Origin of the sequence: Nocardia ninae NBRC 108245 (assembly GCF_007990755.1) — a bacterium.
In the GTDB taxonomy this organism is placed as follows: domain Bacteria; phylum Actinomycetota; class Actinomycetes; order Mycobacteriales; family Mycobacteriaceae; genus Nocardia; species Nocardia ninae.
On the sequence record NZ_BJXA01000061.1, the window covers coordinates 1 to 54,979 of the forward strand.

A 54,979-nucleotide genomic window follows, 5' to 3' on the forward strand; every position below is an offset into this window, starting at 1 on the left:
GGTCGTGGTCGGCGCCGGCATCGCGGGCCTGGCGGCCGCGACCGGCCTGGTCGAGCGCGGCTGCCGGGTAGCGGTGGTCGAGCGTGAGCGCTACCTCGGTGGACGCGTCGGCGGCTGGACCGAACAGCTCCCCGACGGCACGCCGGTGGGGATGAACCGCGGCTTCCACGCCTTCTTCGCGCAGTACTACAACCTGCGAAAGTTGCTGGCGCGCAGCGATCCCCAGCTGCGACAGCTGCGCGGGCTGGAAGACTATCCACTGGTCGACGCCCACGGTCGCCGCGACACCTTCCGTGGCCTGCCCCGCACGCCACCCTGGAACGCGCTGGCGTTCGCGCTGCGCAGCCCCACCTTCCGGCTGCGCGACCTCGTCCGGATGGACCCGCGTGCCGCCGCGCCGTTGGCCGCGGTATCGGTGCCCGACATCTATCATCGGCTCGATCACCTGGACGCGGAAACGTTCTTGCGCCGCATCAACTTTCCGGAAGCGGCCCGGCATTTGGCGTTCGAGGTGTTCTCGCGCAGCTTCTTCATCGAACCGCGGCGCATGTCCGCAGCCGAGCTGGCCGCCATGTTCCACATCTACTTCCTCGGCTCCAGCGAAGGGCTGGTCTTCGATGTGGCACAGGACAATTTCGATGTCAGCCTGTGGACGCCGCTCGCGGAATATCTAACCGCGCCGGAGCGGCCCGGCACCGTCCGATTCCACACAGGCGTGTCCGTCGAGCGGATCGACAGCGACGGCGACGGATTCCGGGTGGTCGACGACACCGGTGCGGTCTTGACCGCCGATGCTGTCGTGCTGGCCACCGACGCAGGCGGCCTGCAACGTGTCGTCGCCGCGTCCCCAGAGCTCGGTGACGACGAATGGCGTTCGCAGATAGCCGGATTGGCACTGGCCCCGGCCTTCGCAGTACTGCGGCTCTGGCTGGATCAGCCGGTGCGCGCCGATCGGACCTGCTTCCTCGGCACCGGCGACATGGACCCGCTCGACAACATCAGCGTGCTGGATCGCTACGAACGACAAGCGGCGGACTGGGCCGGGAAAACCGGCGGCAGCGTCGTCGAACTACACGCATACGCGGTGCCCGAGACGACACCCGCGGCGCAGGCCAAGGTGCGCAAAGAGCTGCTGGCGCGACTGCATGCCATGTACCCGGAGACCGCCGCCGCGAACATCGTGGGGGAGACGATGCTGTGGCGGCAGGATTGCCCGCGCTTCTCGCCCGGCGACTTCGCTACCCGCCCAGGCGTTGTCACGCCGCATCCGCGGTTGGTGCTGGCGGGCGACGGAATACGCGTCGATCTACCGGTCGCCCTGATGGAACGCGCCGCGACCACCGGCTGGCTGGCCGCCAATTCCCTCCTGCGCCAATGGAATGCGGCGGGGCACCGGCTGGAATCGGTGCCCGCTCAGGGTCGTTCGGCGCTGTTGCGCGCCCTGGCTACTCGCGAAAGGCAGACTCGGTGAAAATCTCACCCTTGCAGCGATTCGCGCCGGAGAAGTGGTCGCGGCAGCGGCCGACCTACCAGGACGCGGACCCCGGCCTGATCTCGGCGGCGCTGCGTTGGTCGCAACAGCGTCCCTCCGGCAACTGGTATGTCATCGCCGCGAGCCGGGCGATCCGTCGTGATCGCCCCTTCGCCACCACGGTGGGCGGCCGCGAGATCGTCGCCTGGCGTGCTGATTCCGGCGCGCTGCACATCGGTCCTGGTGCGTGCCCGCATCTGGGTGCGCCCCTGGCTTCCGCCGAGGTCGAGAACGACGCGCTGATCTGCCGCTGGCATGGTCTGCGGGTCGGTGCCGGCGACAGCGCCTCGCGCTGGTGCCCGTACCCCGGCTACGACGACGGGGTGCTGGCCTGGGTGCGTCTGGATGCGGTCGGCGGTGAGGAGCCGACCGACGCGCCGGTGCTCGGTGCGCGCCCCGCCGACACCACCGTGCACGCGGTGACCCGGCTGGTCGGGGTGTGCGAGCCGCGCGACATCATCGCCAATCGGCTCGACCCCTGGCACGGCGCATGGTTCCACCCGTATTCGTTCGCGCGCCTCGACGTGACGCGGACACCGCCACGCGACGGCATCACCGAGGAGAACCACGCATTCCTGCTGACGGTGACCTTCCGCGTGACCCGCAGTCTCGGCGTGCCGGTGGCGGCCGAGTTCCGCTGTCCCGACCCGCGCACCATCACGATGCGGATCCTCGACGGAGAAGGCGCCGGTAGCGTGGTCGAAACGCACGCCACCCCGATGGGTTCTGGCCCCGACGGCCGGGCACGCACGGCAGTGATCGAGACGGTGATCGCGAACTCCGACCGTCCCGGCTTTCGGCACGCCCATCGAGCGCTGCCGGTGTTACGCCCGTTGATGAACCGCGCCGCGACGCGGCTGTGGCGCGACGACATGGACTACGCGGAACGTCGCTACCAGCTGCGCACTCGTCAGAACTGAGTCGGTCGGCGGCAACGGGGCATGCCGTCGATGTGTAGGTCGTCGCGGTCCGGGTACTGCCCGAAGGTAAGTGCGATGCACGAATGATGCATTACACCTGTGCTCGTGCAGTCTGTGAGCCGGAAAACCAGGAGGTAGCGATGAGCACCATCACCGAGTCGGTCGACGTCCATGTCCCCATCACTCGTGCGTACAACCAATGGACGCAGTTCGAGTCGTTCCCCGCTTTCATGCAGGGCGTGGAGGAGATTCGGCAGATCGACGACACCCACACCCACTGGGTGACCGAGATCGCCGGTGTGACACGGGAATTCGACGCCACCATCACCGAGCAGCATCCGGATGAGCGGGTGGCCTGGAAGTCCGACAGTGGCCCCGAGCATTCCGGGGTGATCACCTTCCACCGGCTCGACGACAACACCACGCGGGTCACCGCGCAGATGGACATCGACCCCGACGGCTTCGTCGAGCATGCCGCCGACAAACTCGGCCTGCTGAATCACCGGATCAAGGGCGACATGCAGCGGTTCAAGAGGTTCATCGAACAGCGCGGCCAGGAAACCGGTGCTTGGCGTGGGGATGTTGCCCGGCCGGACGCCTGAGCGGTAGTCCGGTAGCCGCATGCGGCGCAGTGGTGGCGATTACGAAACCACCACTGCGCCTGCGGCATTGGTATCAGCTGAGGGACAGGCAGCCCTGGAAGGTCTGGAAGTCTCCGGCGAATCCGACACCACCGCTGCACGTCGGCCCGGTAACGCCGGTGACCGTCACGGTCGCGCCCGGACCGGCGATACCGATCGAAAGGCCCGGGCGCACACCGGAGGTATCGACGGTTGCGCCGGGGCCGATGGCGATGGCCGCGGGACCGGACAGTGCCATGGACGACGAGGTCGCGCGCCCGCCGTTCTGGGCGATGGCGAGCGACAAACTCGTGGCATCCGCGTCGGCGGCGGCGGTGCCGTCGAAGCCGTACGCGGCCGCCGCGCCGCCCGCCTCGCTGGTTGCCGAGCAGCGCGCGTTCGACTGTGCTGCGGAGGTAGCGCTGGCACCCGGTGCGGGGCAGGCTGTTTCGGCCGCCGCGGCAGTGGGAGCGGTGAGCGCTAACGCGGCAACGACAGGGCCCGCGCCGAGGAGCGCGAGGCCGGTCCGGCGGATCGAGGACGAGATATTCATGGTGCTCTCCTGTGCTGACCGCCGGGCCGGGGAGATTCGTCCGGGGCGCGGCGATCCGAGGTTCGATGAGGCGGTTTTCGATTGCTGCCGCCGGGCATTACCGGAACGGCGCACCGCCACTCTACCCAAAATGATGCACAAGCGATGCGCTATGTCGTTAGTTCCAGGCGTAGAAGTACATCCGCCGGGTGATGGTCTCGACCAGGGTGCCGCTCGGGTCGCGGAGTTCGGCCACGCCCACGTTGCGCTCGTCCCGGCCGGCGAAGAACGGGGCGCTGTCGGGCCGGACGGTGATCGGGTGCTGGCGCCACCGGGTTTCACCGTCGCAGATCACCGCCGAGGTGGTCAGCGAGCCGGTAGCCGTCGGTCGGCCCGGCTCGACCGCAGTGAGGCGCACAGTCAATGTCCACCGCTGTTGTCCTTTGGGACACCGCACGTCGATATAGGCATTGGCCTTACCCGCGGACACGTAGATGTCGTCGTGCAGCCAGACCGCCTCGGCTTGCGCCGCAGGCAGCGGCACCGCCCCGAGGAACGCGGCCACCAGGAGCGCAGTCACCGAAGTCATCGCATCAACCCTTCAGAAAAGCTTGCAGCGGAACGTCTTTCAACGGAAAGTGGGGGCGGGCAGCTGCCCACCCCCACTCGGGACGTAGTCATCGATCGATGTCAGCGCTCTGCTGCGGGACGCGGCGTCGCGGCGGTGCCGGGCGGGTTGTCGGCGTTGGCGTAGGTCTGCATCGAATCAGCGATCGCACCGGTGTTCACGGTCAGCGCCGTGTTGTTGATGTTGGCGGTGGTGTCACAAGACCGGTGGTAGCAGGGGTCGTACGGACGGCCCGCGGTGCCGCCGAACATCTGCTGCTCCTGACGTGTCTTGATGCCCTCCGCGCCGGTGAACAGGCCACCGACCGCGATCCCGGCCCGCAGGAACGGCCCGTAATCCGAGCGCCCGTCGAGGGGCGTGCGGACGTGGGACAGACCACGGGAATCGAAGTAGCGGTTGAAGTTCTGCTCGATCTGCGCGGATCCGGCCGGCCCGCCGCTGCCGTTGTAGATCTTGTAGGCGAAGTTCGTCGAGCCGATCATGTCGAAGTTCAGGTAGAGCCGGAGCTTGCTGCGCTCGGCTGCGGGCAGGTTCGACACGTAGTACTTCGAGCCGATCAGGCCGAGTTCCTCAGCGCCCCACCAGGCGAAGCGGACCTTGTTCTTCGGCTGGAGTGTGGCCATTTGCAGCGCCACCTCGAGCAGTCCCGCGCTGCCGGAACCGTTGTCGTTGATGCCGGCACCCGCACGCACGGAATCGAGATGCGCACCCGCCATCACGACCTTGTTCGCGTCGCCGCCCTTGCTCTCCGCCAGCACATTGTGCGTGGTGGCGGGCAGGCTCTCGGTGTCGGTCTTCAAGCGCACGACCGGCTTCGCCGCGGTGGCGAGGTCTTTGCCGACGGTGTAGCTCGCGCCGACCACCGGCACTTTGATGCCTTTCTCGTCGAGGGGCTCGGTGAAGGTGTCGGTCCGGCCCGCCTGACCCTCATTGAAGATGATCACGCCGGAAGCGCCTGCGGCCTGGGCATTTCGGGCCTTGTCGGCGAAGGTGCAGGTACCGCGTTGCAGCAGGGCGATATTGCCGCGGGTGAATTTGGCGAAGTCCGCGGCCTCGCAACCGGAGGTCGAGGTGTCCGGCTGCGGACCGGGCGTCAGCACCAGATCGACACCCTGGACCGGCGCCTTCGTATCACCCGAACCCGAATAGGTCGCCGTGGCGAAGTCGCCGATCTCGCTGCGGTTCGGCGGGGTCGCCTTGTACGTCGTCGGGGCGGCCGGTGCTTCCTTCGCCAGCACCGCCGTCGTCCGTTCCTGGAAGGCTTGGAAGGTGAACGGCTGCAAGGTCACCGTGTAGCCCGCGCGGCGGAGTTCGCCGGCCACGTAGTCGCGGGAGGCGTCGTAACCCGCGGTGCCCGCGGCGCGCGTGCGGCCGTTGGCGTTGGCGATGCTCTGGAACTTCTCCAGGTGCTGGTTGACGGCGGCCGCTTTGATCTCATCGGCTATTTGCCGTTCGGGCGGCGCGCCCGGCTCGGCATACACCGACCCGGCCATCGCGAGCGATAGCGCGAGCGGCACCGCGGCGGCTACTGCGATAACTTGACCGGCTCTGACTCTGCGAAAGGTGTGGGACATTTCGAATTCCTCCAAACGGACGGATAAATCCCGATGGCCGGAGATTAAGCCTGTCTGTCGGTTCGGTAAAACCCCAGTTGAGAGTGGGGAAGGGGGGTGGCTCGGCTGTCGTGCGGCGCGGGCTTTCAGCGCTGAATCAGCTACCGGATAATTTCGGAGCCGGCATTGCGTTCCGCATGGGGAGAGCAGTTCCCTTTTGCGGTCGGCTTACGATGGGCGGCATGGTTCCAGGTGATCTCGCCTCCGGTGGCAGAGTGCTGGACCTGCATCGGTTGCAGCAGTTCCTGGCCGTGGCGGAGCTGTCGAGTTTCACGTCCGCGGCGGCGGCGCTGCACATCACCCAGCAGGCGTTGAGCAGTTCGGTTCGTCAGCTGGAGAAGCAGTTGCGGGTGGAGCTGTTCGATCGCAGCGGTCGTCAACTGGTTCTCACCGACGCGGGCGAAGTGTTGCGCGACGGCGCGCGGGCGCTGTTGGCGGCGTCGGATGCGCTGTATCGCCGGACATATGAGGCGGGTATCGCGGCACCGCCCGCCTTCGTTGTCGGTCATACGCCCGCGATCACCGCGGACGAGGTGTACGACCTGATCGAGCCGGTGCGGGCGGCGCGGCCCGATGTGTCGGTCACGGTGCGGCAGCTGTTTCCGGATGCCATCGCGGCCGCCCTGCACCAGGGCTCGGTCGACGTGGCATTGCGGCGCGGTGTCGCGAGTCCGGCCGACCTGGCGTCGGCGGTCATCGCCTACCACCCGGTTCGCGTCGCGGTCGCGCGGACGCACCGGCTGGCCGATCGCACGGCCGTCACGGTGCGCGACCTCCAGGACGAGCAGATCGTCATCTGGGCGCCGCCGGGGGCGTCGTATTACACCGACTTCATCCTGAGTACCTGTCGGCGTGCGGGTTTCGAACCACGGTTCGTCGTCAACCACATCCAGGGCACGCCGCCGGTGACCGCGGTGGTCGGCACGGATCACGTCGCCATCGTCACGGCGCCCGCGGGGCAGGCGCTGGGTGGTCGCGTGCAGGTCGTCGATCTGAAGGAGGGGCCGGTGGCCGCGACACAGGCGCTGTGGTTGCCGCACACCACCTCCGACCTGCGTGACCTGCTGTTCAGTACGCGCGCCGACGGCTGACCGCCCGGTTGTCGGACAGTCAGCCGTCACTTGGCCAGGTGTTGCCTCAGCGGGTGGTGTACCCGCCGTTGGCGAGGATGGTCTGGCCGGTGATCCACCAGCCGTCGCCGACCAGGAACTCCACCAGCGGGGCGATGTCCTCGATCTTGGTCAGGCTGTTGCCGAGCGCCTGCGACTTGTGGAACTCGACCCGCTCCGGCGTTTCCTGGCCGTAGAAGAAGGGGGTATCCATCGGGCCGGGGGCGACGGTGTTGACCGAGATCAGCCGCGGCGCGAATTCCTTGGCCGCCGCGCGGGTGAAGTGCTCCACCGGCGCCTTGCCGCCCGCGTAGGTGGAGTAGCCGTCGGTGAACGCGGCGAGCAACGAGGTGACCACGGTGACGATGCGGCCGTTGTCGTTGAGCCGCTTGCCCGCTTCCTTCAAGAAGAAATAGGCGGACTTGGCGTTGATCGCGAACATCGAGTCGTATTCTTCCTCGGTCGTCTCGATGATCGGCTTGCGCAACACCTTTCCGACGGTGTTCACCGCGATATCCACGCCGCCGAACGCGTCCACCGCCACCGCGAACAGCTGCTCGACATTCCCCGGAATCGTCAGATCCGCCTGGAATTTCACCGCTTTGGCACCGGCCGCCTCGATCGCGGCGACAGTCTTGTCGGCCTCGGGTTCGGTACTGTCGCTGTTGAAGTGCACGGCGACATTGGCGCCGCGTTCGCCCAGCGTACGGCTGATCAGCCCGCCCAGATTCTTGGCACCTGCCGCCACCACAGCCGACTTACCCTGCAAACTCTGTACCACGATCATGCTCCGATCTGTTCAAACTTTCAGCGGACACCGGCCACGCTATGGCGAATATCGGCGCATCGGAAACAGTGATTATTGGTGAGTCCACAAATCCTGCTTGTATGGTGCTCCGAGCAGGTCATCGCGAATTACCGTACGTAATTCACACCACGACTCGAACATCAGAGATGGAGTAAAAGTGAGCCGTACATCGGTCATCATCATCGTTGGTTTCGTCCTGCTCGCAGTATTCCTGCTGATCGGATCCTGCTTCGGCAGAAAAGGACTGCACCGTGCGGCCGAAGATTTCCTCCTGGTCTGGTTCGCCCTGACCGTCGGCAACATGGCAGTGGGCGTCATCGACGCGGGCTACGGTGTCCTGGAGGAGATTCCGTTCCTCCTCGTCAATTTCACCCCGCCTGCGGTCGTCGCCGCTGTCGCGTGGTACCGGACGAGGCCGGCTAAGGCTCTCGAATCATCGCCCACATAGGAGGTTCGGCTCCTACGGGCAGCACAAAGGTGGCACGCACCACGAACCCGAACTTCTCGTAGAACCGGATGTTCGCTTCACGCGTGCACACAAGATAAGCGGCCGTGTCCGGCGCGCCCGCGAGACGATCAGCGATGAGCCGAGCCGCGTAACCCTGCCCGCGGCGGTCGACCGGCGTCGCGATGTTGGCCAGATACCAGTGCAGTGGCGTGCGCGGATGATGCTCGTCCAGCGCACGCCGTACAGCCAGCGCAGCCGTTGTTCTGGTACGCAGCGCAGGCAGCAACTCGGGCAGCGCGCGCAGCGTGCGCGAGAAGGGTTGATCCCACCGCCCAGGCGGATCCCACACCGCGACACCGCCGACCTCACCGTGCTGGTCGGTAGCGATCTGTACACCGCCGCCGCGCAGATGGAAGTGCCGCAAGGACGTTGTGAAGTAGCGCGGTACCGCGCGATGCCGTCTGCCCTGGTCGGGCCAGATGGCCGCCATGACCGGATCGTCGGCGAAGCCTTCGGCAAGCACGCGTGTGCACGCATCGATATCGGCAGTCGTGGCGGTGCGGATTGTGATCGGCACAGCGAGACCTCCTGAGCGGCTTGACTACTGGCGTCAACGGACTCATACGATAATCGCTTCCACCCGCCCTGACGCGAAGCAGTCCGGTGCACCCTCGGCTGGCGAGGTTCGAAGCCGGGCGATATGATCAGCGTGATGATGATTCACTCTGTTCAAAGATCGGGGGTTCCATTCGTCTCAGGTGAGTGCTGATGCTCACTCACAGTACGAATGAGAACTTTTCCCGCTTGTCCTTCTGGCCGCGCGTGCGTGAATTTGCCGTGCCGCCCTCCATGATCGAGACTGCTACCGCCCGGCGACTGGTTCGGGACTGGGCGGGGGCTTGTGCCGCAGCGGGTTTCGATGTCGATATCGATATGCGGTCGGTGGCGCGGCGTCATGGGTCCGAACTCGCGAGTCGGATTCGAGCCGATCTGCGGTCGCTGGCTCCTGATCTGTTGCGCTGGCATATGCCGAGGATCGCTCCGGACGGGCTGTTGCGGCCGGGGCTGACCATTGCGCTCGCCCGGTATGACACCGAGATATGCTGCGGCAGTGCAGGTTTCCTGTATCTCGTGGTTCGTACCGCGCCGGCCTGGGCGGACGCGGGTCAACGGATCAGCCTGGCGTTGTGGGACGGGTCCACCGCAGGACAGCATCCGCATCCACGTCCCAACCGGCGGTTCCGCTTGGATCTGCACCGCCACCTGTGGGATGCGCGCAGGGTGGGTGAGCTGCGCATGCGGTCCGGAGTCGAGAGATGCAGCCCGCCGCTGGCACCCGAGTTACGCACTGCGGTAACGGAACTCGACCACTGTGCGGTCGACCGATGGGCCCCCGAGGGAGAGATCCTGTGCCAGGCGGAAAGTCGGCCGACCACTACGTTCATTGTCCGGTTCGGAGCCAAACAGCGGTTGGTGGTGGATCTAGCCGCCGCCGACGGAACGCGCACGCTGCGGATCGCGTCGGAGTACCCGGTCGGCGGCATCTCCGTGCTGCCGGTGCTACCCGACGCGGCGACCTGGGTGCTGCCCGACCTGGCACTGCTCCGTGCCGGTGCGATAACGGCCGATCGATTGCATCCGTTGGTGGCTTCGGCGCTCGTGCCCGGCTATTCGTCGGCCGATGCGCCGCGGGCTCCCGAACACACGGGTCAACGGATCGTGGAGTGCCGGGGAGAGCAGCACCGAATAGGGCTGGTCGACGGGGTTTTGGCGGCACTGGATCACGACCCGGCCGAGATTCGGCGGGAGGAACTGCTGGCCGCGCTGTCCGGCACGCCGCTGCCTTGCCTCCAGGCCATCGACACCGCGCATCGACAACCGGACTGGCTTGTCGGCGTCCGTGAACGCCTGGACCATGGCGATATCGCGGGCGCGCTGGCCATCGTCGAGGGACTGCTCGGTCCCGAGGCATTGCTGCGCGACGGCGCTTTGCGCGACGAACTCGAGGCGGCCGCGCGTCGACGGATTACTCACGGGCTGTTCAGAGCTGGTCTCTCCGAACCAGGGATGAACCGAGTTCCGGCGCAGAGCCGCCGTTCCCGCGACCGTCGCGCGCATCCGCGCAACGCGGCTTCCCACTGACCGGGCCACTTTCGTCCCGCCTCTATCGGAGTCGTGCAGGTCTGCGCGACGCAGTGTCTTACTGAGAGAACGACTTTCGCTCGTATCCAGAAACTCGCACCAGCTCGGCTTCCGGCCCAGAGAACAAACTTTCGTCCCCATCCAGCACCGTCGTACGCATCTGCACAACCCGGCATCTCACTGACCGTCGCCCCACACCCAACTCTGCCAACCACAAGGTGATTCACATGCTTACTGCCACCCGCGCATCCGCCCAACTCGACGTTGCCGATCAGTTGCTGGCTCTGCTCCATGACGTAACCACCGAACCACGTCCCGACAACCAGCTGGAGGCCCTGGCGCTCGCCGTGGCCGCCGACCTGCCGGTGCTCCTGTGGGGCGAACCAGGGATCGGCAAGACCGCTGCCATCACCCAGCTGGCCGACGATCTCGACCTACCACTGACCACGGTGATCGCGAGCGTGCATGAGCCATCGGACTTTTCGGGCCTGCCCATCATCGGCGACGACCCCGCGGCCCAGGGCGTCCCGATGGCCCCGCCGGACTGGGCGGTGCGCCTCGTCCGGGCCGGTCGCGGGCTGCTGTTCTTGGACGAGTTGTCCACCGCACCGCCCGCGGTGCAAGCGGCCTTGCTGCGGCTGGTGCTGGAGCGGCGGATCGGCAATCTCCAGCTGCCGCCGAATGTCCGGATCGTGGCGGCGGCCAACCCGCGATCGTCGGCGGCCGATGGCTGGGAGCTGAGCCCGCCGTTGGCCAACCGGTTCGTGCACCTGCGCTGGACCCACGATCACGACGTGGTGGTCCGCGGTCTAGGCGGAGTCTGGCCGCACGCGACACTGCCCCGCTTGGCCACGGAAAAACTCACTGACGCAGTGGCTTTCGCGCGACGTGCGGTATGTGTGCTGCTCGCGGCCCGGCCCGCGCTGGTCCATCAGATACCCACCAGCGACACGCGCCGGGGCGGCGCTTGGCCGTCGCCGCGCAGCTGGCAGATGGCAGTGTCGCTGATCGCCTTCGCCACCGCGGCAGGCTCGTCCCGCGACGTGCTCTCCCTGCTGGTCCGTGGCACGGTGGGCGACGGGCCGGGCTTCGAATTGCTGGCCAGCCTGGACCGGATGGACCTCCCGGACCCGGAGATGCTGCTGGCCGACCCGGCGGCCGCCGTCCTGCCCGAGCGCGGCGACCTGCGTCAGGCCGTGCTCGACGGCGTGGTGGCGGCGGTTCGTAAGCGCCCGGAGAAGGCTCGCTGGGACGCGGCCTGGGCGCTACTGGTCCATGCCTTGGAGACCGGAGCGCCGGACCTGATCGTGGTTCCCGCAACAACTCTCGCCACGCTGCGCCAGGGCGACTGGGATGTGCCGGTGGCCATCGAGCAGCTCGCCGGGGTGGTCTCGGTGTCCCGTGGCGCGGATCAGGTCGTTGCCCGCCTCGTCACGAAAGCGAACTGATGACCGCAGGAGCGCCGCGAATGTTGGACCGTGACAAGCTCTTTGCCGCCCGGCTGCACGCCGCCCGCGTCCGGCCCTATCTGGCGACCGCGCTGTTCGCCCTGTCCGTCGTCGAGTCGCGCGGCGTATTGACGATGTCCGTCGACCGGCACTGGCGGTGTTACGTGTCACCGGGGTTCGTGGACCGGACGCCGGTCGAGGAGCTCGCCGGAGTGTGGGTGCACGAGGTGTCGCACCTGCTGCGCGACCATCACGGCCGCAGTGACCGATTCGCGCGGCGCCACGAATTGTCCGGCCCGGCAGAACGATTGCGCATGAACATCGCCGCGGACTGTGAGATCAACGACGACGTGTTCGGCGACGGGCTCGTCCAGCCGGAGGGGGCTGTCACGCCCGCGTCGCTGGAGTTGCCCGCGGGAAAGCTCATGGAGGATTATCTGCTCGAGTTCCGGCTCGGGCCGCTCACGCAGGGCATGGCCTGGCTCGACTGTGGCAGTGGCGCAGACGGATTGGATCGGGAGTGGGAGTTGGGGCCGGACGGCGCCGACGGACTGAGCGAGCAGGAACGCGACGCGGTCCGATTCCGGGTCGCGCAGGGCATCATCGGCCGTCCGGGGGACGCGTCCAAAGGGTGGCAGCGCTGGGCCGAGGAGGCGTTCCATCCGCCACAGCCGTGGCGTGATCTGCTGGGGGCCGCGCTCCGCTCGGCGGTCGGCGGTTCCGGTGCGGGCGAGGACTACACCTATGGTCGGCCCGCTCGGCGCTCGGCCGGGGTGCCGGGCGTGGTGCTGCCGAGCCTGCGGCGCACGCCGCCACGGGTTTCGGTGCTCATCGACACCTCGGGGTCGGTCAGTGACGTCGAACTGGGCAGCGCACTGCTCGAAGTGGCGGCCATCGCGCGTGCCGTGGGCGGGCGGCGCGACCTGATCACCGTGCTGCCATGCGACGCGGCGGCCAGAATCGTGCATCCCCTGTGCCGTGCCGAGCGGATACCTCTGGTGGGCGGCGGGGGAACAGATCTGCGCACTGGTATCGCCAAAGCGGTTCGTGCCCAACCAGGTCCGGATGTACTCGTGGTGTTGACCGACGGTCAGACACCCTGGCCGACCAGGCGGCCACCGTGCCGGACGGTGGTCGGTCTGTTTCGCCGCTCGAGTGCCGACACGTGGAGCGAAAGCGATCCCGACTACGTTCCGGACGCACCGCCCGCATGGGCCCGAGTCGTCGATATCGGGTAGGAACACGGCGCTCGATGGGGCGTTGTGCGCCACGCCCATCGGTAGCTGGATGCTTGCCAAAGAGTGGGAAGGTCGTAATATCCTCATCGGGCACGCTCCTGGGGCTTGTCAGCGCTGTGATCTCGGTGGGTCATCCATTCTTCTCGACGATGATGGAGAGGTGGCTGCACGATGCGGCTGTTCAGGAGTGCGGCATTGCTCGCTGTCGTGGCACTGGCAGTGGTCGGCCCGGCCGGCGCCGCACAGGCAGACCAGGAGGATTCGGGTCGCCCGGGATTCGTCGAATACCAGGGCTTCCCGGTGTCGTACTTCGAATACGGACCCGACGGCGACGCCCCGACGGTCATGATGACCGGGGACTGGCCGGGCGACTCCAGCCTCATGGTGCCGATAGCAGAACAGTTGGCCGCGAACGGTTTTCACGTCGTCCGCTGGGATATGCACGGGGCGGGTCGCACGAGTCACGACCGCAGGCCGGGCGCCTACTCGATGGAGAATCTGGCGGGGGAGCTCGGCGCGGTGATGGATCAGACCGCTCCCGGGCGTCGCGTGCACATCTTCGGTGACGGGTGGGGGCCGTTCATCGGAAGTCAGTACAACACCATGTATCCCGGCCGGATCGCGTCGATGTCGGTGATCGGATTCCCCTCGGCGGATCTGGCGGGAAACGCGTTGCGACGGGTGCCGCGGGAGAAGCCGGAGCTGACCGGTCAGTGGGCCGCGCAGGTTGCGGTGTTGAGTTATCTGGCGGGCATCGAGATACCGGTGCTGCCGGACGCCGCGGTACGTACCGGTATTCCGGTTCAAATGCTGAGTGTGGTGGCTTCGCTGATGGCTCCTGAGATGCCGGGCGGGGGTCTGCACACTAACGTCGACGACGACGCCGACGGGCTCGAGCGATACCGGCAGGCGATGTGGCCGCATCTGACCGAACCGCAGTACGACTACATCGACATTCCGGTCCTACAGGTCTTCTATCCGACCGACGACTTCCTGGAGACACCGGTATTGATCGACGGCCTGGAAAGCCGTACGCCGCACCTCGATCTGCGGTACGTGCCCGGTAACCACTTCAGTGTGCTCAGCGGCGACAACACGCGGCAGATCCTGGACGCCGCCATGGAATCCATGCGCGCCGCGGACTGACTTCGTAAGTCCCTGGGCGCGTTCGCCGAACCGGCCGAAACCTGATTCGGTAAGCCGCTGTCGTGCAGTCCATCCCACTATCCCCGATCTCGGGCGTTGACGGGACCGGCCGGGAGTGGTTGTATCTGGCTGTGCCTGAAGGGCTTTCGGCACGGTGCGTGGGTGGGGCGGTGACCGGGCGATGCCCTTCGGGTGGTAGCCGTCACCAGGGAACGAGGGTCTCGTGAGCACCACTTCCATCGCACGCATCCGCCGCCGCTGGGCGACCACCGTCGCGGTGCTCGTCGCCGCGGCCTCCTGCCTCGCCGGGCAGCAGGCCGGTACCGCCGGCGCCGCGCCGGTGATCACCCTGCCGCCGGTCAACGCGGGGTTCGATTACCAGATCACCAGCCCGTACGCGCCGCCGCCCGGGGTGACCGTGGTCAGTCGTGACCACAGCGTCGAACCGGCCAACGGGCTCTACAACATCTGCTACGTCAACGGCTTTCAGGTGCAGCCCGGCGCGGAAAGCGAGTGGTCGGCCGACCTGCTGCTGCGCGACAAGGACGGCAAGATCGTCTACGACACGCGGTGGAAAGAGGCGCTGCTGGACATCCGCACCGCTGACAAGCGCGCCCGCATCGCCGACAAGGTCAACCAGTGGATCGGCGGCTGCGCCGACAAGCGTTTCAACGCGGTCGAAGTCGACAACTACGACAGCTACGACCGCTCCAAGGGACTGCTGGCCCCCGACCAGGCGGTCGCCTTCATCGCCTTGCTCGCCAAGTACTCCCACGACCGCGGCCTCGCCATCGGCCAGAAGAACGCCGCCGAACTCCTCGACCAAAGGGCCGCTGCCGGACTGGATTTCGCGGTGGCCGAGGAATGCGGCGACACCGAGGAATGCGGTGACTATGCCAGGGCGTACAACAACAACGTCATCGATATCGAGTACACCGAACCCGGACTGGCAGCAGCATGCGCGGAGTACGGAAGCAAGCTGAGCATCGTGCTTCGGGACGTCGAGGTGTCCACTCCGGGTGAGCCCGACTACGTCAGGAAGACGTGCTGAATCCGGTGCGCTGATCAGACCACTCACGCCGCCATCGCGCGTCCATGACCAGCGAAAGCCATAGGGGACAACACGGGTCGGTTATCCTGGGGGAGAGCTAGAGAGGTTTCCCATGCCCTTCAAATATCGTCAACGTAAGTCCTTCGGGCCGTTGAAATTCAACTTCACTCAGTCGGGCCTGTCCTCGTGGGGCATCAAAATCGGCCCGTGGTCATGGAACTCACGCACCAAGAAGAACAACGTCGACCTGCCAGGCCCATTGAGCTGGCGCCAGCGCTGAGCCGACCGCGGGGTCGGGTCGCGCGCCGACCCCGCTGGATCCCTCTCGGCGCAAATGGCCGGTGGTCGGGCGATCAGGAGGAACTGGTGTCGGCATCGGTCGAGAGGCCACCTGCACTGGTTCCATTTCACCGCTGCCAGCCGGAAGTACGCGGCGGGCGGATCATGGCCAACGCTGCGGCGGCGGATATTCGGCGTGCTCGTCGGCGGGCCACATCCGCACGCGCCACACATCGCCGGGCATGGTCGAGTCGGGCTGACCGACGAAACGTAGCCCACGCCCGCTGATTTCGATGTGATAGGTACCGGGAGCGATCGCGATCGGGACGTCGGAGGTGCTGGTGGCGGAGGTGATCCACAACTGTGCTCGGTCATCGATGGTGGTGGTCTCATCGAGGACCACCTGCCAGTCCGTCCGATCCGGATGCTGTGGCCGGTCGAACAGTTCGAGATCGACCCGCATCGCGAAGTTGTACTGATGTGGGCTCAGGACAACGATGTTGCCGCCTGCGGTAATCGCGTACAGCCCGTGGTCGCTCGCGCGATCCACTACCTCGGGCAGCTCCTCGCTGGTGTCCGCGGTGCCGGTCAGATAAAACTGGCCGTAGTCCATCATGACGGTCCTCGTCTCGGCTGACACCGGTGTGTCGGAATATGTTTCGGCCATTCCTGGAGGGTACGAGTTCCGCTCGCGCGTAGACCGTCGAAGCGAACTGACGGCAGGACGGTCGAACAACCGCTTGTCGCGCCGACACAACTTTTGGTTGTGGCATTGGGGGCGTCTGCAGAGTCAGGGTTGGGCGTTTGACTGGGGTCCATGGCCGTAAACCCGCAGGCTTGCAGGGAAGTTGGCAAACCGGGCACTGGCCGATCGCTTGATAGACGGACAACGGCAACGCTACGATTCCGCAACCAACTGGCGTACAAGGAGACTTCGTGGCGGATCTCGATCTGGCGGCCGTGCGGGCGTTCGTGACCGTCGTCGACGAGGGGCAGTTCAGTCATGCGGCGACGATGCTCGGCATTACCCAGCAGGCGGTGTCCAAGCGAATCGCCAAGCTGGAGCGTCAGGTCGGGGTGCGGCTGTTCGATCGGGGCCGGGCGGGCAAGGCGACTGCTGCGGGGATGGTGATGCTGCCGTTCGCTCGGTCGCTGCTGGTTGCCGCGGACGAGATGGTCGCCTCGGTGCGGCAGGAACCGCGGCCGTTGCGTGTCGCGATTCTGGGGGAGCGGCAGGTGGCGTCGCGGTCGATCCAGTACTACCTCGATCGGCATCCGGAATCGGATGTCGAGATCGTGCTGTCCAACGCGTTCGTCACCTCGCGGGACGCCCTGGTGAGCGGTCGCGCCGACGGGGCTTTCGCTCGGCCGCACGGTGGGCCGCGTCCGTTGCCGTCCGGCATCGGTGTCGTACCGGCGTATGTGGAGCCGCTGCACATGCTGGTGGGCAGGGGACATCCGCTGGCCGGGCGTTCGACGGTGTCACTGGCCGATGTCGTGCCGCATCCGATCTGGGTGCCCGGCGCATCGGTGCCCTCGGAGTGGGCGGACTTCTATCGAGAGTTGGCTGAGTTCAGCGGGATTACGGTGATCACCGATCCCGACCCCGGCAGCAAATCAGGTTCCGACGCGAAGAAACTGGCGGGCTTCGATGCCATGCTCGATCGCATCGCCGGCTCGGACACACTGGCGACGTTCAGCGGGGATGGGTTCATCGCTCCCTGGAACCCCAATATTCGACGACTCCCGATCACCGACCCGACACCGGCGTACCCCCACGCATTGCTCTGGGAAACCACCAATACGCACCCGGGCCTCGCACCTTTCATCGCCCACTTCCGCAGTAGTTACAACCGAGATATGGCCGCCGACTGCTGGATTCCCGAGGTGGACCGACCGATCTTCCTGTCGTGAACCGGCGGATCGCCGGAGCTACGCCGCCGACGCCGTGATATCGAACAGCGTCAACTCACGTGCCGCCGCGGCGCGCTGATCCGCCCGCTCGCGCACCGCGCACGTCGGACCGATCCCTTGCGACACCGATTCCGGCGACACCAGCCAGCCATGGCATCGGCGGCAGTGCGCCACGAGGCGTACTTCGGGCTTGTCGTCGGTCGCGGCCATATCGATCTCCTCCGGCCAGGTTGTTCCAGAAGGAAGCCTGACACAGGGGACCGACACATTTCGTGCTGGAATATAGGAACCGGTTGTGCCGCAGTGCGTTCAGGGACGTTCGGGACGGTAGAGGTCGGGTTCGAGGTACATGACGCCGGCCGCGGGGACGGCGGCGCGGACGCGGGCCTCGGCGGCATCGATGGCGGTGGCGACGTCATCGATGGTCAGACCTGGTCGGACGGCAATCTTCGCGGCGATGAGCAATTCATCGGGCGCGAGATACTCGGTGCGCAGGTGGATTACGCGGTCGAAGTGGGTTTCGTCGACGAGATTGCTGCGGATGGCGCGATCTTCATCGGGCGTGGCACCCTCGCCGATGAGCAGACTCTTCATCTCCACGATCAGCACCACGGCGATGACACCGAGCAGGATGCCGATGGCGAGGGTGCCGACGCCGTCCCAGCGGGCGTCGCCGGTGAGCACGGTCAATCCGACACCGGTGAACGCGAAGGCGAGCCCGACCAGCGCCCCGCTGTCCTCCAGCAGCACCACCGGCAGCTCGGGATTGCGCGACGTGCGGATGAACTGCCACCAACTGCCACGCCCTTTGAGCGGCTGGGACTCGCGCCGCGCGGTGAGCAGACTGAAGGTCTCCAACACCATCGCGATGAGCAGGATGGCGATCGCGACCGCCGGCGAGCTGAGCTCCTCGGGACGGCGGATCTTGGTGATGCCCTCATCGATGGCGAACAGGGAACCCATGGTGAACAGCACCAGCGCGACCACGAACGAGTAGAAGTAGCGATTGCGGCCGTAACCGAACTGGTGCACCGCATCCGGCGGATGGGCGGCCCGCCGCTTACCCAGGAGCAACAGGGCTTCGTTGGCGGTATCGGCCAGCGAATGCATCGCCTCGGCCAGCATCGACGACGAACCCGTCAGCACCGCGCCGACGAACTTCGCGAGCGTGATACCGGCGTTGGCGCCCAGCGCGGCCAGGATTGCTGTGGTACTGCTGCCACCGCTCGACATGGACGCCAACGCTACCGGCGGCACCGCGCCATCCGTGCGCGGACACGGCCTAGATGTGGCCGCCCGTCGGTGCCTGGAAGCCGCCGATCTGCTGCTCGAGCAGTTCGGCCAGCCGCAGCGGCGTGCGGTCCTCGAACATCGGGCCGATGAGCTGCACGCCCACCGGCAGACCCTCGGGGGACCGGCCCGCGGGGATGGCGGTGGCGGGCAGGCCGGGCATGGTGGCCACCCCGGCCCACACGAGCTGGTCGAAGTACGGGTAGTCGACGCCGTCGATATCGATCTGCCGTTCCTCTATACCCGTGCCGTGGTTGTGGGGGAAGGCGGGAGTGGGCGTGATCGGACACACCACCGCATCGAACTCGCCGAACAGCTGACGCCAGCCCTGGCGGTGCAGTTCGCGACGGTTGTTCGCCTCGATCCACTCGCGGTGGCTGAACACCATGGCGCGGAATCGCGCCGCATCGAGACTCTCGTCCTGGGCGCTCAATCCGGCTGCGTGGCGCACCAGCTGCTCGTACGCCTCGGCGGTATGGCTCGCAGCGACGTTCGACATCAGCAACTGCATGTAGAGCGTCGCGGCCTCGGTCAGATCGGGTAGCAGCGGACTGTGCCGTTCGACGCGGGCGCCCGCCTCGACCAGCGCGTCGGCGACTCTTCGCACGCCCGCTCGCACAGCGGAGCTGGTGGGAATGGCCGGATGGTCGTCCAGGACCAACACCCGGAAGTCGCGGAGCCGGTCGTGGCGCGCCGGCGGCAGCGTCAAGCCGTAGGCCACACCGAGCGTCAGCGGGTCCGGTCCGGCCATCACGTCGAGCAGCAGCGTGAGGTCGCGGGCGGTGCGCGCCATCGGGCCGACAACCGCGAGGTCCAGCTCGACCGGCAATGCGGAGGCGGGCGGCGCGACCATGCCGCGGGCAGCGGCCAGCCCGAGGGTCGGCTTGTGTGCGTAGATGCCGCAGAAATGCGCGGGCGTGCGCAGTGAACCGGCGATATCCGAGCCGATGGACAGCGCGCCGAAGTCGGACGCCAAGGCCGCCGCGGAGCCGCCGGAGGAGCCACCCGCTGTGCGCGCGTGATCCCACGGGTTGTTGGTGGTGCCGTAGATCTCGTTGAAGCTTTGGATATCTCGCAACGTGTGCGGCACATTGGTTTTGCCGAGAATCACCGCGCCCGCGGTCCTGAGCCGTGACACCTGTACCGCGTCTTCGGTCGGCCGATAGTTCCGGTGCTCAGGTATGCCCCAGGTGGTGGGCAGGCCGGCCATGTTGTACGACTCTTTGACCGTCACCGGAATACCCAGCAAGGGCCGATCTTCGCCGCGAGCGCGCGCCTGGTCGGCGGCGCGGGCGGCTTTTCGCGCCTGATCGAAGTCCGGCACGCAGATGGCGTTGATCAGCTTGTCGTCGCGTTCGATACGAGCGATCGCCTCGTCGGTGAGTTCCACCGACGTCACCTCACCCGCACGCAACGCCGCCAAAAGCTGTTCTGCCGCAATAAAGTTCCACTCCATGGATTCGACCATACCGGCCTTTTTCGGATGGCTGGCTCGCGTAAGTCGTTGACATTCACCGGGAATTCTGGCCGGGTCGCATTGCGATTGGCAAAGCCGCAGGTCCGTGGCACCACCGATAGCTTGTTGACGCAGGTCAGGGCTATCTGACGGGACTTGATCGCCATTGCGCAGGCCATGAAATATGGCTCCGCGCAACGGGATGCATGTCTCATTTCTCGTGATTCTCCACTGTCGCGCTTGTTGTTCGGAGTTCAAAAGATCAAAGGGCTTTCACATCGCTTGGGCATTATTGAAGACAATTTGCAAACGATTGCGAATGCGTCCACCGGCAGCGGGACCACCCCCGTTGAGGGGTAGTCGACGAGTGACCTGCATCACTATGGTCCCACTCACCCCGCGTCCCGCCTGGACGGCGCAGGGTGCACGAGATGAGGAACGTATGAAAAGACTGTCGCCAGAACGGACAACGGTGACGACGAGCCGCACCAGTGTGCGGCGGGTGGCCATCGCCAGCTGTATCGGCACCACCATCGAGTTCTATGACTTCTTCATCTACGGGACCGCGGCAGCGCTGGTATTTCCGAAGGTGTTCTTTCCGGCGCTCGGATCGACGGCGGGCACCGTCGCCTCGTTCGCGACTTTCGCCGTGGCCTTCGTCGCCCGGCCGGTGGGCGCCATGGTCTTCGGGCATTTCGGGGACCGGATCGGCCGCAAGAAGACCCTCGTCTCCACGCTTCTGCTGATGGGTATCTCCACCTTGCTGATCGGCCTGCTCCCCGGGGCGGCCACCATCGGCGTCGCGGCACCGCTGATCCTGGTGCTACTGCGCTTCGGTCAAGGCTTCGCCGTCGGCGGCGAGTGGGCCGGTGCCACTTTGCTGACAGCCGAGTACGCACCGCCCGGAAAACGCGGCCTCTATGCCATGTTCCCGCAAGTCGGGCCTGCTTTCGCCTTCGCGCTTTCCAGCGCTACCTTCCTGATCACCGGCACGCTGTTCGGTGACACGAACGACGATTTCCTGAACTGGGGCTGGCGGATCCCGTTCGTCTTCTCCATCGTCCTGGTCGGTATCGGGTTGTATGTGCGGCTGGCGATCGACGAGACCCCCGTGTTTCGGGCGAACGCGACCCAACGCGCCCTCGACCCCACGCCCGCGCGCTTGCCGTTCCTCGAAGCCTGGCGGTTCCAGACCAAGGAAATCCTGCTTTCCGCAGGCGCGCTGGCCATTCTGTTCGCCTTCTTCTATATGGGCACCGCATTCCTGACCAGTTACGGCACCAAGACCCTCGGCTTCAGTCGGCCGTTCGTGCTGACCGTCGGTATCGCGGCCGCGGCGGTATTCGGTGCGGCGATCGTCGTTTCGGCCCTGTACTCGGACCGGCTCGGTCGCCGGTTGGTCATCATGGTCTCGTCCGGGCTCGCGGTGGTCTGGTCACTGGCGCTGTTCCCGCTGCTCGACAGCGGTTCTCGCCCCGCCTTCGTGATCAGTGTGCTGACCACCCTCGCGATCTTCGGTGTCGCGTACGGGCCGTGCGGGGCGCTGTTGCCGGAGATGTTCCAGACCCGCTATCGGTACACCGGAGCCGGGCTCGGCTACAACTTGGCCGGTGTGCTCGGCGGTGCGATTCCGCCGCTGATCGCCACACCGCTCGCGTCGGCCTACGGCAGCAATGCGATCGGTTACATGATGGCCGGACTCGCGCTGGTGAGTTTCTTCTGCACCAAGGCGTTGGTGGAGACCAAAGACAGGGCGTTGTAGTCGGATTTCGACGAAGCGCCGCATAGGTCGAGGGGTGGCCCGCACCTGATTCACGTCGGGTGCGGGTTTTTCCCTGTGGTCACTGTTCGGGGCGCGCGGGGAGACAGATCAGGGTCTGTTGTCCCGTTGCGATGAGTGATCGCTCGTCCCCTCGTACGGCGAATACCTCGAGTTGGCAGACGGTCAGGGTGCGTCCGGGTTTGAGGACCGTGCCGACGGCTTCGAGGTGATCGCCGGACGCAGGTGCGAGGAGGTTGATTTTGTATTCGACGGTGAGCACCGAGGTGTCATCCGGGAAGAGGGTGAAGGCCGCGTAGCCGCCCGCGCTGTCGGCGATCGCGCTGGTCGCACCGGCGTGGATGTATCCGTGCTGCTGGGTCACTTCTGGACGGTGGGGGAGCAGGATATGCACGCGCCCCGGCCCGATATGCCCGAGTTGCGCGCCGAGATGCCGCATCAGACCCTGGCGGTCGAAGCTGGCTTGGATCCGGGAGCGGACCTCCGGGTCGGCCTGATCGAACTGCTCCTGGAGGTCCATCGGTCTCCTCGCTCGGCCTGCTGGCGCGTCTGTTGTCGCGGTCGGGACCCTCGTGTCGCCAACCCGGTTTGCGCGAGCGTAGCAGTGAAAATTTGACACTTCAGTGGGGCTGAGAGCCGGGTCGTTGCGGTAGAGCGCGGAGTCGCGACGGGCACGCCGGATCGCATTGCGCGGGGGAGTGGCGAACGGGCTTCGATACGTGGTTCGGACCTCTCGGTGATTGTCGATTGCCGACTTCGGTTGATGTTGCTGGAAGATCGCTGATGCAGTCACACTGCAGTCGCATTCACCCTGTTGGCGGTGAATGTCAAGGGTTTCTGTGTCAGTTTTTGGTTACGAAAATCCGCGTGGGATTAGTTGTCCATGTGCCTTGAGCTGCGAGGATATGAAATCTGCCTGGTTTGCTGGTTGACGCGGTTTGCTCGGCGGTCCGACTCTGGTCGCATGAACATCGCCAGCAGTTGCAAGGTATTAGCTGTGGTGTGGTTGCCGACCATCGTCTGCTCCGCGTTCGTCTCGGGCATCGCGGCGGCCGACCCGCCGCCCGCCGGATGTAGTTCCGACTACGCGGTGCCGAACCAGCTCACGATCACCTGTGAACCGGGGGCGGGGGTCGGGCAGCACGCGTACATCAGGTGCCGCGATATCGGCGGCGTACTGCACACCCGAATCGGGACCACCGTGGGTGCTGACGGCGGGTGGTCCCGGGCAGTGTGCGCGACCGGTGAATACGGCCCGGTCTGACCCGCCAACTCCTTTTCGTTCAGCGAGCTCGCTCCGAGCTCGGCATGCCCAGTCCCTCTCGGCTGGGTCCTCGCTGCATTCCTGTTCGATCGAAAGGTTCCTCATGTCGGTAACTCACGAGCGTTCCAGGACCACCAAACAAGGTGCAAAACATCGCAAGGCAGTGAAACGGAATCGTCGCGGCCTTTATGCGGCGGCCGCGTTTGCCTCGCTGGCCACCGTGATGGTGTCGACCGGCCGGGCGTCGGCGGAAGCGCCCGCGTTTCCGCCGATCCCGACTAATCCGGGTGAGCTCGTCCCCGGCTTGAACTCCGCCGTGCCCGGTCTCGGGGACGCGGTCGGCGGGGCGATCACCGAGTTCGGCGAATCCGTTCCGGACATCGGTGCGGCCGTGCCCGAACTCGGCAACGTCGCAACCAATTTCGGTCCCGCCGGGCAGAACATGGTGGATCAGGCGCTTAACGCGCTGGACAACGTCACCGCGGGCACCCCGGCCGAAAACGCGGGGAGCATGATTCGCGGGTTCACCACACCGGCGGCGCCGCTCGCCGCGGCGGCGGCGGAACCTGTTGCTTCGGTACCCGGCGCTGCTCCTGCGGCCGGCCCGCTCGGCTTCGTTCCCTCGCAGGTCACCGAAATGGCGGCCGTTGCGGAACAGGTGATCAGCACCGGTGTCGATCTACAGCAGCTGGCCGGTTGGGCCGACAAGACCTTCCCGAGTGGGCCGCTGCGCGGGCCCGTCGAAGACATGCTCGCCTTCGTCAACCAGGCGATCGAACAGGCGGGCACGCGGCGCGACCCGATCAGCTCGCCGATCGAGGACCTGATCAACCAGGCGCAGACCCTGTTCGACTTCCCGAAGGACGGGCCGAACCCCACCCAGGCGTTGCGCGATCTGCTCACGCCGATGCTCGGGCAGACCGTAGGTGGCGCAGATCCGTTGCAGGGCTTGGCCGAAGGGATCAGGCAGCTCATCGCGGATCCGGTCGGCTCGCTGAATACCGCGCTCGCACCGGTGCTGACCGAAATCCGCAACCTGGTGCTGGACAGTGGGTTGATCAACAGTCGCCGTGAGGCGGCCTTGCCGTTGCTGGCACTGCCGGTGCTCGCCGCAGTGGTGATCGTCGGTGTTGTTGCCGCGCTGGCGATCGGTGCCGTCGCGCTGCTGGCCGCGCCGTTGATTATCGGTGTGCTGCTGGTCGGCGGCATCGTGCTGGCCGCGGTGGCGCTGCCCGCGTTGATCGTCCTCGGAGTCGTGCTGGCTGTTGTCGCGCTGCCGGTTCTGGTGGTGCTCGGCGGGATCGCGCTCGCGGCCGTGGCGTTGCCTGCGCTGGTCGTGCTCGGTCTGGTCGGGCTCGGTCTTGCCGGAATCGTGACGCTGGGCGCACTGGGTCTTGCCGCGGTGGCAACGGTGGCTGTGCTCGGCTTCGCCGCGCTCGTGGTCGTGCTGACGCTGTGGTGGACCGGGCCGATCGCGTTGGTCGCACTCGCCGCGCTCGCGCTCGTCGGCGTTGTGACCCTCGGTGCGTTGATCCTTGCGGCGGTCGTCGCGCTGACGGTGTTCGCTGTGGTGGAGACGATCGCGTTGTCCGCGCTTGCGTTGGCCGCGTTGATCGTGATCGGTGCGGTCACCTTTACTGCGTTGGCTGCGCTCTTCGCGCTGGGATTGCCTGCGGCGCTCGCGCTCGGTGCCATCGCGCTCGGGGTGGCCGCCACGCTCGGGGTGCTGGCGCTTGCCGCGGTGATCGTATTCGTGGTGCTGGGCTGGACGGGGTTGCCCGCGCTGCTCATCATCGGCGCCATCGCTGCGGTCGCGGCGATCGTTGTCGCGGCGGGTGTGGTGGCCGCGCTGACCGTGGTGGCCGCGTTCGTTGTCGCGGCAGTCGTTGGACTCGCTGCCCTCGCTGTCGGTGGTGTGATCGCCCTTGCGGCACTGGCTTTCGCTGCGCTGGTCGTGATCGCGGTCTTCGGCGGACCCGCGCTGCTCGCATTCGGCGCAGTCGCCGCCGTTGTCACCTTGGCCGCGATCGCGGCACTGGTCGCGCTCGCTGTCGTCTCGGCACCGTTCGTACTTGCCGCCCTGGCGATCGCCGCGGTGGTCGCGATCGCTGTGGTGGCGCTGCCGGTGATTGCGGCGCTGGTTGTCGGCGCCGGAGTACTTGCTCTGCTTGCCGCGCCGTTCGTACTGGGCGCGCTTGCGGTTGCGGCGGTGGTGGGGCTCGCCATTGCGGCGGCGGTGCTTGCCGTGATCGCCGCGCCATTTGTGCTTGGTGCGCTTGCGATCGCCGCGCTGGCGCTGCCTGCGTTGATTGTGTTGGGCGCGTTGGCAATAGGTGCTGTTATCGGGACGGTGGCGTTGCTTGCTACCGGTGCGGCTGTGCTGGCTGTGGTTGCGGCACCGGTACTGCTCGCGGTGCTTGCGGTGGCTGCTGTTGTCGGGATCGGGGCGCTGGTTGCCGCGGGCGCGGTTGCGCTTACGGCGTTGGCGCTCGGCGCGGTCGCGCTGGCGTTGGTGGCGGCACCGGTTCTCCTCGGCCTCGGGGCCGTCGCGCTGGCGACGCTGGCTGTGGTCGCGGTGGTCGTGCTCGGCGCGCTCGGGTTGGGTCTGGCAGGGACGGTGACCCTCGGTGCGCTGGCGCTGGCCGGTGTGGTGACCACCTTGGTGCTGGCCTTCGCCGCGGTGGCCGTGGTGCTGCTGCTCGGTTGGACGGGCGTGCCCGCACTGATCGCGCTCGCGGCCATCGGGGTGGTCGGGGCGGTTGTACTCGGTGCGCTCGCCCTCGCCGCGGTGATCGCGTTGACCGTCTTCGGTATTGCGAATGCGATCGGCCTGGCCGCCTTGGCCTTGGCCGCCGTGGTCACAGTCGTCGCGGCGACCCTCACCGGATTGGCCGCGCTCGGCGCGATCGCCCTCGGCACCGCCGTCACCCTCGGCGTACTGGCCCTCGGTGCGGTAGCAGTAGTGCTGCTGGCGGGCTGGACCGGAATTCCCGCGCTGGTCGCTCTCGCCGCCATCGCAGTGGTCGCGGCAATCGTGGTCGCCGCCGCGGTGACTGCCTCGGTGGTCGCCCTCGCCGGACTCGCCGTCGGCACGCTGGTCATCCTGGCCGGCCTGGCCTTCGCTGCGCTCGTCATCACCGCTGTACTGGGCTCACCCGTCCTGGCCGCGCTCGGCGGTCTGGTCACCGCGGTCGCCCTCGCCGCGCTCGCGGTGCCGATCGTGCTCGGCGGTCTTGCCCTCGCCGCGCTGGCTTTGCCTGTGCTGGTTGTGTTGGGCGCGTCGGCAATCGGCGCAGTAATCGGAACGGGCGCGTTGCTCGCCACGGGTGCGCTCGCTCTCGCCGCGCTGGCTGTGGTTGCGGTGCCGGTGTTGCTCGCGGTAGGTGCTGTTATCGGGACGGGCGCGCTGCTGGCGGTCGGGGCGATCGCGCTGGCGGCCGTGGCGTTGCCGGTGCTGATCGGGCTGGCTGCGCTGGCGCTGCCTGTGCTGGGCGCGTTGGGTATTGGTGCGGTCATCGGGACGGGCGCACTGCTTGCTACGGGCGCTGCCGTTCTGTCGGTGCTAGCTCTGCTAGCGGCACCGGTTGTGCTCGGTGTGCTCGCGGTGGGTGTTGTTATCGGGACGGGCGCACTGCTGGCGGTCGGCGCGGTCGCGCTGGCGGCCCTATCGTCGCCGGTACTGATCGGGCTCGCTGCGCTGGCCCTGCCTGTGCTGATCGCGTTGGGCATGGGGGCGGTAATCGGAACACTCGCGTTGCTTGCCACCGCCGCGGCCGCCGCGCTCGGTATTCCGGCAGCCATTGTGTTGGGAGCCTTAGCTTTCGGTGCGGTTGCCGTGGCTGCGGCACTGGCTCTGCCGGGCCTCGTGGCACTCGGTGCTCTGGGTGCAATCGCAGCGGCTGTGGCTGCCGCGCTGGCCGCGCCCGGGTTGATCGCGTTCGGTGCGTTTGCGCTGGCGGTGGCTGTCACGATTGCCGCGCTGGCGGTGGCGACGCCGCTGGTGTTGGGGGCGTTGGCGGTTGGTGCGGTGCTGACGACGGTCGCGCTGCTGACCGCGGGTGCGGTCGCATTGGCGGCGCTCACTATCGCGCCTCTCGTGGTTGGCGCCATTGCGTTCGGCGCGGTTGTCGCGTTGCTCGGTGCGGGCGGCTTGCTTGCGCTGGCGCTTGCGGCCCTGCCGTTGCTGGCGATCGCCGCTGTGGCGGCTTCGGTGTTCGCGGCCGGTGCCGTGGCGGTGGCGGTGATCGGGCTGCCGCTGGTCGCCTTGGGAGTGCCTGCAGCACTGGCGGTTCTGCTGACGCTGGCACTGCTGGCGACGCTGTTGACGATAGCGGTGCCGGTCGGTGCTGCTGCCGCACTCGGCGCGGCTGCGTTGGCGGCGGCGGTGGGTGGCGCGGCGCTGGTCGGCGGGGCGGCACTGTTCGGCGCTCCGTTGCTGCTGGCCGCGACGGCGACGCTGCTGCTGGCCGGTGGTTTCCTGCCGCTGGTGGTCGTGCTGCCGCTGCTCGTGCTGGCGGTCATCGTGGTGGTGCCGCTGGTCGGGCTGTCGATCCCGGATGTGAAGTCCTACCTCATCTCCGCGATCCGGGCCTGGCGCGACCAGAACACCGAGCGCGGGGATTCCGACAGCGGCATGACCCCGACCGGAACCCAGTTCCTCGACGACATCCAGGACACCGCGAGCCTCGAGGATCTGATCGCCTCGTTGCAGAAGGCGTTGGCCCCGCAGCCCGCGGCAGCTGAGGCCGAGCTCCCGCTGGTCGGCATCGGTGCGGCGGACGGGCGCACCACCAACCAGGACGACCGTCGTCTGGTCACGGTGTCCGTATGAGCACGCACCGAACCGAAACCCTCTCTCCTACAACGAACTCGGAGTCAAAGATGAACCCTGAGACGAACAATGCCGAAGCCGGCTTCGATACCTCCGACCCAGCCCTGCACCTGGAGTATCTCTACGGCCCGCAGTGGCGTGATGTCGTGCGGATCGTCGAACGCGCCGCCCAGCTCACCCCCGACGAAATGGCGAAACTCAACGCCAATAAGGACGCCGGGTTCACGGCAGGGCCGTCCGCCAACGAAAGCATCGAGCGGCTGCTGGCGAGCTTCCGTACCTCGACCGCCGACACCCAGACCGCGGCGATCGCGGCCGTGACGGCAAAGGAGTTCGGCCGCACCCGCGCCGTACAGATCGCGGGACTGATTGCCGGACAGTCGATTACCCCGGCCATCTCGGGCGGCGCCGAAGGTTTCGGCGGGCTGCTCGCCTCGCTCGGTGGGGTAGGGGCGCTCAGCACGATCAACCGAGCGGTCACCGCGGCGGTGCTCGGCGACCTGGTCGGCCGCGGTGATTTCACCAAGGACGTCTACAACGCCCTGATGGATCCCTGGACCGACGCCATCAGCTGATCCCGACCAGCATAGGAGATTCGATCATGTTCGAGACGAGATCCGCGCCGAGCAGCACCGCCCCCTTCGCCGGACTGCTCGACGCCGCCGCCGCACCGGTCTGCTTCGGCTACTACGAGCAGAACGCCACCGACGACGACACCATCGCCCACTGTCACGAGCCCCGTGTCGGCCCGGTCGGCTGGTGGAACCGGCACCGGCACGTCGGATTGGGCGTCGGCCTGATGCTGGCAGGCACGCTGGGCTTCGTCCCCGCGGTGCAGAACGCAATCCTCATGGGGCTGTAGACAGTCCCATGATGGGCGCGCGAGGCACACCGTGACTGCATCCGCGGTGTGCCTCGTCGTGTCCACCGGCGCGGAGCAAACCGGCTGGTACGATCTGGGTGCCGCTCGACCGGGTGCGCCCGGTGGCGCCGAAAGCGTGCTCGATGGCAAGCAGCCCGAGGACACTCCACTCGGCCGCAGCACGACCTCGGCTCGGTTCCACAACCCGACACCTCGGTGGAGCACATGCGATTGTCTTGTTCGCTGATCTGCCCACAATTCACAACCCCGCCCCCGCGGCGATAGCCCACCGGTGGACGAGCGCACCGCGCACTCCCAGGGCGGTTCAGCACCGAGCGGGCCGAGCCGAGCCGAAGGCCGCCGCGTCTTCGCCGCCCGCCTCGGCCGGCTTTTCGCCGCGGCCGGCGCGCCACCGGTGAAATCGGTGGTCCGCGCCGCGAACGAACAGGCCCGCGACGGCGGCCGGGTCACCGCCCAGCGGATCAGCGACTGGCGGCGCGGCAACCGCACGCCCGCCACGTTCGGCTCGATCCAGTCGGTGCTCGAGGTGTTGATCGGGGAAGCGAAGCGGCGTGCCGCTGCCAATCCGTCCATCGACGCGACCTTGTTGGATCTGGCGCGTTGGCGTGCGGATTGGGAGGCGGCGAAGGTCGAGCCGCCGAGTATCGATATCGGTCGCGAGCCCTTCCGCGGGCTACTGGAGTACCGAACCGAGGACAGTGACCTGTTCTTCGGTCGGGAACAAGCGAAACAGCGGCTGCTCCAACTGATTTCCGATGCGGAATCGGGCGGCGGCCCGGCAATGGCTGTCCTGCTGGGCCTTTCGGGTGTCGGCAAGTCCTCGCTACTCGCCGCCGGGCTACAGGCCACCTCGGGTCCACGGACACCGATCACCATGACACCGGGCGACGATCCGATGGCCGCACTCGCCGCCGCACTCGACGCGCGGCCACCCGGTCACTGCCTGTTGGTGGTGGACCGGGGCGAGGAGCTCTTCACCCGATGCGGCAATGACGCTCTGCGGCAACAGTTCCTGGCCGTACTGGCGGCACTCGCCGCGCCCGGCATCGAGCCGCCTACCACCGTGGTCGTCGCGTTCGATGCCGCGCATCTCCCCGAACTGCTGCGATATCCGCTGCTGATGACGGTGCTGCGGGCCCACGCGATGGTGCTCGACCCGATGACACCGGCCGAACTCCGCGAGGCGATCGTCCGGCCTGTCGAGGTCACCGGGTTGCGTATCGAGGACAGCCTGGTCGACACGCTGCTGCAGGATCTCGACGCCATCGAACCGCACAGTTCGGTGCGCCTCGCGCTGCTGTCCTTCGCGCTGGCCGCGACGTGGGCCAACCGGCGCGGCAAAACGCTGACGCTGGAGGCCTATCGCGAAGCGGGCGGGTTGGCCCGCGTGAGCGCGGTCGGCGCCGAGAAGTTCTGGTCCCGGCTGACCGATCGGCAACGCGCCGCCGCCCGGCATGTGTTGGTCGCGCTGACGATCATCGGGCCGACCGCGGCGGTGCGCGACCGGATGCCGGTCGAACTGCTCATCGCCGAGTCCGCCGATCCGGAGGCGACGCGCGCGGTCATCGCCCGGCTGATTCGCGCGCGAATAATCGTGCAGCGCAACGACGAAGTCGAAGTGGTCCACGATCTGCTGCTGACCGGATGGCCGCGCATGGTCGAATGGTTGTCCGAGGAGAAGGAACTCGCACCCGTCCGCCAGCGCATCGAAGCGGACGCACGCGAGTGGGCCCGCCAGGGTCGGCCGGTGTCGCTGCTCTATTCGCGGACCAGGCTCGAGGACGCGGCCGCGTGGATGCGGCGCACGGATTCCGCGAACCGGCTCGCGAAGGAGTTCGTCGCGGCGGCGTCGGAACAGCAGCGCACCCGCGCCGTGCGGCGGCGGTTGATCTTCGCCGCCGTTACGGCGTTGACCGTTGTGGCACTGGTGCTTTCGGTGGTCGTGATCACCCAGCGCGCATCCGTCGCGCAGGAGCACAAGGACGTCGTGCTCGGCCAGCTGATCGAGGAATCGCAGCGCATCGATGGGGTGGACCCCGGGCTATCGACCCAGCTCGCACTGGCCGCATATCGGCTGAGTCCCGATGATCCGGCCGCGCGGGCACGCCTGCTCGCGATGCAGTTGCTGCCGTTGAACATCGCATCGGTGGCGGCGCACGACGGACTCGTCCGCGGGCTCGCGGTGAGCCCGAACCGGAAGTGGCTGGCCAGTGCGGGCAGCGATGGCCTCATCCGGTTGTGGGATCTGTCGGATCCGCAGGCGATCACCGCGGCCGGACCGGCGCTGACCGGTCATCGCGGTCATGTCGAGTCTGTGGCGTTCGGTCCGGACGGGCGGGTGCTGGTCAGCGCGGGTAGCGATGGCACAGTGCGGCTTTGGGACATCCACAATCCGGCCGAGGCGGGCAGGCTCGGTGAGTTCGACGTGGGAACGGCCACCACCTCGGTCACCTTCCTGCCGGACGGTCGCACCGTTGTCGCCGGAGCCGTCGACGGAACACTGAACTTCCTGAATGTCGAGACACCACAAGCTATTCGGCGGCTGGAAGCGCCGGTTGCCGCGCACGCCAACGGAATACGATCCCTGATGCTCGCCCCGGACGCCCCGGTCCTCGCCACCGCGGGTGAAGACCGCACCGTCCGGCTCTGGTCGATCGATAACCCCGAACAGCCGATCCCGCTGGGTGCACCGCTCGACAGCGAAGGCGCCGTGCAGGCCATCGCCTTCGGCCCGGGTGGTCGGCTCGCGGTAGGTACCGGCAACGGGGTGGTGCAGGTGTGGAATGTGTCCGATCCAGCGCTGCCACGGCTGGTCGGCCGGAAACAGACCCGTCCGGTCGCGATCGCCTCGCTGCAATTCTGGCAGGACGGGCGACTGCTCGTCACGACGGACGCCGACGGCGCCGTGCGGAATTTGGATACCAGCCGCCCCGATGGAGTGTCTCCGATCGGGCGGGAGCAGAGTGGCAACAGCGGCACGAACCGGTCGTTCGTGATCGTTTCGGACACCCAGATGGTCACCGCGGGCTGGGACGGACGGATCCGGACGTGGCGCCATGCGCGCGGGAATCTCGCCCTCGCGTTCGCGGGCTCACTCAGTTCGGTCAGCTTCGATCGGGCGAACAAGGTGCTGGCCAGCGGGCTGCACGACGGACAGATCGCCCTGTGGGATGTCAGCACCCCGTTCGACACCCGGTTGCTGAGCGAGCTGCCCGCGGGCGCACCGCCGGACCGGCGTGGGGCCAGAGTCGCGCTGCGGCCGGATGGTTCGCTGCTGGCCACCGCGGGCAGCGGTGAGGTGCGGCTGTGGGATCTCGCCGATCCGGCGCGGCCGGCCCCGATCGGTGCGCTGCCCGGCGCCGGTCTCGGCGGCCCGATCGCGTTCAACCCGAGCGGGGACCGTCTGCTCACCGGAGTCGACCGCCGATCGTTGCAGCTGTGGGACGTGACCGACCGACGCCCGCTCGGGCAACTGTCGACCGGATACGACAGTGCGATCGAACTCGCGGCCTTCGCGCCCGATGGTCGACTCGTCGCGGCGGCCGACGAGGACGCGCGAATTCACCTGTGGGACACGGCCGAACCGGGCAGGCCGGTCGTGACCCTGCCGGGCAGCCGCGCGGCGATCGTGCGAGCACTGGCCTTCGCCCCGGACGGCAAGACCCTCTTCGGTGCCGACGGTGACGGCATGATCCGCTCCTGGGACATCACCGACCCGGCCCGGATCCGCGAACTCGACGCGATCCGCGCCCACACCGACGCGGTGCGGACCCTGACCATCGATCAATCCGGCAGCCGCCTGGCCTCCGGCGGTGACGACGGTGTCGCCCGGCTGTGGAACATCGCCGACCCGTCCGATATCGAGCCACTCGGTGACCCGATCGAGGCGAGAATCGGCTCGACGTGGTTTCTGCGCTTCGACCCGCGCGACGAGTCCCGCCTGCTCGGCATCGGCGACCAACTGTCCGCCCTGTGGTACTCGGCACCGGAAGCGGTCGCCGCGGAACTGTGCGACTCCGCCGCGGTACACGTCGACGAGCGAACCTGGCATGACCTGCTCCCGTCGCTTCCCTACGTGCGCCCCTGCTGAAGGCGCAATACCGGATTGGGAGCTCTTGCTTCCTTCTCGCGAATAATGATGGGCGACAGGTGAATTCGGGGGAGGGGAGTGCGGTCACGTGTCGTCGGCCTACTGCAAGATGGGCGCGCGGTCACGCAGTTGCCGGGCGGCCGCCGACAAGTAGGTGTCCGTCCGCCACACCAGGTTCAAGACGCGCTCGCAGCCGGGGTTGTCGACTTCCAGCCAGCCCACCGGGTAGCGGGGCGCCGCCTGCCTCGAACCCGCTGGGACAAGCCCGATTCCGAGCCCGGCACTGATCAGATCGCCGGTCGCGCCGGGCTCGTCACCCTCGCACGAGATCGACGGGTGCAGTCCGGCTTCGGTGAACAGACGGTCGAGCAAGGTCCGTGGCCAGTAGCCGGGGCGGCAGGTGACGAAGTGCTCATCGGCCAACTCCGCGATGGTGACTCGGTCGCGTGCGGCCAGCGGATGCGCGAGCGGCACGGCCAACAGCACCTTCTCGCGCCACAATTCGACGGATCGCAGCGCGGGGCCGTCCAGCGGTTGCGAAGCGAAGCACAGGTCGACCTCGCGATCGGCGAGCTGCCGCTGCATGGTTTCGGCATTCGACTGGAACAGGCGGACATCGACGCCCGGATGCTCGGCGCGGAACCGGGCGAGCAAGCCGGTGATGGTCAGCAGGGTCTCCGCGGCGACCGTGACGCGGCCGTGGTCGAGCCCGGCCGCGTCAGCCAATTCGCTACGTGCGTCATCGAGTTCGGACAGTGCACGGTCGACCCGGTGCAGGAAGGTCACGCCGAAGGCGTTGAGCCGCACCTGCCGTCCCACGCGGTCGAACAGCGGGACGCCGAGTTCCTTCTCCAGCCGCGCGATCGTTCGGCTCACCGACGGCTGCGCCACCATCAACTCCGCGGCGGCCTGACTGATGTGCTCGCGCCGGGCGACCGCTTGGAAGTAGCGCAGTTGCAGTAGGTCCATCCGGTTCCTCCGTGTGCCGCCCAGCTGATGCCTTCAGGAGCATGAGTTTATGGCAGAACTGGTCTTGGCAGGCATGAGGCATCCAGGCTTAGCGTTCGAACCATGAACTCCTCGGATCCCCTCGTCATCGTCGGAGCTGGTCTGGCCGGCGCCACTGCCGCCCAGACGCTGCGCGCGGAAGGCTACGCGGGCCCGCTCGTCGTGATCGGCGACGAGCCGCGCCAACCGTACTGGCGGCCGCCGCTGTCCAAGGGCTTGCTGGCCGGATACGCCGAGCCGGAGCACATCGCCGTGGCGCCACCCCAGGAGTGGGCGGACAACGACATCGACCTGCGCACCGGAATCTGTGTGCACGAGCTGGATCCCGCCGCACGGACGCTGACTCTCGATGACGGTTCGTCCGTGCGCTACGACCAGCTGCTACTGGCCACCGGTGGCCGAGCCCGGCAGCTTCCGGGAATGTACGGTGCGCGCACGTTGCGCACCCTGCCCGAGGCGCTCGCGCTGCGCGCGGAACTGACCGAACGGCGCTCGCTGCTGGTCGTCGGAGCGGGACTGATCGGATTGGAAGTGGCGGCCACGGCCCGCTCGCTCGGCTGTGAGGTCACCGTCCTGGAAGTCGCCGGCGCACCACTGGGCCGTATAGTCCCGCCGTGGCTCGGTGGTTTGTTCGCTGCGCTGCATCGTCGCAACGGTGTGCGGTTCGGACTGGGTGTGCGGCTGGGCCGGGTGAGCCGAACCGAAGACGGTGTCGTCGCGGTAGCGGAGGACGGGCGCACCAACTGGTCCGCCGACCTCGCCGTCGCCGCGGTCGGGATGGTGCCGGCGACCCGGCTGGCCGAACGCGCGGGCATCGCCGTCAGCGACGGCATCGTCGTCGACGAATGGTGCCGTACCTCCGCGCCGGGAGTTTTCGCGGCCGGTGACGTCACCACCATCACCCATCCGCTGCTCGGCGGGCTCCACCGCATCGAGCACTACGGCAATGCCATGGAGCAGGCGACCGCTGCGGCACGGAACATGCTGGGCAACAAGACTTCCTACGCTCCCGTCCCCTCGGCGACGTCCGAGCAGTTCGGCACACGACTGGAAATCTGCGGGTGGCCCGACGCCGCCGACGTCTACGGCGAGCGCGGCTGCACGGTCCGCGGTGAACCGGGGGACTTGGATTTCTCCGCCCTGTTCTGGAAGGACGACCGCCTGGTAGCGGCGGCGTGCGTCGGCCGGAGCCGCGAATTCGAGCAGTGGCAACGGATCATCCGCGACCATCCCTACACCGAGGTCGACCGCCTCACCGATCCCGCAGTCGACCTGGCCACGATCGTCGGCTGACCGGCCGCGAGTTCAGAAAGCCTGAGCAACAATGCATTTACGCATCGTCACGATCAACGTTCAGAACAAGGAGGGTGACCCCCGCCGACCGGCCCTGCTCAACCAGGAGTTGCGTCGTCTGGCCCCCGACCTCGTCGCACTGTCGGAAGTCGTCGATACCGAGCAGCTCGACGTGCTGCTGGACGGCACCGAGCTGCACGGCACCCACCAAGCCGAGGTGATGGCGTACACACCGCCGTTCGTCGACCGCTACGGCGGGACTGCGGTGGCCAGCCGCTGGCCCCACCAGGTCGTGGAAGTGCTCGATCTGCGCCTGGGGGGTGCCGGGGATGTCCCCTGGTGCACGGTGGCGGCCAAAGTTCCATTGCCGGGCGAAGGCGAGGTGCTGTTCGTATCCACCACGGCCGCTTGGCGATTGGATGCCGGGGCCGTCCGCGAGCAGCAAGCCGTAGCCCTCAGCGATCTCGATGCCCGGCACCGCACCGACCTGCCCACGATCATCGCCGGTGATTTCAACGCCGATCCCGACGCGGCAAGCATCCGCTATCTCACCGGCCGCCAATCGATTTCCGGGCGCAGCGTGCACTACCACGATGCATGGGAGGTGGCCGGTGACGGACCGGGCCATACCTGGAGCGTCGACAACGCCACTGCTGCGGCACTATTCGATCAGATCGTGCGGCAGCCCGGACATCGACGTCGGCTGGACTACGTATTCACCGGCTCATGGCATGCACATCCGAAGGCGCGCTGCGAGATTCGTGCCGCGCAGCTCGCTTTCGACCGGCCCACCGATGGAGTCTGGCCGAGTGACCACTACGGGGTGGTTGTCGACGTCGAGATCGGCAAGGACAAGTGAGCATCGGGTCGGCGAATGCGCGACCTGCGCGCATTAGGGTGGTCAGCCGAGGAAGGCGACCAGGGCCTCGATCACGGCGTCGGGTTGTTCTTCGGGGACATAGTGGCCGCAGTCGGCGATCTCTACCACGGTGACGTCGGTTCCCTTGGTGGGCATCAGGTTTCGCAGGTACTCGTAGTTGCTCTCGTCGCCGCCGAGCGCGAGGATCGGCGCCGTGATCGGGCCGTAGCCGCGTTCGTCGGCGATGTCCTGGTTGAAGGTGCGGTACCAACCGTTCCCGGCGCGGATGGCGTCGGCGGTGGCGTAGGCGTGGGTGTAGACCTGGCGTGAGTGCTCGTCGATGGTGGCCGGATCCTTGGCCTGGCGGCCGAACAGCCAGTCGATCAGCAGCCGGACGCGGCCGTCACCGAGCAGCAGTTCGGGTAGGCCCTGGACCTGGTTGAACGCGAACCACCAGAGATACGAACGGTTCCCGGCCTCGATCACCGAATCGAGGTGCTGATCCGGTTCTGGAAGTAGCCCGAACTGTGACCAGCCCGCGTCGGGGTGCGGCACGTCGAGCAGCGCGATCTTGTCGGTGGCATCGGGATGGTTGGCCGCGTAGGCATAGGCCACCATCGCGCCGATGTCGTGTCCGGCGATACTCACCGACGCCAATCCCAGGTGCGCGACCAGGCTGCGGAGGTCGGCGGCCATCGTCTTCTTGTCGTAGCCGTCGACCGGCTTGTCCGAACCGCCCATGCCGCGCAGGTCGACTGCGATCACGCGGTAGCGGCGTGCCAACGCGAGCATCACCTTGTTCCACTGCCACCACGTCTGTGGCCAGCCGCCCAGCAACAGCAGTGGAGTGCCCGCTCCTCCGTCGACGTAGTGCAGCCGGACACCGTTGACCTCGGCGACGTGGCTGGTGAACCCGCCCGCCAGCGACGCGGCCAGGGCGGCGTCGGACAACATCTCGGGCGCGGTGCTGCTGGGCATGGTGACTTCCTCACACATCGTTCGATAGTACGAATTTCTCGTACCGTTGATAGTACGAGATGTTCGTACAATCGGAGCGGGAAGTCAATCCATCGTACGAAGATCACGTACAGTGGGGGAGTGGTCGACCTGTATCACCCCGAGACAACCGCGATCCGTCTTGTCGACGTGCTCGCCGCGCTCGGTCACCCGGTGCGCATGGAGGCCGTCCACGCCCTGGCCGACGGTGAGGAACGTTTCTGCGGCGAAATCTTGCCCAGCGAACCCAAATCCAGCCTGACGCACCATTGGCGAGCGCTGCGCGAAGCCGGGATAATCCATCAGCGCCGCGTCGGCCGCAAGTTCTACCTCACCCTGCGCCGCGCCGACCTGGACGCACGGTTCCCCGGCCTGCTCGACCTCGCCCTCACGGAACCCACCGGGTTCCGATAGGCGTCGCCGCGCTTGCGCGGTGATCGGACAGTCGGTACTCGCGGCCCTCCGAGTAGGGCTCGCGGAACCGGCGTTCGACCTCAGCTTGCGGCCGCCAGCACTCTCCACATCTTTCTGGGGCGCGAGCGGACCTGCGGAGTCGCGTGTTCGATGCGCCGCCGCGCTTCGTTGACGCTGATCCGCAGCAGGTCGGTCAATAGCTCCACGGTGTCCGGATAGCCGGTGTCCGCGGCGAGGCCGCGACGCTCGGCTTCGGCGACGGCCGCGCGCATGGCGGCATCCAGTCGCCTCCGGCGGCGTTCGGTTTCGACGAGGGTGCGCAGCAGGTCGGCATCGGTCAGCTCCGCCCATCCCGGTGTCCGGGCATCCGGCGCCAGCGCGGTCGAATGTATGTTCACGCGAGGCAGCCTACCGCAAGATAGAACATATGTTCGATACTTCGGGAATGCTGGGTATGCGCGAGTCGGGCTCATGTCGCATCCGCGTCGGACTACTCGAAATCAGCGCTCGACGAACAGTGGAAGCTGTTGCGCAGTACAGGTTTGCCCGCCGATTCGGCGCGGGCAGCGCGCGCATGTGACTGCGGCACGAGTCTGTTCCGGCGTGGCGGATGACCATCCGGCAACCCCGTTGCGGCACAACGGTTTCGGCACTTTCTCTTCGTCGACCAGTGCCCGGGAGCGACCGCGCGCACGATGCGCCCGGGCGCGTACGACCGCGTGCACGCCCGGGTCACCGAAGGCCACCGTCCGCAGCGGCTGCCGCTACACCTGACTAGTTGCCGCGTCCGGACTTGGGAGGCCCACTCTTCGGCGTCGGGGGTATCCGCTCGTACGTGCAGGCTCCTCCCGCATTCGGGGGACAGCTCAGGCACCGGTAACCGGGAATGTCCCTGCCGGCGCAGGAGGCGGCGAAATACGTCGATGCGCTGTGCACTCCATCAGTCGCTGGGGCTGCTGATGCCTCGCTCATTCCGAGACCGAGACCGGCGGCACAGACCGCGATCGCGGCGCCGAAGGCAATACGTGTGAACATAGTTTTGTTCCCCTCCAAGGCGACTCCCCGCCGCCAACCGTGATGTGGATTGGCAACAAATTCTGTTGTTGCCGAGTATCTTTCGGTTGATACGACGCAAAGCATAGGCACGGGACCTTTCAAGATCCTTAACGAGCTCGCGCGGTTGGTGGCTTGATCGAGCCCCGCACCCGTCCCGGCATCGCGCAGAATTCGCCGTTGCGCTGCAGGTCCCTGGGGCATCCAGTGACTCAGTTGGCCGAAATGGCTCCGCGCACGCGATCGATCAGCCGTCCCCCGAAAGCGGCCGACAACGGTGCGAGAAACCAGGCGTACCACACGTACGGAGTGACCCAGGCGAGTGCGGCCGTGGCGAAGAAGAGTGCGGCGACGGCGGACGAGGCATCGGCGCTGGTACGCAGATCAGCGGCAACGATGTGTTCGGCCAGTGTGGATCGTCGTGCGGCCAGATCTCGCACCACACCCTCACTGGCGAAGAGCAGCGCCGACGTCACAGCGAAGAGGCAGACGGCAAGCTTGTTGTCCGGAGCGTGCCCGAACACCGCCGTCGAATACGGCAGGATCGCGACCAAAAGCAGCAGCGGCGCATGCCATGCGAGAGTGCGCCGATCCAGCAGCGCCACCCCCTCGATCAACGTGTGATGGCGGCGCCACACCGCCCACAGCAGGCAGAACGCGAGCAGGAACGCCACAAAAGAAGCCCGTTCGTGCCAGAGGAACGCGGCCAGGGCGCCGGCATCGATGAGATCCTCGTCCTGGGGCCGCTTGATCTCGACGGCGAGCAGGGTTATCGCAATGGCGAGAACGGCGTCGGCGAACGCGCCGATTCGCTGCGGTGATAGGCCTGCACTCTGGCCGGTCGCGTCATGGTGCATGGGAGCTCCTCAGGTTACGGCGCCGGTGGGCTTTCAGGCGGGCGCGAACGTGGGCCGCTCGGTAATGGCGAGCTGTTGCGACCGGAGCGCGAGGATGATCATGACCGCGGGGAGGAGCAGGTCGTAGACCAGCACTCCGCCGGTGTTGCCGGGCGCGTGGTCGCCGTTGGCGAACCACTGGTAGAGGTGGCCGATCGCCGCGCCCCACAGGAACATTCCGGCGCCGAGGCCGATGGTGATGCGCTCGCGGGCGGTGGCCGAGGCGGCGCGGAATCCCATGACGGCGAGTCCAAGGTTGGCAAAGGCGATCTCGAATTGGAACGGGCTCTGGTTGAAGCCGATTGCGGTGGCCATCGCGTCCGGGACGGTCAGGAAGGCGATCGTCATCCACAGGCTGCCGCAGCCGAGTGCGGCCACGGCCCACCATCGCTGCCAGGTTTCCAGGGCGGCGGCACGGGAGGGGCTGTGCTGGGTTCGGATCAGTGCGCCGACCACCGCGATCACTATCCAGATCAGGGGGAAGGCCGACTGGGCGAGGTAAGGCATCTCGTTCATGAAGTTGAGTGTTGCATGGTTAATATTAACCAGTCAAGACTCAGGGTTATCGGTTACGGGTGTCGGACCGGGCTATCGGCGTGGCTCGAGAAGTTTGGCCAGCGCGGCAGTGTCGCGTAGGTAGCGCTCGTACGGAAAGCCCGCTGCGAGCAGCGCGTCGCGCAGCTCGTTCTGCAGCGGTCTGTCGCTGCTGTGAAAGGCGTTGCGGCCGGCTTCGGTGGTGCTGACCAGTCGTCGCCGTCCGTGCTCGGGGTCGGGCTCGACCGCGACGAATCCGGCTGTTTCCAGCGGGCGCAGGGCCCGGCTGACCGCCGGGTCCGACACCGCCAGCGCCTGCGCCAGCTGATGCTGAGTCACCGGCTCGATTTCTTCCAACGTCCCCAGCAGGCGTATCTGGCTGTATGTCAGCGCCTCCGAGTCGTCCACGCGTCGCCGCGCGGCCTCGCCGAGCAGGTACACCACACGATGCAGCAGGTCTCCGAGTCCATCGTCCACAAGCTGAACGTATCAGAGTCTTGCCCGGTTAACATTCATGGTGACGCCGGCCGGAAGTCTCGACGCCACGCGTGGGAGCCCGCGATGACGGTCCACTTCCATCTGATCCGATATCGCCTTGACCAGTAAGGAGCCTCGCCATGTCCGCCGAGCCATTCGAGGTCAGCATCACCGAAGCCGAGATCGCGGACCTGCGTGCACGATTGCGACGGACGCGGTGGCCCGAGCCCGAGCCGGTGGACGACTGGTCACAGGGTTTGCCGCTGGCGTATGCGCAGGAGCTGTGCCGCAGCTGGGCCGAGGACTACGACTTCGGGTTCGCCGAGCGGCTGAACGTGTTCCCGCAATACCGCGACACGATCGACGGGCTCGGCATCCACTTCCTGCATGTCCGCTCGCCGGAGCCGGACGCGTTCCCGCTCGTGCTCACGCACGGGTGGCCGGGTTCGGTGCTCGAGTTCCTGGAGGTCCTCGGCCCGCTGACCGACCCGCGCGCGCACGGCGGTGACCCGGCGGACGCGTTCCACGTGGTCGCGCCGTCGTTGCCCGGGTACGGCTGGAGTGACAAGCCGTCGACGACCGGGTGGGGCATCACTCGCATCGCGCGCGCCTGGGACACGTTGATGGTGTCGCTGGGTTACCAGCGGTACGGCGCGCAAGGCGGTGACTGGGGTTCGGCAGTGTCCGGCGCGCTGGGCGAGGTGGCGCCCGAGCGGGTCGCCGGCGTGCACCTGAACCTGGGATCCGTGGCGGCGGGCACGTTCGACGACCCGACGCCCGCGGAGCGGGCGAATCTCTTGGCCGAGAAGGAGTTCCGGCGCACCGGCCGGGGGTACTCGGCGATCCAGGCGACCCGGCCGCAGACGCTCGGCTACGGCCTCACCGACTCCCCGGCGGGGCAGGCCGCCTGGATCGCGGAGAAGTTCTGGGCGTGGACCGACAACGACGGCCATCCCGAGGACGCGTTGTCGCGGCAGACGATCCTCGACGAGATCTCGGTCTATTGGTTCACCGCGTCGGCCACGTCGTCGGCGCGCCTGTACTGGGAGAGCTTCGCCGACTTCCGGGACAAGGTGACCGTGCCATCCGGGCTGTCGGTCTACCGGCGCGACATCACCCGCCCGTCGCGGCGGGAGGCCGAGCTGCGGTTCACCGACCTGCGCTGGTTCGAGGAACTGCCGCATGGTGGCCACTTCGCCGCGCTGGAACAACCGGAGTCGCTGGTCGAGCAGGTGCGCGGGTTCTTCCGCCTGTTCCGCTGACTGTCCGTGCCGAGGGAGACACCACCACGGATCGGTCGCGAGTCCGGGCTACCGAGACCACATCGGGCCGTATCGCTCGCTGAAATCTTCGGCGTCCTCGCGCCGCGGCTCAGTCCTGGGTGGCGAGGGTCGCGGCGATGGTCCGCGCGGCCGCCGGGAACCCGTTCGGGTTCGGGCCGGTGAAGTTGAGGCGCAGGTAAGGACCGGATGGTTCGGCTGGGAACCACTCATGACCGGAGGCGACGTACACGCCTCGCGCCTCGCAGTCGCGGACGAGTCGGTCCGTGTCGGTGTTGTCCGGCAGGCGCGCCCAGAGATGGAGTCCGCCTCGGGGAACGTGGTCGACTCGCAGGCGAGGGGCGTGTTCGATGAGGCTGTCGACGAGCAACGCCCGGCGTTCGCGAAGTTGACCGCGCAGCCTGCGCAGGTGGGTCTGCCAGCCGGGATCGGTGAGGACTTCCAGGGCGGCTTGCTGGAGGAGACCGCTCACGTACATGGACTCGGCGGACTGGTCGGCCAGGATGCGATCGCGGGCCGGACCGCGGGCGATGACGGCGCCGACCCGGATGGTCGGTGACAAGCTCTTGGTCAGCGACCGGACGTAAACGACGTGGCCCGCGGTGTCTCGGGTTGCTACCGGCCGGGGTTCGGTATCGATCCCGAAGTCGTGCGCCCAGTCGTCCTCGACGAGGAACGCGCCGTGCGACCGGACGACCTCGAGGACGGCCTCGGCGCGGTCCGGGGACCATTGCGCCCCAGTGGGATTCGCGTAGTTCGGTTGGACGTAGAAGGCTCTGGCTCCGGTCTCTCGCAAGGACCGGTCCAGCCCCGCTGGGTCGGGTCCTTCTGCGTCGCTCGGCACCGGAACCAGCCGGACGCCGGACTGGTGCGCCGCGCGGATCGCGCCCCAGTACGTGGGCGACTCGATCAGTAGCGGTTGTCCCGGGGCGACCAGTGCGCGAAACGTCGAGGTGAGTCCGCTTTGGCTGCCGGGGACGATCACCACGTCGTTCGCCGTGGGGGCGGCGAGACCGGCGGGTGTCTGGTCGGCCAACTCGGTCGCGAACCAAGTCCGAAGGTCGTTGAGCCCGGCGGAGTCCGGTCGGGTCGTGGCCATGGATCCGCGCGCCGCGCGCGTCAGGGCCGCCCGAACCAGCCGCTCGGGCAACAGGTCTGCCTCGGGGTAGCCGGAATGGAGCGCTTGCGCGTCGGGCGGCGGGGTGCGCATGGTGCCGCCGACGCTCGGCAGCGTGCGGCGCGGAGTGCCCAAAGCCGCTGTCTGCCAACCGAAATCCTGCGGCCGCATGGGCCGCGGCGCGCGAACGAAGCTGCCGACGCCGGGGCGGCTCTCGATGAGGCCCTCGGCGGCGAGTGCGCGGACGGCCTTCTGCACGGTGACCGGGCTGGCGGCGTACTCCGTCACCAGCTGACGGGTGGACGGAAGCTGCGCGCCCGGGGCGGCGGTAGCGATCCACGCACGGATTCCGGCGGCGATTCGACTGCTGCTATCGTTGAACATGTCAGTACAGAGTAGCGCTACTATCGAAGTGCGCACACCGCTACCGTCCACGTTGTCCGGCGCCGGCTGGGGACTGATCGGTGTCGCAGCCTTCTCCTTCACGATGCCGCTCACTCGCATCGCGGTCGGCGGACTCTCGCCGCTGTTCATCGGATCCGGTCGCGCGGTGGTCGCTGCCGTGCTGGCTGGTGTGGCCCTGGCGGTCACGCGTCAAGCATTTCCCTCGGGTACGCAGCGGGTGCGGCTCGCGGTCGTTGCGGCGGGCGTGGTCGTCGGCTTCCCGGTTCTCACCTCGTACGCCCTGACGGTGACACCCGCCAGCCACGGCGCCGTCGTGGTCGGCCTGCTGCCCGCGGCCACCGCGGTCATGGCCGTGCTGCGCACCGGTGAACGTCCGGCGCGCGCCTTCTGGCTGTTCTCCCTCGCGGGCGCGATCGCCGCGGTCGTGTTCGCCCTGGTGGAGGGCGGCGGTTTCGGCGAAGTCCACGGGGCCGATCTGCTGCTGTTCGGCGCGGTGGTCGCGGCTGCCGTGGGCTACGCCGAGGGTGGCCTGCTCGCCCGCGAGATCGGATCCTGGCAGACCGTGTCGTGGGCGCTGGTGCTATCTGCGCCACTGATGCTCACGCTTGCCGGTGTCGCCCTCGCCGATCAGGCGCCCGCGGCCACTGCGGGCGAATGGGCTTGCTTCGCTTACCTTTCGGTCGTCAGCATGTATCTCGGCTTCTTCGCCTGGTACCGCGGGTTGGCGATCGGGCCGATGGCGCGGGTCAGTCAGGTGCAGCTCGTTCAGCCGGTCATGAGTATCTGCTGGGCGGCGCTGCTGCTCGGGGAACGAATCGGCTGGCTCACATTCGCGGGTGGGTTGGTGGTCATCGCCTGCGCGGGTGGTGCGGTGCGCACCAGGCTCGGTCTGACCACAGCCGTCGCGAAGGATGACGTGGACTTCGTGCGTCGATTGCCGGGAGCGTAAACGACATTCGACTATGGTCGGAAGGGTGTCCAAGACGCACGCCTACGAACTGGGTGTCACCTGGACCGGTAATACGGGCACGGGGACCAGCGGTTACCGGGACTTCGAGCGATCGCACACCATCAGCGCGGACGGCAAGCCGGTGATCCCCGGCACTGCGGACCCGGCCTTCCGCGGTGTGCCGGAGCGCTGGAACCCGGAGGAGCTGTTGGTGGCTTCGCTGTCGCAGTGCCACATGCTGTGGTACCTCGTGTTGTGTGCCAGGGCGGGCATCGTGGTCACCGACTACACCGACCATCCGTCGGGCACCATGGTCGAAAACCCCGACGGCGGCGGCCAATTCTCCGAAGTGGTGCTGCGTCCGCGGGCACGGATCACCGATCTTCAGCACCGCGAGCGCGCCCTCGCCCTGCATGAACGCGCCCACGAGCTGTGTTTCATCGCCAATTCGGTCAACTTCGAACTTCGTTGCGAGCCTGAAGTCCTGCGGACCTGAGGGCCTCGCGCGGCACGGTAGTAGCGCTCTCGCCGAGCGGCAGGATCGAATCGGCGAGGCGGTCGATGACGGCGTCCTGGTGACTGATCACTATGAGGGCCACGCCTTTCCGGCGCAGCTCGTCGAGCAGATCGAGCACGAGGTCTTGCGTGCTCGGGTCCAGTGACGACGTGATCTCGTCACAGATCAGGATGCGCGGTTCGGCGGCGAGGGCACGGGCAATGGCGACGCGTTGTTGCTGGCCGCCGGACAGGTGACCGGGGCGGCGCAGCGTCAGGTGGTCGTCCAGGCCGACCGACTGGAGCAGGCGGTGGGTCTGGTCGCGTGCGGCGGGGGAGTCCATGCCGTGGAGTAGGCGCAGCGGGCGGCCGATCTGGCTGCCGATGCGATAGGACGGGTTGAGGGAAGTCGCGGGGTTCTGGAACACGAGTTGAATGGCGCGACGGTGGTCGATGGTTCGGCGATCGACGCTGGAATGCAGTGGGGCGCCGTCGAGTTCGACCAGACCGCGAGCGGGTGCGTGCAGGCCGGCCAGCGCTCGGGCGACCGTGGTCTTGCCCGCACCGGAGCGGCCCGTGATGGCGAGGCACTCGCCGGGATGCAGCGTGAAGGAGACACCAGCCACGACCGGCCGGGGGTTGCGGTGGGTCACGGCGAGGCCTTCGACCCGAAGCATCGGTGCAGCCTTCGGGCGGAATGCGCGCGAAGGTGTTGCGGCCATGGGCTTCTGGTCGCGGCACGGTGCGCTCGCGACGACCTTGCCCCGGTCCAGCTCCAGTACCTCGTCGATCAGCGGCGCGATCGTGGGCAGATCGTGGGTGATGACGAGCAGTGTGGTGCTGTCCTTGATTCTGCGCAGCGTCCGCAGCAGTTGGTCGCGGGTCTGTGCATCCAATCCGGTGGTCGGCTCGTCCAGCACCACGAGTGCGGGCTTGCCGAGCAGTGCCATCGCGAGCAGCACCCGCTGCTGCTGACCGCCGGAGAGCTCGTGGGGGAAGCGGCGCCGGAACTCACGATCATCGGGCAGATCCACTTCACGTAGGGCCTGGGCGACCGGGTCGACACCGAATGTGCCCCGCAGGCGGGCGATTTCGCGCAGGGCGGTGCCGATGCGCATGGCCGGATTCAAACCGGTCGAGGGGTCCTGCGGCACATAGCCAACCGCTCCGCCGAGACCGACCGTGCCCGAGGCTGTCAGCCCGGCGGGTAGCGCGCCGAGCACCGCCAACGCGAATGTGGTCTTGCCCGCGCCGGAAGGACCGACCACGGCCAGACCGTGCCCCGGCGGCAAGCGTAGCGAAATGCCTTCCAGTACAACAGTTCCCGAGGCATCGCGGACCGAGAGTCCGTCGACCGTCAGACCATCCGCCGTAGAAACTGCCGAAAGACCCGACGCCGCCGGTCGATTCACCTCGAAGGCCCGGTCGGTGACCATATTGACCGACACCACCAGCACCATGATCAACAGCGCCGGTGCGAGCACCGCCCACGGCTGCACGCCGAAACCCGGCCGATTCTCGGTGATCATGAGCGCCCAGTCGGGGGAGGGCGGGCGAAGTCCGAGTCCGAGGAAGCCGCTGACCGCGACCATCGAAATGCTCGCCGACATCCGCACGCCCGCATCGGCCAGCACCACCGATCGCAGATTCGGCAGCACCTCGACCACCGCGAGGCGCCACAGCGGTTCACCCCTGGCCCGAGCCGATTCCACGTATCCGGTGGTGGCGAGTTCCAGTACGCAGGTGCGGACGATCCGGATGATCCAGGGCACCGAGGCCAGCGCCGCGGTCACCACGAGCGCGACCGGACCGGCCCCCAGCGCGGTTGCGATCACCGCGAGCAACAGGAACCAGGGCACGACGACTATCGCGTCGACCGGGAGCATGATCCAGCGGTCCAGGCCGCGGCGCAGACCCGCGAGCAAGCCGAGCCCCAGCCCGAGCGCGTACGCGACGATCAGCACCAGCCCGGCGAGCGACAGCAGCGGCAGCCCGCCGTGCAGGACCCGCGACAGCACATCGCGGCCGACCACATCGGTGCCGAAGAGATGGCGGCCAGTCGGGGGCTGGAACGGAGGCGCGACCACCGCGGTCGGCGCGTACGGCGCGAAGACCGGGCCGAGCACCACGAGAAGCAGCACCAACACGGTGACCAGCAGCCAGCCGGAGCGAATCCGGCGTCGCGCCGTCATGCTCGCTCCGTCAGCGCCAGCTGCCGGGCCCGCGGACTCACCAGCAGGGTCAGCAGATCGGCGATCAGGTAGATCGCTATCCCGACCGCCGCCATCAGCACCGCGGCCGACTGGACGAAGGGAAAGTCGCGAGCCGAGATGGCGCGCAACAGTTCCTGCGATAGACCCGGATAGTTGAACAAGGTCTCCACCACCGCGACACCGCCGATCAACCCGACGACCGAACCGGCGAGCGGATAGACGGACGCCGACACCGCATTGGGTGCGACATGCCGCAGCAGCAGCCGCAGCCCACCGATGCCGTTGAGCCGTGCGGTCCGAATGTAGTTGCCTGCCATGACTTCCGCGGTCTGCGCCCGCACCATGCGCACCGGATGCGGTGCCAGCCCGATCAACAGACAGGTCACCGGCAACACCAGGATCTCCGGCCGCTGCCACGCGTTCATGCCGCTCGGCAGCAGCGAGACGGCGGGCAGGAGGTGCAGCGTCAGCGACACCGTCGCCACCAGCAGCACACCGAACACGAAGGACGGCACCGATTCCGCCGCGAGCGCGACCGCACTGATCACCCGATCGGTCCGGGTTCCCGCGCGGGCTCCGGCCACGAGTCCGAGTGCGAGTGCCAGCGGGAGCAACAGTGCGGCGGTGAGCAGCGCGAGGGTGACACTGTTGGTCGCGCGGCCGAGCAGGACATCACTCACCGGCCGGCCCGAGATCAGCGAATGGCCGAAATCGCCCTGGAGGAAAGCGAACAGCCACTCGGCGAAGCGCACCGGTGCGGGCCGGTCCAGTCCGAGTTCGGCGCGCAGTGTGGTCAACTGCTCCGGCGTGGGGTCGCCGCCGCCGTCGCGCGACAGCAGCACCGTTGCCGCGTCCGAGTCCAGTGCTTCGAACAAGCAGAAAACCACGAGCGCGACGGCGAACAGCACGCCGATCCCACCGCCGACCCGCCGTGCGATATAGGCGATCACGGCGGTGCTACGTCGCCAGCCAGGTGGTGGCGTAGTTGGCCCAGTCGTCGGTGCCGGGCACCCCGTTGCGCACACCGCGAACCTGGTTTTTCGCCGCGTCGGGACGTTTGGCGAAGCTGTGCAGGATGTACCCGCCCTCGTTCCAGAGTTCCTCTTGCAGTTCGTGATACAGCGTTCGGCGGCGTTGCGGGTCCATCGCGGCGCGCGCCTCGGCGAACTTCGCGTCCCATCCCGGCCGCCGCCAGCCGGTGCCGTTGCTGGGGGAGGTGCTGGTCATGGTCTGGCCGTAGAAGTAGTCGAGACTGTAGTTCCACCAACCGATGTGCGACAGCGGTGCTTTACCGCTGACCTGGGAGAAGTAGGTGTCCGCCGGCACCGATTCGAGCCGGATGTCGATCCCGGCCGCCTTCGCGTGCTCGGCGAACAATGTCGCGGAGTCGAGCATGCCCGGTGATCCGTCGGCGGTCGGCAGCGTGACCGTCAGATTCTCTTTCCCCGCCGCCCGCAACAGCTCTCGTGCGCGCTGCGGGTCATAGGTCCGCTGGGGTAGACCGTCGTTGTAGAAGGGCGCACCCTTGCCGTAGACGTCGTTGCCGACCTCGGCGTAGCCGTAATACACCGAATCGACCATGGCCTGGCGGTTCACGGCGAGGCGCATGGCCTGCCGGACCCGCACGTCGTCGAACGGCGGTGTGTCCACGCGCATCTGGAACGCGCCCATCAGGCCGGCGGGCGGGACCACCACGGTCGTACCGGGATCGCGCTCCAGGGTGCGCGCTTGCAGGTACGAGATCTCGTGCACCACATCGGCTTCGCCGGACAGGAAGGCGTTGACCCTGGCCTCGGTCTCCGCGATCTGGATGATCTCCACCTCGTCGAGCAGGGGGCGTCCGTCCCAGTAGCGATCGTTGCGCCGCAACAGGGTTCGGTCGCCGGGCGACCATCGCTGCAAGGCGAAAGGACCGGTGCCCACCGGCAACGACGACCCATCGATGGTGCCGGTGCCGTCCTTCACGATGTAGCAGTACCAGCCCGCCAGCACCGAACCGAAGTCGGCCAGCGGCGATTTCATCGTCACCAGCACACTGAGATCGCCGTCGGCGCGAGTGCGCGACATATCGATGTTGGCGAGATCGCCGGACGACTTCTTGGCCGGGTCGAGCATCCGCTCGAAACTCCACAGCACGTCCCGCGCCGTCAGCGGCGCGCCGTCGCTGAACACCACGCCCCGGCGCAGATTGATCCGCCACTGGCTGCCGTCGGCATTGGGCTCCAACGACTCCGCGAGCCGATAGCGCAACGTCAGATCGTTGTTGTAGGCGACAAGCTTGTCCCACACGTTCTTCGACACCGCGCCACCCGCCGAGCTACCGGCCTCGTGCGGATCGAGCACGTCCGCGCTCGCCGACCGCCCCGCGATCACCGACCGCAGGCGTCCGCCCGCTCGCGGTGGTCCGTCCGGAGCTGCCGGGCCGCCCTCGGTGCCACAACCCGCGAGCAGCCCGCCCAGCGCGAGCGCACCCGCACTCCCGAGCAGAAAGGAACGGCGACCGAGCCCGGGCCGCACCGCTGTGTACTTGTCCATTGCCATCCTCGTGGGTGAGATCCCGATACCACGGCGCAGGTATCCTGGCTCCCGGATCAACACTCCCCGCCGGTCTTCCAGCCTGGGTAGGCCGTGACCATGAATCGGCGGATCGCTCCTCGGTGACAGTTGCGGGACAGCCCCGGATTCGCACCGGTGTTCCCTACGCCGGATTCAGACCATACCGTCTGCTATTCCGAAGGCCCACCACCAGCCGGATCGCTGTACGTTCGAATATCCGGGATACACGGGTCGGCAACCCTGGATGATGGGCGGATGCTCCCCACCGACCACCTGGTCCAGGCAGACCGTCGCCCAGCGGTGATCGACACGCCCCTCGGCACCGTCGAGTTCTCCGTCACGCTCGCGTCGGACGTGCTACCGGCCGCGTCGAATACCCTGTGGCGCTTGGCGAATGGTACGCATCTACATCGGTGGCGGCACCGGACCGCAACGGTCGATCTGTTGCTCGGCGGCATCGACGTCAAGCCATGGGACGGCGGCGCACCGGTCCCGGTGTGGGCCGGGATCTGGCAGGTGCAGGCGCGCGCCGAGGTGTCCGGACTGGTCGTCTCGGCCGAACTGACCGACCTGCCCGCCGGAACGAGCGGCGGCCAGGACTCCGCCGAATGCCTCGCCGCGGTGAGTGTCGAGAACGAGCACTTCATGGTGTCGATCGGCGGCCCGGATTCGGAGCTGCTCGGTCTGCAGGCCGCGGACGGTCGGCTGATGCCTGCCGGTTGGGCGCACCTGCTGCCGGCCGGCGCGGACGACAACACTTCCGAATATGGCGTGCGCTACACGGATCCGGCCCGAATCGCGTGGCATCTGCCCGGCCTGGCCGCCGGGGAAGTGGCCAGACTTTGCATCGCGTGCGCCTGGTGTCCCCGCGACGACGATCGACCCGCAGCCTGGTACGCGGTCGACATCCCGCTCGACACCGCCTACCTCCACCTCATTGCCGAGCCGACCTGATCGGCCGCATCGCGTTCACCGAATCCACTGCGGCGCAGCAATGTCGGTGTCAGCAGGAACAGTGCGATCGCCAGGGCCGCGACGGCCAGCATGGCACCGCGCAGCCCGACGGCGGCGGCCCAGAGCCCGACATAGACGGGCCCGAGCAGGAACCCGAGATAGGACACCGTCGTGACGATCGACGTCGCGCGGCCGCGGTGGGCCTCGTCGACGTTGCGTGAGACCACGGCCAGCAGCGTGGGGAACAGTACCGCGGTCCCGGCCGCGGCGACCGAGAGACCGGCTACGGCGACGAAAAGCGTTGGCGCCGAGGCGATGATAACGGTGCCGGCAGCGGTGGCCGCCGCTCCGGCGAGGAGTAAGGTGCGCGACCTATCGGCCCGCACACCGCCGACGGCGAACCGGGTGAGCGCGACCGCGCCCGCGAACACGGCGGGCGCGACCGCGCTCGGTCCCGCCCCGGTACGCAGTTCGGCCTCGGCGAAGACCGCGCTCCAACTCTGATGCGCGTTCTCGCTGGCGAAGGCTAGTGCGCCGAGTATCCCGATGAGGAGGAACGGAGCGATCCGCCATCGGTCGGAGTCGGCGAAAGCTGTTGTAGTGCAGTATTTGTGGCCATCCGGTATGCCGCTGTCCGGCAGCATCCGGAACATGGCGGCACCGGCCACCATCGAGGCGACAGCGACCGCGACAAAGGGGACTGCGAGCGGAAGTTCCACGGCCGCAGCCAGTCCGGCGGCAAGACTGCCGAGCACCACCAGGCCGGAGAACGCGCCATGGGCCCGGGTGATGACGGGGCGACCCGCGCGCCGCTCCGCCCGTCCGGCCACCGCGTTGATGGCCACGTCGGCAGCTCCGCTGGTCGCCCCGACGAACGCCAGCCCGATGCACAGGCTCGCCAGATCCCGGGCGGTCAGCGCCAATCCGGCGCCCACGCCACCCAGTGCGCCGATGGCCACCGACGCGACCCGCAACCCCCACCGATCCAACGCCCGACCGACCAGCAGCATCGCGGGCAGCGCGCCCGCGCCGACGAACAACAAGGCGAACCCGAGCCGGCCCGCGCCGAGGCCGGACTGCTGGGCCACCCGTGGCACGGACGCACCCCAGATTCCCCAGAACGAGCCGAAGGCCGCGAATGCCACATAAGCCGAGGTGATCAGCGGGCGCGGCGAGTCGGCGGGTGGTCGAGACATATGTGTAACGATACACAACTATGCTGAGCCGATGGTTTCCTCTGCCGGTTCGAAGCGGGTGACGCTCGCGCATGTTGCCGAGCGGGCCGGAGTGTCGGTCATGACCGCCTCCTATGCCTACAACCGGCCGAGCCGAGTCTCCGAGCAGGCTCGTGCGAAGGTGCTGGCGGCGGCGGCCGAGCTCGGCTACGCCGGACCCGACCCGAGCGCCCGCTCGCTGCGCCGCGGCAGCACCGGCACGGTCGGCGTTGTGCTCGGCGAGCAGCTGAGCTACGCGTTCGACGATCCGCAGGCGGTGTTGTTCCTGGCTGGGATCGCCGAGGTGTGTGCCGAACGTGGTTGCGGCATAACGATTCTGCCGATCACGGGCGCCGCCGACGATCCACAGCGGATCCAGCGCGCGGCGGTCGACGGGTTCATCGTGTGGACCACCGCCGACGACGATCCGATCCTGCCCGCCGTGCAGGCGACCAAGCGTCCCGCAGTTGTGCACGGCGGACCGGCGGTGCCTGGATTGGGTCTGGTCACCATCGACAACCAGGCGGCGGCGCGGGCGGTGGGCGCCGTCGCGTTCGCGGACGCACAGCGTCCGGCGGTGCTGAGCTTTCCGCTGTCCAGGCAGCGAGTCGGCGCGATCACGCCGGGTACAGGCATCGCGGACGTCTCGTTCTCGGTAACCCGGCAGCGGCTCGGGGGGTATCGACAGGCCGCCGAGCAGGCCGGAATTGCCTGGGCCGAGGTGACCGTCGCGGTGTGTGCACGTAATGACGCGGCCGAGGCAGAAGGCGTCGCGACCACCCTGCTGACCTCCGCCGAACCGCCCGACGCGATCGCCGCGATGAGCGACGAACTCGCGGCAGGTGTTGTCCGCGCCGCACGTGCGCTCGGTCGCGCCATCCCCGGCGAACTGGCCGTAACCGGGTGGGACGATGCCGCGGTAGCCGCGCGGCTCGACATCACCACCGTCGCGCAATCATTGCGCGAACAGGGCGCTTTATGCGCCCACGCCGCGCTCGGGCAGCGGCTCGACTCCCGCGCCGAGCCGTGGTCGATTATCCGGCGCTCCAGCACGCGTCATTTACCATTCTTTCGATAAGGCTGCGTGTGGCACGCGTGCGCTCGGCTCGAATTTCATTAGCATTCGAGAGGTCATCGAACGGGCGCAGTGGAACCGACGCAAAGAAAGGACAGCCATGACGGAGGAATTTCCCCCCGGTTATACGGCGCCGGGCCAGTATCCGCCGCCGGTCCCGGGGTCTCATCGGCGGCCCGGCGGCAAGGGCCTGGCCATCGCGGCGTTGGTGCTGGGTATCCTCGCGCTGCTCACCTTCTGGACGGTGATCGGCGGCATCCTGTTCGGCCTCGCCGGCCTCGTCATCGGCATCATCGCCGCGGCGCGGGCCCGTAAAGGCGCCGCCGAGGGTTCCGCTATGGCGATAACGGGCTTGGTGTTGAGCATAATCGCGTTGATCGTGACAGCGATCGCCATCGCCGTCGGCTTCGCGCTTTTCAGTTACACCGGTGGTGACGAGTTCACCGACTGTGTGAGCGACGCCGGTAACGACCGTGCGAAAATCGATCAGTGCGAACGGGATTGGCAGCAGACGGTGGAGAACAAATTCAGCGTCACCATCAGCCCGCAGCCGACGAACTGACTCGGTAGTTCTCTTCTTGTCGACGATTCAGCGTGCGACGGAATGGATCTCGTCAGGACAGCTTCGCTGAGCAGTGTGTAAGACACCGACTTGCCGATGAGCGCGTGGCGCCGTGCCCGCGCTCCGGCAGGCGGTCCGGCCCCGCGTGACTACGACACCGCGGGTCATTGCGCTCGAATGGCCGGGTGCGTCGAACTTCCATTGTGAATATTTTCATCCGTGGGTAATTGAGTCCAGGCCATACCCGCCGACCAGTCGGCATCGTCCACCGGAGAAATCCATTCGGCGTGCTTACGAATTCGACACTATTCAGGTGCGCAGTAGGGGTCGACGCAAAGGCCATGGGGGACTATGGTTGTGACCTACCAGCCCTCGTCCCGAATCTGTCTCGATGCCGAGATGTATTGTGGGACACCGAAGTCCGCTGCCTGGTCCCAGCAGTCGACCACCTCTGTGCATTTTAGGTGGAGTTATGTCCTCATATGCCGAATATTCGGATCGCCGCATCGCATTGCGCCCCTTACGGATTCGAGCGGTCGGTATGTATTCGGTGTGATTTCCCACCGCCGCTGAAACATTGTTGCGCACGGCCTTGTCGCAATGATAATTCCCGAAGAATTCGAGCTGTCCCTGGCGCGCGTATTGCGCTGCCTGGGTCCATGAGAACGATATGGAAGAAAGGAGGTGACAAAAATGACGAAGATGCCCTACATCGAGCCCCTGGTGATTTGCCTGGGCGCGGTCGAGGACCACACCACGATCCTCTTCCGCGGCGTGCCTGATCTGGTCAGCCACGGCAACCTGATCTAGCCGCACGCAATGATCGACCCGTGGTCCCCTCCTTTCGGCACGTGACGGGGAGGGGGCCACATTTATCGGCGAATGAGAGGTTCCGCCATCATGGACCATTCCCCACTTACCGTGGACTACCTCGGTTGCGCCGGCCGAGCGACCCTGCCCCGAGCTGGGGCTCCCGTCGACTTCACCAGTGCGCCCTTCACCGCCTTCCCCGCGCGCAGTGTCCCGGAGAGCCCGAATTACTTGCGGCAGTGGACAAGAGCGGGAACGCACCCGACTGTCCGGCCCGCGCACCCGAGCGATCGAGCCCACCTCGCGCTGGGCGGCACCCTCACCGGAGTCTTCGACGATGCCCTCGCCGAACGGATCACCGCCACGCTCATAAGCGGACGGTATGCGGATCTGGCCGAGCTACCGGGCGACCTGGTCGGTTGCCTGGTCACCGACGATCGAGTCTTCCTGTTCCGCAGCCTGTTCACCCGAGACACTCTGTTCTACAAGCAGTCCGGCCACACGCTGGCATGGTCCAGCGATCCCGCCGACCTCGTCCCCGACACCCTCGACCGGCTGGACCGGGAAACCATCTGGCGAATCTGCCGCGGCGACAGCATCTTCGCCTATCCCGAGTTGGGCTTGCTCCGCCCCGGCCACCTGCTGGTGTTCGACGGTGTGGCGGCCGAGGTCGTCCAGTACGACCGGATCACGCCGAAGCCGCTGCCGCGGGGCAGTACCGCGCGGGACTACGCGGAGCGAGCATGGGAACTTCTCCTCGCCGCGACCCGGCCTTACGCGCACAACGGTCACATCGGA

At 67.4% G+C, this 54,979-nt stretch carries 49 protein-coding genes and 1 riboswitch; of the genes, 28 read left to right on the forward strand and 21 right to left on the reverse strand.

The features are described from left to right. From NN4_RS32185 to NN4_RS32195, 3 genes are all read left to right on the forward strand, one after another. The coding region (locus NN4_RS32185; RefSeq protein ID WP_147139309.1) for an FAD-dependent oxidoreductase at positions 1-1,471 on the forward strand (1,471 nt) is incomplete at its 5' end. Further along, complete coding sequence (locus tag NN4_RS32190; RefSeq protein WP_246181195.1) at positions 1,468-2,451, forward strand: Rieske (2Fe-2S) protein; 984 nt, start codon at positions 1,468-1,470, stop codon at positions 2,449-2,451. The genes NN4_RS32185 and NN4_RS32190, both read left to right, overlap by 4 nt. Before the next feature lie 140 nt (positions 2,452-2,591). Then, entirely contained in the window at positions 2,592-3,053 is a 462-nt protein-coding gene (locus NN4_RS32195) for an SRPBCC family protein (protein WP_135236535.1), read from the forward strand. Positions 3,054-3,126: 73 nt separating this feature from the next. On the opposite strand, the gene NN4_RS32200 is transcribed toward NN4_RS32195, so the two are convergent. The 3 genes from NN4_RS32200 to NN4_RS32210 form a co-directional block, all read right to left on the reverse strand. Then, complete coding sequence (locus NN4_RS32200; protein WP_246181196.1) at positions 3,127-3,624, reverse strand: DUF6764 family protein; 498 nt, start codon at positions 3,622-3,624, stop codon at positions 3,127-3,129. A gap of 157 nt (positions 3,625-3,781) precedes the next feature. After that, positions 3,782-4,192 (reverse strand): hypothetical protein, encoded by a 411-nt coding sequence (locus NN4_RS32205; protein WP_147139312.1) that lies wholly within the window; start codon positions 4,190-4,192, stop codon positions 3,782-3,784. A 101-nt stretch (positions 4,193-4,293) separates the two neighbouring features. Then, complete coding sequence (locus NN4_RS32210) at positions 4,294-5,805, reverse strand: M28 family metallopeptidase (protein ID WP_147139314.1); 1,512 nt, start codon at positions 5,803-5,805, stop codon at positions 4,294-4,296. A 221-nt stretch (positions 5,806-6,026) separates the two neighbouring features. Here NN4_RS32210 and NN4_RS32215 point away from each other — a divergent pair, with 221 nt between their 5' ends. Beyond that, positions 6,027-6,935 (forward strand): LysR family transcriptional regulator, encoded by a 909-nt coding sequence (locus tag NN4_RS32215; protein ID WP_147139316.1) that lies wholly within the window; start codon positions 6,027-6,029, stop codon positions 6,933-6,935. Between the two features lie 46 nt (positions 6,936-6,981). Here NN4_RS32215 and NN4_RS32220 read toward each other — a convergent pair whose 3' ends face one another. Further along, entirely contained in the window at positions 6,982-7,740 is a 759-nt protein-coding gene (locus tag NN4_RS32220; RefSeq protein WP_147139318.1) for an SDR family oxidoreductase, read from the reverse strand. A 178-nt stretch (positions 7,741-7,918) separates the two neighbouring features. Here NN4_RS32220 and NN4_RS32225 point away from each other — a divergent pair, with 178 nt between their 5' ends. After that, positions 7,919-8,209, forward strand: coding sequence for a hypothetical protein (locus NN4_RS32225; RefSeq protein WP_147139320.1), 291 nt, complete (start codon positions 7,919-7,921; stop codon positions 8,207-8,209). On the opposite strand, the gene NN4_RS32230 is transcribed toward NN4_RS32225, so the two are convergent. Next, positions 8,181-8,786, reverse strand: coding sequence for a GNAT family N-acetyltransferase (locus tag NN4_RS32230; protein ID WP_246181197.1), 606 nt, complete (start codon positions 8,784-8,786; stop codon positions 8,181-8,183). The genes NN4_RS32225 and NN4_RS32230 overlap by 29 nt on opposite strands. 272 nt (positions 8,787-9,058) lie before the next feature. Between NN4_RS32230 and NN4_RS32235 the strand changes: the two genes are divergently transcribed. From NN4_RS32235 to NN4_RS32260, 6 genes are all read left to right on the forward strand, one after another. Next, entirely contained in the window at positions 9,059-10,351 is a 1,293-nt protein-coding gene (locus NN4_RS32235) for a hypothetical protein (protein WP_246181198.1), read from the forward strand. Positions 10,352-10,578: 227 nt separating this feature from the next. Further along, positions 10,579-11,799 (forward strand): AAA family ATPase, encoded by a 1,221-nt coding sequence (locus NN4_RS32240; protein WP_147139324.1) that lies wholly within the window; start codon positions 10,579-10,581, stop codon positions 11,797-11,799. Between the two features lie 20 nt (positions 11,800-11,819). Beyond that, the gene (locus tag NN4_RS32245; RefSeq protein ID WP_371865781.1) at positions 11,820-13,037 is read left to right on the forward strand and encodes a vWA domain-containing protein; all 1,218 of its coding nucleotides are present in this window, start codon (positions 11,820-11,822) and stop codon (positions 13,035-13,037) included. A gap of 171 nt (positions 13,038-13,208) precedes the next feature. Next, positions 13,209-14,183, forward strand: coding sequence for an alpha/beta fold hydrolase (locus tag NN4_RS32250; protein WP_147139328.1), 975 nt, complete (start codon positions 13,209-13,211; stop codon positions 14,181-14,183). Positions 14,184-14,406: 223 nt separating this feature from the next. Beyond that, positions 14,407-15,234, forward strand: a complete 828-nt coding sequence (locus NN4_RS32255) for an endo alpha-1,4 polygalactosaminidase (protein ID WP_222595208.1) — start codon at positions 14,407-14,409, stop codon at positions 15,232-15,234. A 112-nt stretch (positions 15,235-15,346) separates the two neighbouring features. Further along, positions 15,347-15,514, forward strand: coding sequence for a DUF4236 domain-containing protein (locus NN4_RS32260; RefSeq protein WP_135236547.1), 168 nt, complete (start codon positions 15,347-15,349; stop codon positions 15,512-15,514). Between the two features lie 162 nt (positions 15,515-15,676). Here NN4_RS32260 and NN4_RS32265 read toward each other — a convergent pair whose 3' ends face one another. Beyond that, positions 15,677-16,180 carry a hypothetical protein gene (locus NN4_RS32265; protein WP_147139330.1) on the reverse strand — a complete coding sequence of 168 codons (504 nt, stop codon included), beginning with the start codon at positions 16,178-16,180 and terminating at the stop codon, positions 15,677-15,679. Positions 16,181-16,449: 269 nt separating this feature from the next. Here NN4_RS32265 and NN4_RS32270 point away from each other — a divergent pair, with 269 nt between their 5' ends. Continuing rightward, positions 16,450-17,427 carry a LysR family transcriptional regulator gene (locus NN4_RS32270; protein ID WP_147139332.1) on the forward strand — a complete coding sequence of 326 codons (978 nt, stop codon included), beginning with the start codon at positions 16,450-16,452 and terminating at the stop codon, positions 17,425-17,427. 18 nt (positions 17,428-17,445) lie between these two features. Here NN4_RS32270 and NN4_RS32275 read toward each other — a convergent pair whose 3' ends face one another. The 3 genes from NN4_RS32275 to NN4_RS32285 form a co-directional block, all read right to left on the reverse strand. After that, the gene (locus NN4_RS32275) at positions 17,446-17,637 is read right to left on the reverse strand and encodes a DUF6011 domain-containing protein (RefSeq protein ID WP_107655802.1); all 192 of its coding nucleotides are present in this window, start codon (positions 17,635-17,637) and stop codon (positions 17,446-17,448) included. A gap of 99 nt (positions 17,638-17,736) precedes the next feature. Next, positions 17,737-18,660 carry a cation diffusion facilitator family transporter gene (locus NN4_RS32280; protein WP_147139334.1) on the reverse strand — a complete coding sequence of 308 codons (924 nt, stop codon included), beginning with the start codon at positions 18,658-18,660 and terminating at the stop codon, positions 17,737-17,739. 49 nt (positions 18,661-18,709) lie between these two features. Beyond that, on the reverse strand, positions 18,710-20,173 hold the full coding sequence (locus tag NN4_RS32285) for an amidase (RefSeq protein ID WP_147139337.1): 1,464 nt from the start codon (positions 20,171-20,173) through the stop codon (positions 18,710-18,712). Between the two features lie 442 nt (positions 20,174-20,615). On the opposite strand from NN4_RS32285, the gene NN4_RS32290 reads away from it, so the two are divergent. Further along, complete coding sequence (locus NN4_RS32290; protein WP_147139339.1) at positions 20,616-21,935, forward strand: MFS transporter; 1,320 nt, start codon at positions 20,616-20,618, stop codon at positions 21,933-21,935. 79 nt (positions 21,936-22,014) lie between these two features. On the opposite strand, the gene NN4_RS32295 is transcribed toward NN4_RS32290, so the two are convergent. Next, positions 22,015-22,473: a PaaI family thioesterase gene (locus NN4_RS32295; RefSeq protein ID WP_147139341.1), complete on the reverse strand. Its 459-nt coding sequence runs from the start codon at positions 22,471-22,473 to the stop codon at positions 22,015-22,017. 444 nt (positions 22,474-22,917) lie between these two features. Between NN4_RS32295 and NN4_RS32300 the strand changes: the two genes are divergently transcribed. From NN4_RS32300 to NN4_RS32320, 5 genes are all read left to right on the forward strand, one after another. Next, complete coding sequence (locus NN4_RS32300) at positions 22,918-23,217, forward strand: hypothetical protein (protein ID WP_147139343.1); 300 nt, start codon at positions 22,918-22,920, stop codon at positions 23,215-23,217. Positions 23,218-23,380: 163 nt separating this feature from the next. After that, positions 23,381-28,048, forward strand: a complete 4,668-nt coding sequence (locus NN4_RS32305) for a hypothetical protein (RefSeq protein ID WP_147139345.1) — start codon at positions 23,381-23,383, stop codon at positions 28,046-28,048. 50 nt (positions 28,049-28,098) lie between these two features. Next, positions 28,099-28,623 (forward strand): hypothetical protein, encoded by a 525-nt coding sequence (locus tag NN4_RS32310; RefSeq protein ID WP_135236555.1) that lies wholly within the window; start codon positions 28,099-28,101, stop codon positions 28,621-28,623. 26 nt (positions 28,624-28,649) lie between these two features. Further along, positions 28,650-28,910 (forward strand): hypothetical protein, encoded by a 261-nt coding sequence (locus tag NN4_RS32315; protein WP_147139347.1) that lies wholly within the window; start codon positions 28,650-28,652, stop codon positions 28,908-28,910. A 292-nt stretch (positions 28,911-29,202) separates the two neighbouring features. After that, positions 29,203-33,021, forward strand: a complete 3,819-nt coding sequence (locus NN4_RS32320; protein WP_147139349.1) for an NACHT and WD repeat domain-containing protein — start codon at positions 29,203-29,205, stop codon at positions 33,019-33,021. Between the two features lie 99 nt (positions 33,022-33,120). On the opposite strand, the gene NN4_RS32325 is transcribed toward NN4_RS32320, so the two are convergent. After that, positions 33,121-33,990: a LysR family transcriptional regulator gene (locus NN4_RS32325; RefSeq protein WP_147139351.1), complete on the reverse strand. Its 870-nt coding sequence runs from the start codon at positions 33,988-33,990 to the stop codon at positions 33,121-33,123. 102 nt (positions 33,991-34,092) lie between these two features. Between NN4_RS32325 and NN4_RS32330 the strand changes: the two genes are divergently transcribed. Together NN4_RS32330 and NN4_RS32335 are read left to right on the forward strand one after the other, a co-directional pair. Next, positions 34,093-35,322, forward strand: coding sequence for an NAD(P)/FAD-dependent oxidoreductase (locus NN4_RS32330; RefSeq protein WP_147139353.1), 1,230 nt, complete (start codon positions 34,093-34,095; stop codon positions 35,320-35,322). 31 nt (positions 35,323-35,353) lie between these two features. Continuing rightward, complete coding sequence (locus NN4_RS32335) at positions 35,354-36,181, forward strand: endonuclease/exonuclease/phosphatase family protein (protein WP_147139355.1); 828 nt, start codon at positions 35,354-35,356, stop codon at positions 36,179-36,181. A gap of 42 nt (positions 36,182-36,223) precedes the next feature. Here NN4_RS32335 and NN4_RS32340 read toward each other — a convergent pair whose 3' ends face one another. Next, positions 36,224-37,177 carry an alpha/beta fold hydrolase gene (locus NN4_RS32340; protein ID WP_147139357.1) on the reverse strand — a complete coding sequence of 318 codons (954 nt, stop codon included), beginning with the start codon at positions 37,175-37,177 and terminating at the stop codon, positions 36,224-36,226. 102 nt (positions 37,178-37,279) lie between these two features. Here NN4_RS32340 and NN4_RS32345 point away from each other — a divergent pair, with 102 nt between their 5' ends. Beyond that, on the forward strand, positions 37,280-37,591 hold the full coding sequence (locus NN4_RS32345; RefSeq protein WP_147139359.1) for an ArsR/SmtB family transcription factor: 312 nt from the start codon (positions 37,280-37,282) through the stop codon (positions 37,589-37,591). Positions 37,592-37,671: 80 nt separating this feature from the next. Here the strand turns inward: NN4_RS32345 and NN4_RS32350 are convergent, their stop codons facing one another. The 4 genes from NN4_RS32350 to NN4_RS32365 form a co-directional block, all read right to left on the reverse strand. Beyond that, positions 37,672-37,989 (reverse strand): DUF222 domain-containing protein, encoded by a 318-nt coding sequence (locus NN4_RS32350; protein ID WP_246181199.1) that lies wholly within the window; start codon positions 37,987-37,989, stop codon positions 37,672-37,674. Between the two features lie 867 nt (positions 37,990-38,856). Then, entirely contained in the window at positions 38,857-39,501 is a 645-nt protein-coding gene (locus NN4_RS32355) for a TMEM175 family protein (protein WP_147139363.1), read from the reverse strand. Positions 39,502-39,534: 33 nt separating this feature from the next. Further along, entirely contained in the window at positions 39,535-40,056 is a 522-nt protein-coding gene (locus NN4_RS32360) for a DUF6790 family protein (protein WP_147139365.1), read from the reverse strand. A 72-nt stretch (positions 40,057-40,128) separates the two neighbouring features. Next, positions 40,129-40,551, reverse strand: a complete 423-nt coding sequence (locus NN4_RS32365) for a MarR family winged helix-turn-helix transcriptional regulator (RefSeq protein ID WP_147139367.1) — start codon at positions 40,549-40,551, stop codon at positions 40,129-40,131. 140 nt (positions 40,552-40,691) lie between these two features. Here NN4_RS32365 and NN4_RS32370 point away from each other — a divergent pair, with 140 nt between their 5' ends. Continuing rightward, on the forward strand, positions 40,692-41,813 hold the full coding sequence (locus tag NN4_RS32370; protein ID WP_147139370.1) for an epoxide hydrolase family protein: 1,122 nt from the start codon (positions 40,692-40,694) through the stop codon (positions 41,811-41,813). Between the two features lie 109 nt (positions 41,814-41,922). Here the strand turns inward: NN4_RS32370 and NN4_RS32375 are convergent, their stop codons facing one another. After that, positions 41,923-43,332, reverse strand: coding sequence for an aminotransferase-like domain-containing protein (locus NN4_RS32375; RefSeq protein WP_147139371.1), 1,410 nt, complete (start codon positions 43,330-43,332; stop codon positions 41,923-41,925). Here NN4_RS32375 and NN4_RS32380 point away from each other — a divergent pair. Then, positions 43,331-44,302: a DMT family transporter gene (locus NN4_RS32380; protein WP_147139373.1), complete on the forward strand. Its 972-nt coding sequence runs from the start codon at positions 43,331-43,333 to the stop codon at positions 44,300-44,302. The two genes, NN4_RS32375 and NN4_RS32380, sit on opposite strands and share 2 nt — an antisense overlap. 13 nt (positions 44,303-44,315) lie before the next feature. Further along, the gene (locus tag NN4_RS32385) at positions 44,316-44,798 is read left to right on the forward strand and encodes an OsmC family protein (RefSeq protein WP_147139375.1); all 483 of its coding nucleotides are present in this window, start codon (positions 44,316-44,318) and stop codon (positions 44,796-44,798) included. Here the strand turns inward: NN4_RS32385 and NN4_RS32390 are convergent. Genes NN4_RS32390 through NN4_RS32400 form a run of 3 tightly spaced genes read right to left on the reverse strand, consistent with a single transcriptional unit; the run spans position 44,755 to position 49,545 of the window. Next, positions 44,755-46,989, reverse strand: coding sequence for an ABC transporter ATP-binding protein/permease (locus tag NN4_RS32390; protein ID WP_147139378.1), 2,235 nt, complete (start codon positions 46,987-46,989; stop codon positions 44,755-44,757). The two genes, NN4_RS32385 and NN4_RS32390, sit on opposite strands and share 44 nt — an antisense overlap. Beyond that, a complete protein-coding gene (locus tag NN4_RS32395; RefSeq protein WP_222595209.1) occupies positions 46,986-47,960 on the reverse strand; it encodes an ABC transporter permease in 975 nt (324 codons plus the stop codon). Before NN4_RS32395 ends, NN4_RS32390 begins: the two co-directional genes overlap by 4 nt. 7 nt (positions 47,961-47,967) lie before the next feature. Beyond that, the gene (locus NN4_RS32400; protein WP_147139380.1) at positions 47,968-49,545 is read right to left on the reverse strand and encodes an ABC transporter substrate-binding protein; all 1,578 of its coding nucleotides are present in this window, start codon (positions 49,543-49,545) and stop codon (positions 47,968-47,970) included. A gap of 15 nt (positions 49,546-49,560) precedes the next feature. Next, positions 49,561-49,744: riboswitch (cobalamin riboswitch) on the reverse strand. Between the two features lie 77 nt (positions 49,745-49,821). On the opposite strand from NN4_RS32400, the gene NN4_RS32405 reads away from it, so the two are divergent. After that, the gene (locus NN4_RS32405) at positions 49,822-50,520 is read left to right on the forward strand and encodes a hypothetical protein (RefSeq protein ID WP_147139381.1); all 699 of its coding nucleotides are present in this window, start codon (positions 49,822-49,824) and stop codon (positions 50,518-50,520) included. Here NN4_RS32405 and NN4_RS32410 read toward each other — a convergent pair. Beyond that, the gene (locus tag NN4_RS32410) at positions 50,490-51,716 is read right to left on the reverse strand and encodes an MFS transporter (protein WP_147139383.1); all 1,227 of its coding nucleotides are present in this window, start codon (positions 51,714-51,716) and stop codon (positions 50,490-50,492) included. The two genes, NN4_RS32405 and NN4_RS32410, sit on opposite strands and share 31 nt — an antisense overlap. 31 nt (positions 51,717-51,747) lie before the next feature. On the opposite strand from NN4_RS32410, the gene NN4_RS32415 reads away from it, so the two are divergent. From NN4_RS32415 to NN4_RS32425, 3 genes are all read left to right on the forward strand, one after another. Next, positions 51,748-52,812, forward strand: coding sequence for a LacI family DNA-binding transcriptional regulator (locus tag NN4_RS32415; protein WP_147139385.1), 1,065 nt, complete (start codon positions 51,748-51,750; stop codon positions 52,810-52,812). A gap of 97 nt (positions 52,813-52,909) precedes the next feature. Then, entirely contained in the window at positions 52,910-53,371 is a 462-nt protein-coding gene (locus tag NN4_RS32420; RefSeq protein WP_147139387.1) for a DUF4190 domain-containing protein, read from the forward strand. A 900-nt stretch (positions 53,372-54,271) separates the two neighbouring features. Then, positions 54,272-54,979, forward strand: a 708-nt coding sequence (locus tag NN4_RS32425; protein ID WP_147139389.1) for a hypothetical protein, incomplete at its 3' end; no start/stop codon positions are given.

What these genes read in the sequence shown, in the direction of transcription:
- NN4_RS32375 (WP_147139371.1), bottom strand. Translation starts at nt 43,332, where the DNA reads ATGTTCAACGATAGCAGCAGTCGAATCGCCGCCGGAATCCGTGCGTGG.
- NN4_RS32220 (WP_147139318.1), bottom strand. Translation starts at nt 7,740, where the DNA reads ATGATCGTGGTACAGAGTTTGCAGGGTAAGTCGGCTGTGGTGGCGGCA.
- NN4_RS32200 (WP_246181196.1), bottom strand. Translation starts at nt 3,624, where the DNA reads ATGAATATCTCGTCCTCGATCCGCCGGACCGGCCTCGCGCTCCTCGGC.
- NN4_RS32260 (WP_135236547.1), top strand. Translation starts at nt 15,347, where the DNA reads ATGCCCTTCAAATATCGTCAACGTAAGTCCTTCGGGCCGTTGAAATTC.
- NN4_RS32295 (WP_147139341.1), bottom strand. Translation starts at nt 22,473, where the DNA reads ATGGACCTCCAGGAGCAGTTCGATCAGGCCGACCCGGAGGTCCGCTCC.
- NN4_RS32410 (WP_147139383.1), bottom strand. Translation starts at nt 51,716, where the DNA reads ATGTCTCGACCACCCGCCGACTCGCCGCGCCCGCTGATCACCTCGGCT.
- NN4_RS32300 (WP_147139343.1), top strand. Translation starts at nt 22,918, where the DNA reads ATGAACATCGCCAGCAGTTGCAAGGTATTAGCTGTGGTGTGGTTGCCG.
- NN4_RS32380 (WP_147139373.1), top strand. Translation starts at nt 43,331, where the DNA reads ATGTCAGTACAGAGTAGCGCTACTATCGAAGTGCGCACACCGCTACCG.
- NN4_RS32280 (WP_147139334.1), bottom strand. Translation starts at nt 18,660, where the DNA reads ATGTCGAGCGGTGGCAGCAGTACCACAGCAATCCTGGCCGCGCTGGGC.
- NN4_RS32235 (WP_246181198.1), top strand. Translation starts at nt 9,059, where the DNA reads ATGATCGAGACTGCTACCGCCCGGCGACTGGTTCGGGACTGGGCGGGG.
- NN4_RS32250 (WP_147139328.1), top strand. Translation starts at nt 13,209, where the DNA reads ATGCGGCTGTTCAGGAGTGCGGCATTGCTCGCTGTCGTGGCACTGGCA.
- NN4_RS32285 (WP_147139337.1), bottom strand. Translation starts at nt 20,173, where the DNA reads ATGGAGTGGAACTTTATTGCGGCAGAACAGCTTTTGGCGGCGTTGCGT.
- NN4_RS32405 (WP_147139381.1), top strand. Translation starts at nt 49,822, where the DNA reads ATGCTCCCCACCGACCACCTGGTCCAGGCAGACCGTCGCCCAGCGGTG.
- NN4_RS32290 (WP_147139339.1), top strand. Translation starts at nt 20,616, where the DNA reads ATGAAAAGACTGTCGCCAGAACGGACAACGGTGACGACGAGCCGCACC.
- NN4_RS32315 (WP_147139347.1), top strand. Translation starts at nt 28,650, where the DNA reads ATGTTCGAGACGAGATCCGCGCCGAGCAGCACCGCCCCCTTCGCCGGA.
- NN4_RS32355 (WP_147139363.1), bottom strand. Translation starts at nt 39,501, where the DNA reads ATGCACCATGACGCGACCGGCCAGAGTGCAGGCCTATCACCGCAGCGA.
- NN4_RS32370 (WP_147139370.1), top strand. Translation starts at nt 40,692, where the DNA reads ATGTCCGCCGAGCCATTCGAGGTCAGCATCACCGAAGCCGAGATCGCG.
- NN4_RS32310 (WP_135236555.1), top strand. Translation starts at nt 28,099, where the DNA reads ATGAACCCTGAGACGAACAATGCCGAAGCCGGCTTCGATACCTCCGAC.
- NN4_RS32245 (WP_371865781.1), top strand. Translation starts at nt 11,820, where the DNA reads ATGTTGGACCGTGACAAGCTCTTTGCCGCCCGGCTGCACGCCGCCCGC.
- NN4_RS32385 (WP_147139375.1), top strand. Translation starts at nt 44,316, where the DNA reads ATGGTCGGAAGGGTGTCCAAGACGCACGCCTACGAACTGGGTGTCACC.
- NN4_RS32210 (WP_147139314.1), bottom strand. Translation starts at nt 5,805, where the DNA reads ATGTCCCACACCTTTCGCAGAGTCAGAGCCGGTCAAGTTATCGCAGTA.
- NN4_RS32390 (WP_147139378.1), bottom strand. Translation starts at nt 46,989, where the DNA reads ATGACGGCGCGACGCCGGATTCGCTCCGGCTGGCTGCTGGTCACCGTG.
- NN4_RS32325 (WP_147139351.1), bottom strand. Translation starts at nt 33,990, where the DNA reads ATGGACCTACTGCAACTGCGCTACTTCCAAGCGGTCGCCCGGCGCGAG.
- NN4_RS32240 (WP_147139324.1), top strand. Translation starts at nt 10,579, where the DNA reads ATGCTTACTGCCACCCGCGCATCCGCCCAACTCGACGTTGCCGATCAG.
- NN4_RS32195 (WP_135236535.1), top strand. Translation starts at nt 2,592, where the DNA reads ATGAGCACCATCACCGAGTCGGTCGACGTCCATGTCCCCATCACTCGT.
- NN4_RS32215 (WP_147139316.1), top strand. Translation starts at nt 6,027, where the DNA reads ATGGTTCCAGGTGATCTCGCCTCCGGTGGCAGAGTGCTGGACCTGCAT.
- NN4_RS32340 (WP_147139357.1), bottom strand. Translation starts at nt 37,177, where the DNA reads ATGTGTGAGGAAGTCACCATGCCCAGCAGCACCGCGCCCGAGATGTTG.
- NN4_RS32420 (WP_147139387.1), top strand. Translation starts at nt 52,910, where the DNA reads ATGACGGAGGAATTTCCCCCCGGTTATACGGCGCCGGGCCAGTATCCG.
- NN4_RS32360 (WP_147139365.1), bottom strand. Translation starts at nt 40,056, where the DNA reads ATGAACGAGATGCCTTACCTCGCCCAGTCGGCCTTCCCCCTGATCTGG.
- NN4_RS32205 (WP_147139312.1), bottom strand. Translation starts at nt 4,192, where the DNA reads ATGACTTCGGTGACTGCGCTCCTGGTGGCCGCGTTCCTCGGGGCGGTG.
- NN4_RS32330 (WP_147139353.1), top strand. Translation starts at nt 34,093, where the DNA reads ATGAACTCCTCGGATCCCCTCGTCATCGTCGGAGCTGGTCTGGCCGGC.
- NN4_RS32400 (WP_147139380.1), bottom strand. Translation starts at nt 49,545, where the DNA reads ATGGACAAGTACACAGCGGTGCGGCCCGGGCTCGGTCGCCGTTCCTTT.
- NN4_RS32265 (WP_147139330.1), bottom strand. Translation starts at nt 16,180, where the DNA reads ATGGCCGAAACATATTCCGACACACCGGTGTCAGCCGAGACGAGGACC.
- NN4_RS32275 (WP_107655802.1), bottom strand. Translation starts at nt 17,637, where the DNA reads ATGGCCGCGACCGACGACAAGCCCGAAGTACGCCTCGTGGCGCACTGC.
- NN4_RS32415 (WP_147139385.1), top strand. Translation starts at nt 51,748, where the DNA reads ATGGTTTCCTCTGCCGGTTCGAAGCGGGTGACGCTCGCGCATGTTGCC.
- NN4_RS32335 (WP_147139355.1), top strand. Translation starts at nt 35,354, where the DNA reads ATGCATTTACGCATCGTCACGATCAACGTTCAGAACAAGGAGGGTGAC.